Annotated in this window: 47 protein-coding genes and 1 tRNA gene; 17 read left to right on the top strand and 31 right to left on the bottom strand. The window is 64.9% G+C overall.

The window, feature by feature from the left end:
• The coding region (locus AC6UAL_RS06255; protein WP_500682515.1) for a hypothetical protein at positions 1–204 on the bottom strand (204 nt) is incomplete at its 3' end.
• Between the two features lie 4 nt (positions 205–208).
• Here AC6UAL_RS06255 and AC6UAL_RS06250 point away from each other — a divergent pair.
• From AC6UAL_RS06250 to AC6UAL_RS06235, 4 genes are all read left to right on the top strand, one after another.
• Positions 209–1210: a thioredoxin fold domain-containing protein gene (locus AC6UAL_RS06250; RefSeq protein ID WP_500682514.1), complete on the top strand. Its 1002-nt coding sequence runs from the start codon at positions 209–211 to the stop codon at positions 1208–1210.
• A gap of 113 nt (positions 1211–1323) precedes the next feature.
• Positions 1324–1575, top strand: a complete 252-nt coding sequence (locus tag AC6UAL_RS06245) for a ribbon-helix-helix domain-containing protein (RefSeq protein WP_500682513.1) — start codon at positions 1324–1326, stop codon at positions 1573–1575.
• 156 nt (positions 1576–1731) lie between these two features.
• Complete coding sequence (locus AC6UAL_RS06240) at positions 1732–2208, top strand: RidA family protein (protein WP_500682512.1); 477 nt, start codon at positions 1732–1734, stop codon at positions 2206–2208.
• A 54-nt stretch (positions 2209–2262) separates the two neighbouring features.
• A complete protein-coding gene (locus tag AC6UAL_RS06235) occupies positions 2263–2808 on the top strand; it encodes a flavoprotein (RefSeq protein WP_500682511.1) in 546 nt (181 codons plus the stop codon).
• Positions 2809–2945: 137 nt separating this feature from the next.
• Here the strand turns inward: AC6UAL_RS06235 and plsX are convergent, their stop codons facing one another.
• From plsX to ilvC, 18 genes are all read right to left on the bottom strand, one after another.
• Complete coding sequence (gene plsX / locus AC6UAL_RS06230; protein WP_500682510.1) at positions 2946–3983, bottom strand: phosphate acyltransferase PlsX; 1038 nt, start codon at positions 3981–3983, stop codon at positions 2946–2948.
• 141 nt (positions 3984–4124) lie between these two features.
• Complete coding sequence (gene rpmF / locus AC6UAL_RS06225; protein WP_500682509.1) at positions 4125–4316, bottom strand: 50S ribosomal protein L32; 192 nt, start codon at positions 4314–4316, stop codon at positions 4125–4127.
• Positions 4317–4361: 45 nt separating this feature from the next.
• A complete protein-coding gene (locus AC6UAL_RS06220) occupies positions 4362–4850 on the bottom strand; it encodes a YceD family protein (protein WP_500682508.1) in 489 nt (162 codons plus the stop codon).
• 186 nt (positions 4851–5036) lie between these two features.
• Positions 5037–5492, bottom strand: coding sequence for a L,D-transpeptidase family protein (locus AC6UAL_RS06215; RefSeq protein WP_500682507.1), 456 nt, complete (start codon positions 5490–5492; stop codon positions 5037–5039).
• A gap of 32 nt (positions 5493–5524) precedes the next feature.
• Positions 5525–6610, bottom strand: a complete 1086-nt coding sequence (gene murG / locus AC6UAL_RS06210) for an undecaprenyldiphospho-muramoylpentapeptide beta-N-acetylglucosaminyltransferase (protein ID WP_500682506.1) — start codon at positions 6608–6610, stop codon at positions 5525–5527.
• Complete coding sequence (locus tag AC6UAL_RS06205) at positions 6607–7749, bottom strand: FtsW/RodA/SpoVE family cell cycle protein (protein ID WP_500682505.1); 1143 nt, start codon at positions 7747–7749, stop codon at positions 6607–6609. The genes murG and AC6UAL_RS06205 overlap by 4 nt, the downstream gene beginning before the upstream one ends.
• Positions 7750–7776: 27 nt before the next feature.
• Complete coding sequence (locus AC6UAL_RS06200) at positions 7777–8655, bottom strand: LysM peptidoglycan-binding domain-containing protein (RefSeq protein ID WP_500682504.1); 879 nt, start codon at positions 8653–8655, stop codon at positions 7777–7779.
• A gap of 45 nt (positions 8656–8700) precedes the next feature.
• Positions 8701–10011 (bottom strand): UDP-N-acetylmuramoyl-L-alanine--D-glutamate ligase, encoded by a 1311-nt coding sequence (gene murD, locus AC6UAL_RS06195; protein ID WP_500682503.1) that lies wholly within the window; start codon positions 10009–10011, stop codon positions 8701–8703.
• A 73-nt stretch (positions 10012–10084) separates the two neighbouring features.
• A complete protein-coding gene (gene mraY / locus AC6UAL_RS06190; RefSeq protein WP_500682502.1) occupies positions 10085–11122 on the bottom strand; it encodes a phospho-N-acetylmuramoyl-pentapeptide-transferase in 1038 nt (345 codons plus the stop codon).
• Between the two features lie 136 nt (positions 11123–11258).
• Entirely contained in the window at positions 11259–12665 is a 1407-nt protein-coding gene (locus AC6UAL_RS06185) for a UDP-N-acetylmuramoyl-tripeptide--D-alanyl-D-alanine ligase (RefSeq protein ID WP_500682501.1), read from the bottom strand.
• 39 nt (positions 12666–12704) lie between these two features.
• On the bottom strand, positions 12705–14243 hold the full coding sequence (locus tag AC6UAL_RS06180; RefSeq protein WP_500682500.1) for a UDP-N-acetylmuramoyl-L-alanyl-D-glutamate--2,6-diaminopimelate ligase: 1539 nt from the start codon (positions 14241–14243) through the stop codon (positions 12705–12707).
• A 35-nt stretch (positions 14244–14278) separates the two neighbouring features.
• Complete coding sequence (locus AC6UAL_RS06175) at positions 14279–16549, bottom strand: peptidoglycan D,D-transpeptidase FtsI family protein (RefSeq protein ID WP_500682499.1); 2271 nt, start codon at positions 16547–16549, stop codon at positions 14279–14281.
• Positions 16546–16911, bottom strand: a complete 366-nt coding sequence (locus AC6UAL_RS06170) for a hypothetical protein (RefSeq protein WP_500682498.1) — start codon at positions 16909–16911, stop codon at positions 16546–16548. The genes AC6UAL_RS06175 and AC6UAL_RS06170 overlap by 4 nt, the downstream gene beginning before the upstream one ends.
• 43 nt (positions 16912–16954) lie before the next feature.
• The gene (gene rsmH / locus AC6UAL_RS06165; RefSeq protein ID WP_500682516.1) at positions 16955–17959 is read right to left on the bottom strand and encodes a 16S rRNA (cytosine(1402)-N(4))-methyltransferase RsmH; all 1005 of its coding nucleotides are present in this window, start codon (positions 17957–17959) and stop codon (positions 16955–16957) included.
• A 473-nt stretch (positions 17960–18432) separates the two neighbouring features.
• A complete protein-coding gene (locus tag AC6UAL_RS06160) occupies positions 18433–18894 on the bottom strand; it encodes a division/cell wall cluster transcriptional repressor MraZ (protein ID WP_500682497.1) in 462 nt (153 codons plus the stop codon).
• Between the two features lie 422 nt (positions 18895–19316).
• Positions 19317–20069, bottom strand: coding sequence for a FadR/GntR family transcriptional regulator (locus AC6UAL_RS06155; RefSeq protein WP_500682496.1), 753 nt, complete (start codon positions 20067–20069; stop codon positions 19317–19319).
• The gene (locus AC6UAL_RS06150; protein WP_500682495.1) at positions 20069–20965 is read right to left on the bottom strand and encodes an ABC transporter ATP-binding protein; all 897 of its coding nucleotides are present in this window, start codon (positions 20963–20965) and stop codon (positions 20069–20071) included. Before AC6UAL_RS06150 ends, AC6UAL_RS06155 begins: the two co-directional genes overlap by 1 nt.
• A 142-nt stretch (positions 20966–21107) precedes the next feature.
• Positions 21108–22088, bottom strand: coding sequence for a ketol-acid reductoisomerase (ilvC, locus tag AC6UAL_RS06145; RefSeq protein ID WP_500682494.1), 981 nt, complete (start codon positions 22086–22088; stop codon positions 21108–21110).
• Between the two features lie 157 nt (positions 22089–22245).
• Between ilvC and AC6UAL_RS06140 the strand changes: the two genes are divergently transcribed.
• The 3 genes from AC6UAL_RS06140 to AC6UAL_RS06130 all read left to right on the top strand — a co-directional run bounded on the left by AC6UAL_RS06140 (position 22246) and on the right by AC6UAL_RS06130 (position 25773).
• Positions 22246–24459 carry an AMP-binding protein gene (locus tag AC6UAL_RS06140; RefSeq protein ID WP_500682493.1) on the top strand — a complete coding sequence of 738 codons (2214 nt, stop codon included), beginning with the start codon at positions 22246–22248 and terminating at the stop codon, positions 24457–24459.
• A 159-nt stretch (positions 24460–24618) separates the two neighbouring features.
• Positions 24619–24753, top strand: coding sequence for a hypothetical protein (locus tag AC6UAL_RS06135; RefSeq protein WP_500682492.1), 135 nt, complete (start codon positions 24619–24621; stop codon positions 24751–24753).
• 12 nt (positions 24754–24765) lie between these two features.
• A complete protein-coding gene (locus tag AC6UAL_RS06130) occupies positions 24766–25773 on the top strand; it encodes a serine/threonine protein kinase (RefSeq protein WP_500682491.1) in 1008 nt (335 codons plus the stop codon).
• A gap of 227 nt (positions 25774–26000) precedes the next feature.
• Here AC6UAL_RS06130 and rpmA read toward each other — a convergent pair whose 3' ends face one another.
• Positions 26001–26249 carry a 50S ribosomal protein L27 gene (rpmA, locus tag AC6UAL_RS06125; protein ID WP_500682490.1) on the bottom strand — a complete coding sequence of 83 codons (249 nt, stop codon included), beginning with the start codon at positions 26247–26249 and terminating at the stop codon, positions 26001–26003.
• A gap of 32 nt (positions 26250–26281) precedes the next feature.
• Positions 26282–26602 (bottom strand): 50S ribosomal protein L21, encoded by a 321-nt coding sequence (gene rplU, locus AC6UAL_RS06120; protein ID WP_500682489.1) that lies wholly within the window; start codon positions 26600–26602, stop codon positions 26282–26284.
• Positions 26603–26704: 102 nt separating this feature from the next.
• Here rplU and tsaE point away from each other — a divergent pair, with 102 nt between their 5' ends.
• Complete coding sequence (gene tsaE / locus AC6UAL_RS06115; protein WP_500682488.1) at positions 26705–27154, top strand: tRNA (adenosine(37)-N6)-threonylcarbamoyltransferase complex ATPase subunit type 1 TsaE; 450 nt, start codon at positions 26705–26707, stop codon at positions 27152–27154.
• Between the two features lie 128 nt (positions 27155–27282).
• On the opposite strand, the gene mnmE is transcribed toward tsaE, so the two are convergent.
• Positions 27283–28632 carry a tRNA uridine-5-carboxymethylaminomethyl(34) synthesis GTPase MnmE gene (gene mnmE, locus AC6UAL_RS06110; protein WP_500682487.1) on the bottom strand — a complete coding sequence of 450 codons (1350 nt, stop codon included), beginning with the start codon at positions 28630–28632 and terminating at the stop codon, positions 27283–27285.
• A gap of 147 nt (positions 28633–28779) precedes the next feature.
• Here mnmE and AC6UAL_RS06105 point away from each other — a divergent pair, with 147 nt between their 5' ends.
• Positions 28780–29661, top strand: coding sequence for an alpha/beta hydrolase (locus AC6UAL_RS06105; RefSeq protein ID WP_500682486.1), 882 nt, complete (start codon positions 28780–28782; stop codon positions 29659–29661).
• A 165-nt stretch (positions 29662–29826) separates the two neighbouring features.
• Here the strand turns inward: AC6UAL_RS06105 and AC6UAL_RS06100 are convergent, their stop codons facing one another.
• Together AC6UAL_RS06100 and AC6UAL_RS06095 are read right to left on the bottom strand one after the other, a co-directional pair.
• Positions 29827–31206, bottom strand: coding sequence for an L-serine ammonia-lyase (locus AC6UAL_RS06100; protein ID WP_500682485.1), 1380 nt, complete (start codon positions 31204–31206; stop codon positions 29827–29829).
• Positions 31207–31348: 142 nt separating this feature from the next.
• Positions 31349–32548, bottom strand: a complete 1200-nt coding sequence (locus tag AC6UAL_RS06095) for a glycine C-acetyltransferase (protein ID WP_500682484.1) — start codon at positions 32546–32548, stop codon at positions 31349–31351.
• Positions 32549–32853: 305 nt separating this feature from the next.
• On the opposite strand from AC6UAL_RS06095, the gene AC6UAL_RS06090 reads away from it, so the two are divergent.
• Entirely contained in the window at positions 32854–33423 is a 570-nt protein-coding gene (locus tag AC6UAL_RS06090; RefSeq protein ID WP_500682483.1) for a hypothetical protein, read from the top strand.
• A 102-nt stretch (positions 33424–33525) separates the two neighbouring features.
• Here AC6UAL_RS06090 and AC6UAL_RS06085 read toward each other — a convergent pair whose 3' ends face one another.
• The 4 genes from AC6UAL_RS06085 to AC6UAL_RS06070 form a co-directional block, all read right to left on the bottom strand.
• Entirely contained in the window at positions 33526–34035 is a 510-nt protein-coding gene (locus AC6UAL_RS06085) for a flavin reductase family protein (RefSeq protein ID WP_500682482.1), read from the bottom strand.
• 165 nt (positions 34036–34200) lie between these two features.
• Positions 34201–36921, bottom strand: a complete 2721-nt coding sequence (gene acnA / locus AC6UAL_RS06080) for an aconitate hydratase AcnA (protein WP_500682481.1) — start codon at positions 36919–36921, stop codon at positions 34201–34203.
• A 177-nt stretch (positions 36922–37098) separates the two neighbouring features.
• The gene (locus tag AC6UAL_RS06075) at positions 37099–37677 is read right to left on the bottom strand and encodes an outer membrane protein (RefSeq protein WP_500682480.1); all 579 of its coding nucleotides are present in this window, start codon (positions 37675–37677) and stop codon (positions 37099–37101) included.
• A gap of 299 nt (positions 37678–37976) precedes the next feature.
• Positions 37977–38813, bottom strand: a complete 837-nt coding sequence (locus AC6UAL_RS06070; protein ID WP_500682479.1) for a 7-carboxy-7-deazaguanine synthase QueE — start codon at positions 38811–38813, stop codon at positions 37977–37979.
• Between AC6UAL_RS06070 and AC6UAL_RS06065 the strand changes: the two genes are divergently transcribed.
• The 4 genes from AC6UAL_RS06065 to AC6UAL_RS06050 all read left to right on the top strand — a co-directional run bounded on the left by AC6UAL_RS06065 (position 38812) and on the right by AC6UAL_RS06050 (position 41291).
• Entirely contained in the window at positions 38812–39354 is a 543-nt protein-coding gene (locus AC6UAL_RS06065; RefSeq protein WP_500682478.1) for a low molecular weight protein-tyrosine-phosphatase, read from the top strand. The genes AC6UAL_RS06070 and AC6UAL_RS06065 overlap by 2 nt on opposite strands.
• Before the next feature lie 87 nt (positions 39355–39441).
• The gene (locus tag AC6UAL_RS06060) at positions 39442–39894 is read left to right on the top strand and encodes a hypothetical protein (protein ID WP_500682477.1); all 453 of its coding nucleotides are present in this window, start codon (positions 39442–39444) and stop codon (positions 39892–39894) included.
• 24 nt (positions 39895–39918) lie between these two features.
• Complete coding sequence (locus tag AC6UAL_RS06055; RefSeq protein ID WP_500682476.1) at positions 39919–40749, top strand: alpha/beta fold hydrolase; 831 nt, start codon at positions 39919–39921, stop codon at positions 40747–40749.
• A complete protein-coding gene (locus tag AC6UAL_RS06050) occupies positions 40746–41291 on the top strand; it encodes a hypothetical protein (protein ID WP_500682475.1) in 546 nt (181 codons plus the stop codon). Before AC6UAL_RS06055 ends, AC6UAL_RS06050 begins: the two co-directional genes overlap by 4 nt.
• Before the next feature lie 107 nt (positions 41292–41398).
• Here AC6UAL_RS06050 and AC6UAL_RS06045 read toward each other — a convergent pair whose 3' ends face one another.
• Entirely contained in the window at positions 41399–44089 is a 2691-nt protein-coding gene (locus AC6UAL_RS06045; RefSeq protein ID WP_500682474.1) for an SUMF1/EgtB/PvdO family nonheme iron enzyme, read from the bottom strand.
• A gap of 142 nt (positions 44090–44231) precedes the next feature.
• Here AC6UAL_RS06045 and AC6UAL_RS06040 point away from each other — a divergent pair.
• The 3 genes from AC6UAL_RS06040 (at position 44232) to AC6UAL_RS06030 (ending at position 47639) form a co-directional block, all read left to right on the top strand.
• Positions 44232–44313, top strand: a tRNA-Leu gene (locus AC6UAL_RS06040).
• A gap of 448 nt (positions 44314–44761) precedes the next feature.
• A complete protein-coding gene (locus AC6UAL_RS06035; RefSeq protein ID WP_500682473.1) occupies positions 44762–45166 on the top strand; it encodes a transposase in 405 nt (134 codons plus the stop codon).
• Between the two features lie 232 nt (positions 45167–45398).
• On the top strand, positions 45399–47639 hold the full coding sequence (locus AC6UAL_RS06030) for a carboxy terminal-processing peptidase (RefSeq protein ID WP_500682472.1): 2241 nt from the start codon (positions 45399–45401) through the stop codon (positions 47637–47639).
• 105 nt (positions 47640–47744) lie between these two features.
• On the opposite strand, the gene AC6UAL_RS06025 is transcribed toward AC6UAL_RS06030, so the two are convergent.
• Together AC6UAL_RS06025 and radC are read right to left on the bottom strand one after the other, a co-directional pair.
• Positions 47745–48356 (bottom strand): TatD family hydrolase, encoded by a 612-nt coding sequence (locus AC6UAL_RS06025; RefSeq protein ID WP_500682471.1) that lies wholly within the window; start codon positions 48354–48356, stop codon positions 47745–47747.
• 28 nt (positions 48357–48384) lie between these two features.
• Positions 48385–49131 (bottom strand): RadC family protein, encoded by a 747-nt coding sequence (radC, locus tag AC6UAL_RS06020; protein ID WP_500682470.1) that lies wholly within the window; start codon positions 49129–49131, stop codon positions 48385–48387.
• Between the last annotated feature and the right edge of the window lie 173 nt (positions 49132–49304).

The raw sequence follows: 49304 nt of genomic DNA, 5'->3' as shown, positions 1-49304 counted from the left end.
CTGTGTTACCTTTGGTGCGTTCATTTTTGACGCATCCATGCCTTTCGGTGCGTTTTCTTTTTGACTCAATACGGTGGCTTTGTCATGATGCTGTTTTGCTCTTGACACCGCCGTTTGCCGCGTGATAGATTGCCGCCATAAGCGCGCTCCCGCCGCGCCTTTGGTCGGTCGGGGTCGGCGTGCGACAACCTTATCCCTATTCATCACTATGAAAAATAGTCTGTTTTTGCTGCCGGCTCTGCTGCCGGTGCTGATCTGCCCCGCTATGGCGGAGCTTCCCGAATGCCCCGATCTGGCTGCTGCGAAGAAGGTCGCAGCCGAGCAGAAGCGGGATATTATGTGGCTCTTCACCGGCAATGACTGGTGCCCGGCTTGCATCTATCTGGAGACAAAGATTATGAATCAGGCGGACTTCGATGCGGCCGTCGGCACGAAGCTGGTGCTGGTCAAGGAGCTCTTCCCCCGCACGCCCGAGGCTCTCAAGCAGGTGACCGACGAACAGATGGAGCGCCGCCTCCGCGATATGGACAGCATGAAGATTACCGCCCTGCCGGCGGCCGTCCTCGCGGATGAGAAGGGTTTGCCCTACGCCATTGTCCCCGGTGCCGAGCGCGATGTGGCCGGCTACGTCAAGCGTCTGGAGGAGGGTATGGCCGTGCGCGCTGCCCGCGATGCGGCTTTCGCCCGCGCGGAAGGTCTCCAAGGGCTTGAGCGTGCCAAGGCTCTTGCTGCGGCTCTGCAGACGGTGTCCGAGAATCTGCGCGGCAAGTATGTGGACGTGCTCGCCGAGATCGAGTCGCTCGACCCGCAGAATACGCTGGGCTACAACGGAATGGTGCAGCGTGCCGAGCGCGAGACTCAGCTGAAGGCGGAGTTCCGCACGATGATTGAGGGCTTCGCAGGCAAATTGTCTCCCGAAGAGCTCGCCGATTGCCGCCGCCAGATCGAGGAGTTTATGGCGGCCAATCCCGATATGTCGCCCGAGATGCTTCAGGCTTGCTATCTCCTCATTTCGGAGGGTTACGCGCTGAGCCGTGATTTTGAGAATTGCTACCTCTACGTTTGCAAGGCTCTTGAGGCGGCTCCGGATTCGCCGGTGGCCCGCAAGACGCTGGTGCCGTCCAAGCAGAATTTTGAGCAGAATATCCTGCCGCTGATTCGCGGTCAGAAGGCGGCCGAGGCTCCGGCTGATGCGCCCGCTCAGAAGTGAGTCGGCGGCGTGTTTTCGCCCTTGATGCACCCCCTTCCGCTGCTTGTCGGCGGAAGGGGGCTTTTTTGCGTTTTTCTGTTGCTATGCACCGTGCCGTATAGTATGATGAGCCCATGCGATATAAGATCGTGACCTTTCGCTGCCCGACGCCGCTGGCAACTCGGCTCGATCGGCTGGCCGAGTCGGTCGGGCGCACGCGCAATGCCCTCGTGATTGAGATGATTCGCGTGTTCGTGCAGCAGGTGCGCCGCCGTCGCGGTCGCGTGCTGCCGCGCTACAAGGTCGCCGATCTGCGCCGTTGCCCCTGCTGCCCCGAGTGGCTCGGTATCCGCGATTCTTCGCCCGACGGCGCCGAAGACGCCTGAGGAGGCCGACAGCGGCGTGCGCGGAGAAAGTGGACTGAGGAAGTGCACGGAGGAAGTGTGCGGAGGATGTGTGCGGAGGAGCGGGGCGGCGCGTTTTTGGCGTTGCTCTGTCGGGTTCGGGCTGCTATAATGCCCGCGACAATTCCGGTTTACGCTATGCAACTTAATGTAGATGTTCTGGAGAAGAAGGGGCTGAAGCTGTTTCCCGCGCCTCAGCCGGTCGGTTCGTATGTGCAGTGCATCCGCACGGGCAATTATTTGCACCTCTCGGGCGGCATTTCCGTCAATGGTGATGAGGCTTATTACGGTAAGCTGGGCCGCGAGGTGAGTGTCGAGGAGGGGCAGAAGGCCGCCGCTGCGGCGATTCTGAACCGCTTGGCCGTGATTGAGGCGGAGCTGGGCGGTTTCGACCGCCTGCGCAAGATTGTGGCTTTGAACGGTTTTGTGAACTGCACGCCCGACTTTACGGATCAGGCCAAGGTGATCAACGGGGCGTCGGATCTGCTCGTCGAGTTGTTCGGCCCGGAGGCGGCGCATTCGCGTTCGGCGGTGGGTGTCGTGAGCCTGCCGCTCGGTGTGGCGGTTGAGATCAATCTGATTGTCGAGATTGAGCCGGAGTGCAACTGCGGCTGAAGCGCGTCGGCGGTCGGCGGCTTTTTGTCGGCGACCGCCTGAAGGGAGGGGACGATGGCTTGCGTGATTCTCGGTGTCTGCGGTTCGATCGCGGCGTGCAAGGCGCCTGATGTGGCGTCGTGGCTGGTGAAGCAGGGACATGAGGTTCACTGCGTCTGTACGCCGACGGCGCTGCGCTTTGTGACGCCGCTGACGCTGATGACGCTCTCGCGCCAACCCGTGATTTCATCCTTTGAGGATGAGACGGGCTCTTGGGTTCCGGTGCATATTGATTTGGCGCGCCGCGCGGATCTGCTCGTGGTGTTGGCGGCAACGGCCAATACGCTGGCTTGCATGGCGCACGGGCTGGCTCCGAATGCGCTGACGAGTCTCTATTTGGCCAACCGCGCGCCGGTGATGATTTTCCCGGCGATGAACGGGCAGATGTGGGAACACCCGGCCACTCAGGCGAATGCGGAGACCCTGCGCCGCCGCCCGCAGCACAGCATCCTCGGCCCCGATGAGCAGGGCGTGCTGGCCTGCGGCGACGAGGGCAAGGGGCGCCTGCTGCCGCTGCCTCGGATTTTCGAGGCGCTGGAGGCGGCTCTTCGCGCTGACTGAAGCGGGCTGCCTTGCCTCGCAGAGAGGTCTTTCCCCTCATCCCCCCCCACCACCTCGGTATACTCAAGGGCGGCATCGGTTCCTGTGACCGATGCCGCCCTTGAGCGTTCTGTACGTCTGTGTTGCGGTGCGGGGGCTCAGCCCTCGCGCCGCGCGTTGTTGATGCGCTCCATGGCGTCGATGATGCGGTTGTTGACGCTGTTGCGGTGCATGTGGCCGGCCATGCGCAGGGCGTTGAGGATGGCGGTGCCGTTGGCGGAGCCGTGCGCGATGATGGAGACGCCGCCGACACCCATCAGCGGGCTGCCGCCGACGGCGTCGGCGCTCATGCGCTGCTTGATGCCGTGAAAGACTTTTCGCATGCCGAGGGCGCCGAGCATGGCGATGGGGCTTTTTTTCACGCCGGCTTTGATCCAGTGCGAGAAGGCTTTGGCGGTGGCTTCGACGGATTTGAGCAGGATGTTGCCCGTGAAGCCGTCCGTGACGGCGACGTCGAGCTCGGATTCAAAGAGGTCGTGCCCCTCGCAGTTGCCCACGAAGCGGAAGGGCAGGACGCCTTTGTCGGCGAGTTCGCGCAGCAGCCGATGCGCTTCTTTGGAGAATTCGCTGCCCTTGCAGTCTTCGGAGCCGTTGCTCATGACGCCGACGTTGGGCATCTCTCTCCGGTAGACGTAGCGGGCCATCATGGAGCTCATGACGGCGTAGCCGATGAGATGGCTGGGTTTGGCGTCCGGGTTGGCGCCGGTGTCGCTCACAAGGACGTAGCCGTGAATGCTCGGCATGGGCGAGACGATGCCCGCGCGCTCGACGCCCGGCAGCAGCCTCAGTTTGATGGTGCTGGCCGCAACGGCTGCTCCGGTGTTGCCTGCGGAGACGACGGCGTCGCAGTCGCCGCTTTTAACGAGGTCGACCGCGATGCTCATGGAGGAGTGTTTTTTTTGCCGCACGGCCATCAGACCGCTGTCTTCCATGCTGACGACTTCGGGTGCATGCACGATTTCCACCCTCTTGTCTCGGCTCAGGCCGGCTTTGTCGCAGGCGGCCTTGAGGGTGTTTTCATCGCCGACAAGGCAGAGTTTGCTCATGTCGCTCAGCTCGGCAAGGGCGAGTTTGGCCCCGTCTATGTTGATTTGCGGCGCGTTGTCGCCGCCCATGGCATCTAAGGCGAGTTTCATCGGCACAGATGGTATCAAGCGCCACAGTCTAGCATATGCAGCGTCGGTCTGTCAACGCAAAAACCGCCTCCCTACGCTCGGGAGACGGTTGAAAATTGCGTGCGTGATGCAGTGCTCGGGAGGATAGGAAGGGTCGGAGACTTAGTCCGCCAGCTTCACCACGACTTCTGCACCGCTCTGGGTCTTGTAGGTGCCGCACTGGGGGCAAGCGGTGTGGCCGGGAACGGCTGCGCCGCACTTGGGGCATTTGCCGAGTTTGGGGGCCTTCCAAGCCTGAGCGGCCAGGCGGGAGCGCTGCTTCATTTTGGACGTTCTGCGTTTCGGAGCTGCCATAGTTCTTGATCAGGTTAAGATTGTTGCTTGAGTGGGGCTGCAGCGTCACGCTTTGGGGAGTTGATCCAGAGCGTCCCAAACGCTTTTGCCACTCGGGGTGGCAGAGTTTACACCCGGTTCGGGGTCTTTGTCCAGCCTAAAATCACCAAAAGTGTCATTTAGGGGGCATTCGAGGCCGGAAATTTCGCATTTCGGGTAGGCGGGAAGGATGAGGAGGATTTCTTCGCGCAGGTCTTCGGTGAGGTCAATGGCGATTTTTCCCTTGGTGTCGTAGCTCAGGGTGAGCTCGTCGACGGTGACGGTGTAGTCGAATTCGTTCAGGCAGCGCTCGCAGCGAAAGCGAAAGGGGGCGCTGAGCTGCCCGCGCACGAGCAGTTCGGTGTCGTAGAGTCTCGCTTCGAGTTCGTAGTGCAGCGGGCCGATGCTGCGTGCGTCGGGGCCGTCGAGCTCAAAGAGGGCGCCGTCGGCGTCGCCGATGAGCTTGAGGCCGTCTTCGGGGAAGTCTTCGAGGGGGATGCGGACGTGGCTCTCCATGCGCTCTACGATACCGCTTGGGCTTCGCTTTGGCAAGCGCTTTTTGGAGGGCGGGGCTTCATGCCGGGCGTTGGGGCGGGGGAGGGCGTGCGCCGGGCTGCGGCGTTGAGGGAGACGGCGCTGTTATGCCCCTTGGCTTCGCGCAGGGCTCGCGGCTCGGCCAATCGCGTTTCCGTTGCTTGTGGCTCAGTCGGTGCTGATGAGAACGGGGGTGCCGATGGGGGTGAGCTCGTAGAGTTCGGCGATGGCTTCGGGGGACATGCGGATGCAGCCGTGCGAGGCCGGGCTGCCGAGCTGCTCGGTGTGTGCGGTGCCGTGGATGTAGATGCAGCGCGCCAAGGTGTTGGCGTTGGCGGGGTCTTGCCCGTCGAGGGTGAGGATGCGCGCGAGGATGGCGTCGCCGCTGCGGTTGTCGCTTTCTTTGCCGCTGAGCAGGCCGACGGGCAGTCTGCCCCTGAAGCAGGTTTGCAGGGGGGCGTTTTCGCCGTGTTTGCTGCGGATGCTGAAGTGCCCGGTGGGGGTGCGCCCCGAGCCGTCTTCAAAGCCGATGCCGGCGGCTCCGCTTGAGATGGGGGCGCTGAAGGGGCGCGGGCCGTCGATGAGTTCGAGCAGCTGGCGTTGGAGGTGGATGGCGAGGTGCATGGGGCGGTGGCGTCGCCGTGTTGGCGGGCGGCTCAGTCGCCGATGAGGATGCGGGCGATGTCGGCGGCGGCGTCGGGGCGCGCGAGGGAGCGCATGGCTGCTTCCATGGCGGCGCGTTTGTCTGGGTTGCCGATGTTGTCGTGCACGAAGTGGTGGACGGTGTCGGTGTTCAGCTCGCTCTGCCGGCAGAGGATGGCGCCGCCGGCTTCGGCAAAGACGCGGGCGTTGGCGCTTTGGTGGTCGTCGGCGGCGTAGGGGTAGGGGACGAGCAGGCAGGCTTTGCCGAGCATGGAGAGCTCGGTGAGGGTGGAGGCGCCGGAGCGGGCGATGACGCCGTCGGCGGCGGCGTAGGCCGAGGCCATGTCGGCGCAGAAGCCGGTGACGCGGATGTTGGGGGCTCCGTCGGCGAGGGCGTTGACGCGTTCGTAGTCGAGGCGCCCGGCGATGACGTAATAGAGGCTGTCGGGGTCGGCTTTGGCTGCCTGAATGAGCAGGCTGTTGAGGTTGCGCGCACCCTGGGAGCCGCCGGTGACGAGGATGACGCGCCCCTGCTCGGGCAGGCCGAGCCGGCGCCGCGCTTCGTCGCGGGTCGGCAGGTGCAGGAGTTCGTCGCGCACGGGGGTGCCGGTGACGCGGCAGACGGATTTCGGAAACCAGGCGGCAGCTTCTTTTAGCCCGACGAAGACTTCGGTGCACCAGCGCGCGATGAGGCGGTTGGCTCGCCCGGGGAGGGCGTTGGAGTCGTGTACGTAGGTGCGAAGGCCCAGTGAGCGGCCGGCTCTGATGGGAGCCAGGGAGGTGAAGCCGCCCATGCCGAGGACGACGTCGGCTTTCACGTCGCGCAGGATGCGCCGACAGCGGATGTAGCCGGTGAGCAGGCGCCACAGGAAGCCCGGGGTGCGCAGGGAGAGCAGGGGGGGCTTGGCAATGGCGGGGATGGTGCGGAAGTCGAGTTGCCCGTATTTCTGCGAGGCTTCGGCGTCGACGCTTTTGCGCGAGATGAGCAGCAGGGGGCGGTGCCCGAGTTGCCGGAGTTGTTCGGCGACGGCGATGCCGGGGAAGAGGTGCCCGCCGGTGCCGCCGCAGGCGATGACGATGCTGAGGGAGGAGTGACTCATGGGCGCGTATTGTTGAGGAGTTGGCGCAGCGGCCAATAGCTGCTGCGTATGGCGGGGGTGTGCCGCTGGACGCTGGTGATCAGACCGATGGCGGCGATGGTCATGATGAGGTTGGTGCCGCCGTAGCTGATGAAGGGGAGGGGCAGGCCGGTGTTGGGCAGGATGGAGGTGACGACCATCATGTTGAGGGCCGCCGGCCAGAAGATGATGCAGACGAGGCCCGTGGCCAGCAGCCGCCCGAAGGTCTCCTCCATCTTGAGCGCGATGATGAGGCCGCAGGTGGTCATGACGGTGAAGAGCAGGACGATGCCCAAGGTGCCGACGAGTCCCCATTCTTCGCCGATGGCGGCGAAGATGAAGTCGGTGTGGGCAAAGGGCAGTTTGCCGTATTTGTAGATGCCTTCGCCGAGACCGACGCCCGTGGAGCCGCCGCGGGCAAAGGAGAGCATGGCTATCCATTGCTGGGCGCCGGCTCCCTGACTGTAGGCTTGCGGGTCGAGCCAAGCGTAGATGCGCTCCATGCGGTTGTCGTTGGCGGTGGTCATGGAGATGAGCACGAGCGCACCGATGATGATGGAGTAGACGAGCAGCCACCAGCGCGCGCCGGCGACGAACATGAGGCAGAAGCCTGTCATCGCCAGCGCGGCGGCGGTGCCCATGTCTTTCTCAAAGAGGATGAGCAGCAGCGGGATGCCGAAGAGCATGCCGGGGATGGCGAAGCCGCGCCAGAAGGTGCCGCTCATTTCGCGGTGCGTGGTGTACCAGTGCGCCATGATGAGCACGAGGCAGATCTTGGCCAGTTCGCTGGGCTGGAAGCGCAGGCCGAGGTTGATCCAGCGGTGCTCGCCGTTGAGTTCGACGCGGAATCCCGGCACGTAGCAGAGGATGAGCAACACGACGCTCACGCCGTAGATGAGCCACGCGTAGTTGCGCAGGCGGTGGTAGTCGAAGCTGCCGATCATGACGGCAAAGACGATGCCCAGCAGCGCAAAGAGCGATTGCTTCCAGATGAAGGTTTCCGGCGATTCGTCGGGCTGCATCGCCGCGCAGAGTCCCGTGCTGGCGACCATCACCAGCCCCAGAACGAGCAGGGCGATGAAGGAGATCCACAGGGTGGTGATGCACAGGCGCGAGTTCATGGGCGGCAGAGGAGCAGGGCGGGGAAATCAGGGGAGTTTGATTTTTTGGCCGATTCGGATCTTGGAGGGATCTTTGATGTTGTTGAGTTTCTGGAGGGCGCTGACGGTGGTGCCGTATTTCCTGGCGATGCCGCCGAGGGTTTCGCCCTTTTTGACGACGTGCGTCTTGCCGCTTTCAGCGGGTTTGTCGGGGGTGACGGCGGGTGCGACGGTGCCGTCTTTATCGGGGATGATGAGGTAGTCGCCGACGTTGATGGCGATCCCTCGCAGTCCGTTCGCTTTTTGGATGGCTGCGACGCTGACGCCGTATTGCTTGGAGAGTTTGGAGAGCGAGTCACCGGTTTTGACGTGGTGCTGCTGCGGGCGCTTATCGGCCGTGTCGGCGCGGTTGCCGGACGCAGCGCTGTCGTTGCGGGCGATGACCGGGGCGGGGTCTTCGGCGACGTCTTCGGCTTCGTCGTCAAGGGCGGTGTTGGCGCCGGTGATGTGGGTGGTGGAGGCGGTGGCCGGGGAGGTGGCGGGTGCGGCGGGTGCGGCGGGTGTTGCCGGGGTGCTCTCGGTGTCGAGGCTCAGGTCGATTTGGGTGTCGATGATGCCTGCGTCGGCCGTGCTGCTTGCGGGCTGTGCGGCGAGGTTGGGCGGGGGTTCATCGAGGGCTTTGTTTTCCGAGACGGGGGTGCCGTAGTTGTGCGAGAGGTCGTCGCGCAGCAGGACGCCGACGATGATGAGGATGTGCACGACGAGCAGCGCGACGATGATGCGCACGACGGTGTTGCTCTTGATGGTGTCTTGCGGCAGGCCGACTTCGGAGCGGTAGAGCATGGACATGAATTGCTTGCCCAAGCGCTTGCGCGGCTTGCTGCGGCCGAGGCGGGTGTCGTTGAAGTCTGTGTTGTTGTTGGTCATGGGGTTGAGTGTGTTTTTCGGTGAAAAGGTTCGGGGCCGGGTGGTTCAGAGGTTGAGGGTGCGGCGGACGGCGTTGCGGAAGCATTCGCCGCGCTGGACGTAGCCGCTGAATTGATCGAAGGAGGAGGTGCCCGGTGAGAAGAGGACGACGTCGCCGCGCTGCGCGTTGCGGTGGGCCAGCGCGACGGCTTCGTCGACGGTTTCGCAGCGCAGGCTGCGGCAGACGGGGCTGAAGGTGTCGATGAGTTGGTCGGCGATTTGGCCGAAGCAGATGCAGAGCCGGGCTTTTTGCGCGAGCATGGGGTTGATGGCGTGGTAGTCGAGCCCTTTGTCCTTGCCTCCGGCGATGAGGATGATGGGGCGGGTCTGCGAGCGCACGGCGGCTTCGGTGGAGTGCAGGTTGGTGCTCTTGGAGTCGTTGAGCCAGAGGACGCCGTCGATTTCCGCAACGGTTTCGCAGCGGTGGCCGGGCGGGCAGAAGTCGCGCACGCCGGCGGCTATGGCGTCGTCGCTCAGGCCGACGGCTCGGCAGGCGAGGGTGGCGGCCATGGTGTTTTCCGCGTTGTGGGCTTGCTCCATGGCGGTGCCGCGAAGGGGGATGAGGACTTGGCCGCGCTCCATGATGCAGCCGTCCCGGTAGTAGAGTTGCCCTGAGCCGGTGACGGAGGAGAAGCCGATGCGGCGGGGGACGAGGCCGGGGAGTTGCTCGCCTTCGCGCACGATGGCGTATTGGTCGGCGCTCATGTTTTCAAAGAGGCGACGCTTGGCGTTGTAGTAGTCGTCGACGCTGCGGTAGCGATCCATGTGGTCGGGCGCGAAGTTGAGCCAGATGGCGACTTCGGGGCGGAAGTTGACGATGGTTTCGAGCTGGAAGGAGGAGATTTCGAGCACGGCAAACTCGGGGGCGGGGTCGGACAGGGCGACTTCGGAGAGGGGGTAGCCGTAGTTGCCGCAGGCTTTGGCGCTGTGCCCGGCTTGGGTGAGGATGTGCTCGATGAGGGCGGTGGTGGTGGTTTTGCCGTTGGTGCCGGTGATGGCGATGATGCGGCCGCCGTAGTAGTGGTAGGCGAGTTCGGTTTCGCCGATGAGCGGGGCGCCGGCGCAGCAGAAGGAGAGGGTCCAGGGGATGTCGGCTTCGATGCCGGGGGAGATGACGACGAGGTTGGCGGCGTAGGCGCGGGCGTCGCTTTCGGTGGCGCCGGGGCAGCAGCGGATGGCAGGGTCGCTGCAGACGGCCTTGGGGTTGGCGTCGAAGATGCAGGCGTCGGCGGCTCCTTTGGCGAGGGCGAGGCGGGCGGCGCTGATGCCGCTGCGTCCGCAGCCGAGGATGGCGACTTTTTTACCGTTGAGGTTCATGGTAGGGTGCCGAGAGGGGGGGGAGGGGTTGAGGGAGGGGAGGGAATGCGTGAAAGGGGCGGCCGGCGGGGAATCAGGGGCGGGCGGCAAGGAGGTTGATGAGGTCGGCCGCCGCGATGAGGGAGCCGAGCAGGGCGAGGGTGAGCGCGACGATCCAGAAGCGCACGCAGACTTGCGTTTCGCTCCAACCTCCTTTTTCAAAGTGGTGGTGGATGGGCGCCATGCGGAAGAAGCGCCGCCCTTCGCCGTATTTCTTGCGGGTGTATTTGAACCAGCCGACTTGAATCATGACGGAGAGGGCTTCCGCGACGAAGACGCCGCCGATGATGAGCAGCAGGATTTCGCTGTGCATGCAGACGGCGACGGTGCCGAGGGCGCCGCCGAGGGCGAGCGAGCCGGTGTCGCCCATGAAGACTTTGGCGGGGTAACAGTTGAAGAGCAGGAAGCCCATGCAGGCCGAGACGATGAGCAGCAGGAAGGGGGTGAGCCCGGTGAGGAGGGCTGCGGGCATGAGGGTGAAGGCGAGGGCGGCGATGATCATGCAGCCCGAGGCGAGGCCGTCAAGGCCGTCGGTGAGGTTGACGGCGTTGGAGCTGCCGATGATGACGAGCATGACGAAGGGGATGTAGAGCAGGCCGAGGTCGATGTCGCCGCAGAAGGGGATGTGCAGGCTGCCGTAGCCCGGGGCGCCGTAGTAGAGGTAGCAGCCGACGCCGAGGGCGGCGAGGGCTTGGAGGGCGATTTTGAAGCGGCCGCTGACGCCGTCGGTGTTGTGGCGGGTGATTTTGGCGTAGTCGTCGAGGAAGCCGAGGAAGGCGGTGACGCAGGTGACGAGCAGGCAGCACTGCACGGTGGGCAGGCTCAGGTCGCAGAAGCACAGGCTGCCGATGATGACCAGCCCGATGAGCATGATGCCGCCCATGGTGGGGGTGCCGATTTTGCCCTGATGCGCGGGGGCGTTGATGTTTTCATGGGCTTGGCGGATGGGTTGCCCGGCTTTCAGGGCCCGCAGCGCGGCGATGAGCCGAGGGCCGATGAGCATCGAGGCGATGAGCGGCAGCAGGATGCAGAGCAGCGGCGTGAGGAGGTTTTCAAAGGGGTGCGGGATCATGGGGGGCGAGAGAGGGTGAGGCGTGGGAGGAGATGAAAGGGGGATGAGGGAGGGATGGGGGAGGGATGAGGGAGGGATGAGGGAGGGATGAGGGGGATGAGGGGGATGAGGGGGATGAGGGGATGAGGGGGATGCGTCAGTCTTTGAGGCCGGGGAAGAGTTCGTACATGCTGCGCTCCATGCCGGCGGAGCGCGAGCCCTTGAAGAGCAGGGCATCGCCGGGCTGCATGAGCTGCCGCAGGGCAGCGGCGGCTTCGGCCGGGGTCTGCACGAGCAGGGCCGGGATGCGCTCGGCCGCGGAGGAGCAGAGGGCGAGGGTTTCCGGGCATTCGGGGCCGACGACGACGACGGCGGCGTAGCCGAGGCCGGCGGCGCACCAGCCCATGTCGGCGTGGGCGGCGATGCCGCTTTCGCCCAGCTCGCCCATTTTGCCCAGGACGGCGATGCGGCGCTTGGGGCCGCGCAGGGCTGCGACGGTTTCGAGGGCGGCTTTCATGCTCTCGGGGTTGGCGTTGTAGCTGTCGTCGATGACGGTGTAGCCGTCGATTTCGCGGCAGGCGAGGCGCCCGCGGGTGAGGGTGGTGCTGCTGAGGCCGGCGGCGATTTGTTCGAGGCTGCAGCCGAGTTTCCATCCGGCGGCGGCAGCCAACAGGCTGTTGCTGACCATATGGGCGCCGGGGACGGGGAGGGCGATGTCGATTTCGCCGAGCTCGTCGATGTGGAGGGTGTAGCGGCTGCCGTGTGCGCTGCTGCGCAGGTTGAGGGCTCGCACGGCGGAGTCGTGCCGCCCGACGGGAAGGGGGTGAGCGCGTGTTTCCGAGGCGATGAGATCGGCGAAGTCGTCGCCGGTCGGGTAGATCATGTAGCCGTCGCTCGGCAGGCTGCGGGCAACGGTGCATTTTTCATGCGCGATGGCTTCGCGCGAGCCGAGGTGCTCCATGTGCGCCGAGCCGATGGTGGTGATGATGCCGATGTGCGGCTGCGTCATGGCGCAGAGCGGGGCGAGTTCTCCGGCGTGGTTCATGCCCATTTCCCACACGGCGACTTCGGTGCCCTTTTCGGTGCCGAGGATGCTCAGCGGTACGCCGATGTGGTTGTTGAGGTTGCCCTTGGTGGCGACGGTGCGGTATTTTTGGGACAGGACGGCGGCGCACATGTCCTTGGTGCTGGTTTTGCCGCTCGATCCGGTCAGCCCGATGACGCGGATGGGGTCGAGCTGCCCGCGCCACCAACGCGCGAGGGCTTGCAGGGCGGCGAGCGTGTCGCGCACGAGGATGACGGCGGCTCCCGGGGCAAAGTCCTGCTCGGGGCTTCCGGCTTCGCCGCAGAGGTGGGAGATGATGACGGCGGCAGCCCCGCGGCGCGTGGCTTCGGCGGCGAATCGGTTGCCGTCAAAGCGCTCGCCCGTCAGGGCGATGAAGAGGCAACCGTCGGTGATGCAGTGGCTGTCGGTCGTCAGTCCGGCGCTGACGCTGCGCTCTGCGGGGCGCAAAAGTTCGCCGCCGCAGGCTTCAAGCAGTTCGCTGGTGCTCACGTGGGTCATGGTTCCGATGCCGGGGGGGGAAAAAAGGGGTGGTGCGGTTCAGAGGTTGTTTTTGCGGCGCGGGTTGAGGCGCTCGGAGGGGACGCTGCGGCCTTCGGGGTTTTTCTCCCGGTAGTAGGCGCGCACGACTTCGGCGTCGCTGAAGTGGATGGTTTCATCGGCGAAGATCTGGTAGTCTTCGTGCCCCTTGCCGGCGATGAGCACGACGTCGCCCGGGCGGGCGATGTCGAGTGCGGCGCGGATGGCTTCGGCTCGGTCGGTGATGCGGTGTTGCTTGTCGCGCGGGATGCCGGGCATGATTTCGTCGATGATGGCTTCGGGGTCTTCGCTGCGCGGGTTGTCGCTGGTGACGAGGCAGAGGTCGCTGTGGCGTGCGGCGGCGGCTCCCATGAGGGGGCGTTTGGTGCGGTCGCGGTCGCCGCCGCAGCCGAAGACGGTGATGAGTCTTCCGTTGCGGCAGAGCTCTTTCATCGTGCGGCAGACGTTCTCAACGGCGTCGGGTGTGTGGGCGTAGTCGACGAAACACTGCACGTTGTTTTCGCTGGCCACGAGTTCGAGACGCCCGGGCACCTGCGGCGACTGGGCGAGGCAGCTGATGGCGTCGCGCAGGCTGACGCCGGCGCTGACGGTGCCCGCGAGAGCCGCCAGACTGTTGGAGATGTTGAAGGCTCCGATGAGGGGCGTGCGCACGAGGTAGCTGCGCCCCTGATAGATGAGCTCATACTGGCTGCCCTTGAGCGACAGGAGCTTCGGCTCGATGCGAAAATCGGCATCGGGCGAGCTCCCGTAGGTGCGCACGCGCATCAGCGGGGCGATTTCTTCGGCGAGGCGCCGCCCGTAGGGGTCGTCGATGTTGATGACGGCGGTGGCTTTGCGGTCTCCCGAGGCGGCCATGTCGGTAAAGAGCAGTTTTTTGGCCCGGTAGTACTCCTCCATGCTGTGATGGAAGTCGAGGTGGTCTTGCGTGAGGTTGGTGAAGATGCCGACGCGGAAGTTGGTGCCGGCGGTGCGCTTTTGCACCAGAGCGTGGCTTGAGACTTCGATGGCGCAGGCGTGGCAGCCGTTGCGCACCATGTCGGCCAGCATGCTTTGCAGTTCGGCGGCTCCGGGCGTGGTGTTGTGCGAGTTGCGGCGCGTGTTGCCGTCATCATACCGAATGGTGCCGATGAGCCCGGCGCGCTGCCAGGTGCTGCGGAAGATGGCGTTGCAGAGGTAGCTGATGGTGGTTTTGCCGTTGGTGCCGGTGACGCCCAGCATGACGAGACTGCGGCTCGGGAAGCCGTGCCATGCGCTCATCAGCAGGCCGTTGGCGAGGTGCGTGTCGCTCACCTGCACCCAGAGCAGATCGCCGTTTTGCCGCTCGGGGGGGCAGGGCGTCTCGGCGACGATGGCGCGGGCACCGGCTGCGATGGCGCCGGGGATGGCGTCGTGCCCGTCAAAGCTGCTCCCTCGCACGGCGATGAAACAGCTGCCGGGGATGACGCGGCGGCTGTCGTCGGTGAGCAGGGAGAGGGGCTTGCGGAGTTTGCCGCTGATGCGGGCATCAGGGAGAACGTCGAAGAGCTGCTTGTTTTGCATGGTCGTGGAGGCGCGGGGGGAGGGTGTGGCGATGTTCAGCGGGTCTTGCGGTTCGGGCGACGGCTGCCGGCGGTCGCTTTGGGGGCTGATTCGGGCTTCGGTTCATCGGCGAGTTTCTTTTCCGCCAGATATTTCTCGTAGGCAGCGGGGTCGGAAGGCTCGATGTTGAGGACGTTGATGATGCGCTCGGCCGCTGCTCGGAAGATGGGGGCGGCCACGGTGCCGCCGCCGGGGTTGCAGTCGGTCGGGTGCGGTTCGTCGATGACGGTCATGATGACCACGCGCGGGTTGTCCACCGGGAGGATGCCCGCAAAGGAGACGGTGTAGAGCCCTTCATAGTAGCCGCCGCGCGGCTTGACTTTCTTGGCGGTGCCGGTCTTGCCGCCGATGCGGAAACCGGGGATGGCGGCACGGGTGGCCGTGCCGTTGTCTCCGGCTTTTTTCTCGGTGACGGATTCGAGCGCCATGAGCAGGTCTTTGGCGACTTTCTCTTTGATGACGCGCTGCTCGACGACGGGCGGGCAGTCGTCGTAGATGCTGCCGTCGGCCGCGATGATTTTGTCGATGAGGCGCGGCTTCATGCGCACGCCGCCGTTGGCGATGGTGGCGTAGACCATGGCCATGTGCAGCGGCGACACGGAGACGGAGTAGCCGTAGGCGATGCGCGAGAAGTTGACGATGTTGTTGCCGTCAGCCACGAGGCAGGCTCCGCCGCTGGGCAGGTCGATGCGCGCGGGTTTGGTCAGCCCGAAGGCCTCCAGATAGGGCTTGTAGCGCGGCCAGCGCACGCTCAGCGCAATCTGAGCCGCGCCCGGGTTGCTCGATTTCTTGAGCACTTCCCAGACTTGCCTCATGCCGTAGTTGCGGACGTCGTGGATGACGCTGCTGCCGTAGCCGACGCTGAAGGGATTGCAGTTGACGGTGCTGTGTATGCCCATGACTCCTTGGTCAAGCGCGGCGCCCACGGTGATGACTTTGAAGGTCGAGCCCGGTTCGTAGCGCGCTTGGCAGGCGTAGTTGAAGTCGCCGGTGACGATGTGCCCTTGCTTGTCCTTGAGGGTGCCGCGATCAAACTTGCCTTCGTGGGTGATGACCTGTTTGGTGTTGAGGTCAAAGGCGGGGCGGCTGACCATGGCGAGGATGTCGCCGGTGTGCGGATCGACGGCGATCATGCAGCCGCCCACGGCTCGGAAGTGTCGCAGCCCTTTGTCGAGCTCCTGTTCGAGGATGGTCTGCAGGCGCATGTCGATGGTGAGCCGGAGGTTCAGCCCGTGTTTTGGGGGCATGTAGCGATCGTCTTCATTGGGCAGCACCTGTCCGCGGGGGTTGTGGCGGTACTCGCAGAAGCCGTTGACGCCGGTCAGGTAGCTGTCCTTGGTGGCCTCCACGCCGCTGCATCCGTGGTTCTCGTGGTTGACGTAGCCGAGGACGTGGCAGAGCATTTCGGGCATGATGTAGCTGCGCCGCAGCTCGGATTCGATGACGATGCCGCGGACGTGCGCCTGCTTGAGGGCGCGGCGCAGTTGCTCCGCCGTTTCGGGGTTGAGGTTGCGCGCCAGAATGATGTCGTAGCGCAGTCTCTTGACGGGCTCGCCTTTGGCGCGGGCTTCGGCGTTGTATTGCTCGGTCTCACGCTGCGCGATGCGCTCGATGATGTCCTCGCGCGTCAGGTAGCTGTGCGTGCCGCCTGAGCCGCTGCCGTCGGCCTGCTCGTTGCCGTCCTTGTCATCGCTGTCGTCGGTGTCGGCTTCGCTGCGCGAGAGATAGGGATAGAGGATGTCGGCCACCAGACGGTCGTGGGCAGCGTAGTATTGCTCGAGGATGGCGGGGTCGTAGCTGAGGCGGCGCAGGGTTTCGGGGTCGTCGGCTTTGTGGAGGCGGCGCAGCTCGGCTTTCTCTTCGGGCGAAAGATCGCGCACGGCGTTGTCGAGCAGTTTGTTGCGATATTTGCTGTAGAGGCGGCCCCGGTTTTTCTCGTCGGCGGCGTCCCATTCCGGATCATGACTGGCCAGGTTGTAGGCCAGACCGTCGACGACGACGTTGAGCTCGCGGAGGTGGTAGCGGTTGGCCTTGACGGTGGCGCTGCTGATGTTGTTGGTGAGGACTTCTTCGTTGCGATCCATGATGAGACCGCGCTGCGCCGGAATGATGTCGCGCTCGATCATTGCGTCGGCCGCGATGCGGCTGCGCTCGTCGCTTTCCACGACGTGCAGCTGAATCAGCTTCCAAGAGATGCAGAAGCTGATGAAGAAGATGACCATGACCAAAAAGAGGCAGCGGGTCGTGAAGGGGATTTTGGTCTTCATGGCGTTATCCGCAGTTCTGTGTTGGCGCTGAGTCTCTCGCGGCTTGCGGGCGCGTCGGCGACGATGATCTGGCTGCGTTCGATGTCCCGCAGTTCGGAGTGCGCGGCGATGAGGCGCTCGCGCATGATCCAGCGGTTGGTCATGGCGTTGGCCTGAGCGCGGTACTGGCTGGCATTGAGGTTGGCTATCGCAACGGCCTGTTGAAGTTTGTGGATTTCCGTGCGTTCGAGCATTTGCTCGTGTTTGAGAAAGGCGTAGACGATGCCGCAGCAGCTCAGCAGCAGGCCGGCCGCAACCATCCAGATCATCGCGGGATACGAGATGCGGGCCTGAAAGCGTGTGGAGGATCGGTGGTGTGACATGTCGGTGCTCAGCTGCCGATGAGAGAGTGCGCGGCGGTTGGAGTTAAAGCTTTTCGATCACGCGCAGCTTGGCGCTGCGCGCTCGAGGGTTGCGCTTCAGTTCGTCGTCGCCCGCAGTGACGGGGCGGCGAAAGACGAGTTTGGCGCTGTAGTCCGGGTTGGGGCGGGGAGCCGGCCACTCGGGTCGGTCGATTTCCGCCTTGGTGACGCGCTCAAAGAAGCGCTTGACGGCGCGGTCTTCGAGGCTGTGGAAGGTGATGACGGCGAAGCGACCCCCGCTGCGCAGCAGGCTCAGGCCCGTGCGGAGAAGCTCGTCGAGCGCGCCCAGCTCGTCATTGACGGCGATGCGCAGGGCCTGAAAGCTGCGCGTGGCCGGATGCTGCCGCCCCTTGCGCGGCAGCACGTCGGCAATGAGGTCGGCGAGCTGCTTGGTCGTGGTGATGGGGCTTTGCTCGCGGCGCCGGACGATGCGCCGAGCAATGGCTCGCGCGGCGTGCTCTTCGCCGTATTCGCGGAGGATGTCGGCCAGCTCGCTCTCGGAGGCTTGGTTGACGATGTCGGCGGCGCAGCGCGGGTTTTCGGGGTTCATGCGCATGTCCAGCGGGCCGTCGTTCAGAAAGGAGAAGCCGCGCTCGGGGCAATCGACCTGGGGCGAGGAGATGCCGATGTCGGCCAACAGACCGTCGACGCTCGCCACGCCGCGCTCGCGCAGCAGCTCAACGGCATTGCGGAAGTTTCCGGCGATGACGTGCAGGCGCTCTCCGTAGGCCGCCAGACGTTTGCGTGCGGCACGGCGCGCAGCGGGATCCTGATCGATGCCCCAGACTTCGGCTCCCGCAGCCAGCAGGCGTTCGCTGTGCCCGCCGCCGCCGAGCGTCGCATCGACGAAAACCCGCCCGGGAGCGGGCGCCAGCGCATCGACGGCTTCCTGAGCCAGCACGGTGACGTGGTGAAAGGCGGGTTCGGCCGCGCTTGCCTCCTCGTCGGGGGCATCGTTGAGCCCGAGTTCATCCTGCTCGGCGGCTTCGCGTCGGCAGGCCTCCTGCAGCCGTGCCGCATCCTCGCGGCTGAGCGCTTCGATGACGCGCTCGGCTCCGGGCGTGAAGGGCAGGGCGGCTGCCCAGCGCTGAATCGCGGCGTCGAGGCTCTCCTCATCGGTGTTCAGGTCGCAGAGAATCTCGGCCGAGCAGGCACTCAGGCGGCAGGCCAGCACGCGCTCATCGCCGCGCAGAGCCTCGGGCAAGGCGGCGGGGGCGTCGCTGCGTCGCTGCTCCGCGGCGGCGGCCAGAGGCTCGTCAATGCTGCTGCGGGTGAGCTCGGCCAGCTGCTGCGTCAGCTCCGCGAGCTTGCCGCGCGAGCCCTTGATGCCGGCATCGCGCATGGCCGCGAGAAGCTCTCGCCTGCGCGCGCGCCAAAAAAACAGCCCCTCCGGGCTCAGGGCAGACTCCTCCCAGAGCAGAACACGGTAGCAGAGGCCGACCGCTTGTCGGCGGCCGACGCATGCCTTGGTGGCGGGCGCGATCATGAGAGGATGTGGAAGATTTGATCAAGCCCAAGTTTGTCAATGGCCTCCTGACTGTTGCTGGCTGCGAAGTCCGCCGGCTCCCAGATCTCGAAGTAACTGCCGCGTCCGACAATCACCGCCGTTTCCCGAAGTTTGAGACGATCGCGCTGCTGCTTGGGTATCAGCAGTTTGCCCTGATTGCTCACCTCGGCCTCCAGACAGCGGCCGGTGATGATGCCGATGTAGCGGTCGATGTCGCCCGGGTTGGCGCCCGTGGCTTCGGCCTGTGCGCGGACGGTGGCCATCTTGGCCTCGAAACCGTCGCGGGTGTAACATTTGATGATCGGGTAACCGTCGCTGCTCGACTCGATGAGTCTCAGTGTCGGATCCTGCGCGACGCGCCAGTTCGCCGGAATCGCCACTCGACTCTTGGGATCCAGCTTGTGCGTCACGTTGCCGGTAAACAACACTGTAGACACTCCACCCATAATTCACCTGTCTGCACATTAGTACACCCCAATACACTTCGAAAGTCAAACGAATTTTTCTAAATAAGTTGATTTTATGCTTACTGTGCTCCGAATCGGGCTTCCGGCGCCCGGCGGGGCTGCGTCGACCTCCTTTTCCGCGCCGGGCCGAGAGAGGCGCAGACGCAGGCTTTCGGGGCGTGCGGCGCCCCCGAGGCCCGAGGGCGGGCAAAGGCTGCGACTCTTGCTCTCCGTTGGTTGAATGCCAGTGCATTGCGTGCGCTGGTCGGCGCGGCTCGCCACGCGGCGTCCGCTGCGGGGCGGCGATGCACATGCCCCACTGCGGGCCGAAGTGAGGGGCGGAGCGCTCGGGGGTATTGAAGTGTACCGACGGCGGCGTCGCGCGCGGAAAGGCGGAGGGCGGGCGGGGATACTTATGCCCCGGGGAGGTCGCGAGCGTCGAAGGCGACGATTTTTTCAATAATGCGGCGCGCGGCGTCGGCGTCGCGGCGGCGCATGGCAGACAGCAGCTCGTCGTGCAGCGCGAGGGCCTCCGGCTCGTACTGCCGCTCCCTCAGCGTGCTCGTGAAGTGCTGGCTGAGGTAGCGCGCGATGACGCGGTAGATCTGGCAGAGAATCGGATTGCGCGTGGCGGCGGCGACGCAGGTGTGAAAGGCCATGTCGGCCTCAATGCCGTCGCCCTCGCGCTGCTTACAGCGTTGCAGAGCCTCCTGCATGCGGTCGAGGTCCTCGTCGTTGCGGTTTTGCGCGGCGAGCGCCACGACGGCCTTCTCGATGGCGAGACGCGCCTCGAGAATGCGGCTCAGGTCGGCTTGCTGCAAGCGGTGAGCCAGCGCCGCGTCGAGCCGATCGGCGGCGGTCACGTAGGTGCCGTCCCCGGGGCGCGCCATCAGCATCCCCGCGTGTATCAGCCCTTGCACGGCCTCGCGCAGCGTATTGTGACTTACGCCGAAGTGCCGGATGAGCTCGGGCTCGGGCGGTATGCGCTGCCCCACCTGCCATTGCCCCGAGCGGATGTACTCCTCCATCTGCTCGCGCACGCGGTGCGCCAGCGAGCGACGGCGCGGGGCGGCGGGAGGCGTGCACGGGGCGGCGACCGTCTCGGCATCGGCTCGGGCGTTTCCGGCGGTGGCGGCGTCGGGCTGCATGTGTTTTCTCTGCCCCATCAGTCGATAACCGTCCAGAGGCGCCCGTTGGAGGCGCGGATGAGGCGGATGGGCAGCTCGAAGGCCTCGCGGAGGTTGGCTTCCGTCAGCACCTCGTCGCGCCGACCGTAGCGGATGATTTCGCCGTGGCGCAGAATCATACCGCAGTCGAAGTCCGGCAGGATATCCTCGATGCGCTGGGTGATGAAGATGATCGTGAGCTCGGGGCGCGATTGCGCCAGCTCGGCGATGGTGGCGAGCAGAAACTCGCGCCCTGCGATATCGAGATAAACGCTCGGCTCATCGAGAATCATCAGCTCCGGATTCGTCATGAGTGCGCGGGCGATGAGCACCTTGACCTGCTCGCCGGAACTCATCGTGCTCACCGGGCGATCCGCCAGCGCTTGCGCCCGCAGCGAGGCGAGCAGAGCCGCCGCCTTCTGCTCCTCCTCCGGCGTCGGCGTGCGGAAGAGACCAATCGTCGCATCCGGGCCGGAGAGCACCATCTCGCGCCCGGTCCACTCGCGGTCGGAGAGCAGCCACTGGTGCATCAGCGGACTGACCCAAGCAATGCGCTTGCGCAGCTCGCGCAGGTTGATCGTGCCGAAGCGATGCCCGAGCACCTCCACCTTCGCCCCGTAGAGCGGCCACGCGTAGCCGAGCAGCATGCGCACCAGCGTCGTTTTGCCCGCACCGTTGGCGCCGAGAATAAAGCAGCGCTCACCGCGCTTCACCTGCCAGTTGATGTCGTGCAGAATCTCGCGCCCGGACAGGAAGAGACGCGCCTTTTCAATGCGAATCACGCAATCATCCGCGGCGGCAGGAGCGGCGGCAGCATTATCGGAAGGGGCAGCCGCGGCGGGTTTCGCAGCCGCAGAGGCTGCGGGGGAATCGGTCTTCGGAGAATCAGGGCTCATGGCAATCACCGCAGGAAGCGGGGAAGGGGGTAAGAGGGGAAAAGGGGAGAAAGCGGGAAAAACGACGGAGCGGAGGCCGGAGGGCAAACAAGGCGGGCACACGGAGCCTCCGGCCCGTGTGCCCGCGAATAGCAGCCGAAAATCAGTTGCGCTCGAACAGCGAGCGAATCTTCTTGCCGACAATCTCAACCGGGTGCTCGGCAAGAGCATCGCGCTTCGCCTTCAGATTCGGCGCGCCCTTGGCGGCCTCCTCAAGCCAGACGCGGGCAAACTCGCCGCTCTCGATGCGCTTGAGAGACTCCTTCATCTTCGCCTTGACCTCCGGGCCGAGAATCTGCGGGCCGTTGTAGTACTCGCCGAACTCGGCGGTGTTCGAGATCACGGCATTCATGCGCTGGATGCCGCCGTTGTAGATCAGATCCACAATCAGCTTCGCCTCGTGCACGCACTCAAAGTAAGCCATCTCGGCCGGATAACCCGCCTCGATAAGCGTCTCAAAGCCGTACTTCATCAGGTCGACCAGACCGCCGCAAAGCACGTTCTGCTCGCCGAAGAGATCCTCGTAAGTCTCCTGAGCCATCGTGCACTCAAGCACACCGCCGCGCGTCAGACCCTCGGCCTTCGCAATGGCCAGAGCCACCTCGCGAGCCTTGCCGCTCGGATTCTGGAAAACGGCGATGAGGCCGGGGCAGCCGAAGCCCTCCTCGAACACGCGGCGCACCTCCGTGCCCGGGCCCTTCGGAGCCACCATGATCACGTCGACATCAGCCGGCGGCACAATCGTCTTGAACACATAGGCAAAGCCGTGCGAGCAGCAGAGCGTCTTGCCGGCCTTCATGGCGGGCTCAATCTGGTTCTTGTAGACCTCGCCGTGCTTCTCGTCGGGCAGCAGCAGGTGGACGATATCGGCCTCCTTCGCAGCCTCGTCAACCGACATCACGCGGAAGCCGTCCTGCACCGCGGCATCCCAGCTCTTGCCCGGGCGAATGCCGATGATCACGTTGACGCCGCTGTCACGCATGCAGAGCGCCTGAGCGCGACCCTGAGCACCATAGCCGATGACGGCCACCGTCTTGCCATTCAGAACGCTCACATCGGCGTCCTTGTCATGAATAATGTCCATTGTTTTCTTGGGGTTGAAGCTTTCGGGTCAAACATAGGATGTTTAACCTTACAAGGGAAAGATAGCATGAAACGGCGGGAATGCAAGCGAAAAAGACGGATTTGTGCAAAGTTGGTTGCAAAGAAAGCGGCTTTGTGTTACACTCACGCTGCGAGACATGGCAGATCTTGTGACAGGAGGCAGGGATAAGATTCCGCATCGGCCGACGCTGCTGCTGCCGAATCGGGCGGACATACGCGTGCTTCACGCACTGGAGCAGGATCTGGGCGGCTCGGAACACATCTCGTGGCTGGCGGATCGGGTGCAGCGCCCCGGCGAAGACGTGCTGCACTACCTCGGCCGCATCAAGGCCCGCGGCATTTTCTGCGAGCTTGAGCAAATCGAGGCCGACAGCTTGCGCGACATGCTGCGCCGCGAGATGGAGTTGGGGCGCTACGTGGTCCTGCTGCCGGGGCACCCCCTGCAAGCGCCCGGTGCGCTCAGCGACGTGCCGGGCTCGCTGCTGCGCCGACTCTGCTCCTTGGGGCTGCCGGTGCTGCCCGTGCATGCGGGCATGATCTCGGCGCGCGACGACGGAGCGGTCACCGTGAGCTCGGGCGACTACGACGTGCTGGAACTGCGCTACGGCGAGCCGATCAGCCCGATGAAACCCGTTTCCGCCCTCGTGCTGGCAGCGTGGATGGAGGCGCAGGCCGAGCTCTACGCCACGCAGCAGCGCTTCGATTGCACCCTGGGCGAAAGCATCATCAGAAGCCTCTACGCCCGACCCGAGATGCTCGTCATCGACGGCGTGAATGACACGAAGCTCGACGGAGCCACCCTGTTGCCGCTGGCCATAGCGCTCGCTGAGCGCCTGCACAAGCAAGTCAGCCAAGGCCGCGTCGGCATCATCCTGCCGCCGGGCAAGCTCTGCACCATCGCCTTTGTCGCCTGCGTCATCTCCGGCATCGTGCCGGTGTTCATCAACTATGAGGCGACGTCCGAAGAGTTCATCCACTCCGCCCGGCGTTCGGAGCTGACCCGCTTCATCACCGAGCGCCGCTTCCAAAACAAACTCAGCGACTTCTGCTGGCCGCGCGAGCGCGACCTCATCTATGCCGAGAGCGAACTGCGCGAAGTACCGCGCGGCCGGATGGCGTGGATGCGCTGGCTCCCCCGTTTGCAGACCCCCGAGTCACTGTATCGCAGAATCTGCCCCGCCCCTCCCCGCCCCGAAGATGAAGCCGTCGTAATCTTCACGGGCGGAACCGATGAAAAGCCCAAAGGCATCAGCCTGACGCATCGCATGCTCATGACGGGACTGGCCGAATTCCGGTCGCGCGTGCAGATCAAGCGCGGCGACCGCATTCTGGCCACCATGCCCTATGGGCACCCCCTGTCGCTGATGGCGGGTCTGTTGCTGCCGCTGCTCGGCCCCTGCGACCTCGTCACCTACCCCACGGCCGATGCCGGCGAACGCCTCTGCACGCTGGCGCGGCAGTACGAAGTCGCCATGGCCGTCTCAACCCCGCGCTGCCTGCAGCGCATCCTCGCCGCCGCGGAAGAAAACACCTTTGCCAAGATACGCTACTTCTTCTCGGTGGGGGAGAAATTGCCCGAGACCCTCGGGGACTATGCCCGCGGCAAACTCGGGCTGCGACTGCTGGAAGCCTATTCCCTCTCCGAGATCGTCCCGCTGGCGGCCTGCGAAGTCCCCGGCCCCGACGCCTCGGGAGGCACGCGCTGCTTCAAGCCCTCGCAGGCTCGCGGCAGCGTCGGTGAGCCCCTGCCGGGCGTGGCCGTTCGCATCGCCGACCCGGATCGCGTCACTCAAGTCATGCCGACGGGCGATCTGGGCATGATCTGGCTCAAGAGCCCCACCCTCGTCAACCACTACATCGGCAACGAAGCCGAGGCCGAGCGCAACAACCTACAGCGCGGCTGGCTGCGCACGAACGACATCGGCTACCTCAACGAGGACGGGCTGCTCACCATATGCGGCCGCAGCATGAGATTCACCAAGGTCGACGGGCAACTGCGCGCGCACGAAGACCTGGAGCAGGCCCTGCTCAAAGTCCTCGGCGTCGATCCCGCCAAACCCGGCCGCAGCCTCGCCGTCGTAGGCGTGGCCGACGATCGCGGCGTCGAGCATCTGGTGCTGCTCTCGACGCTGCATCGTCAGATCGACTCATCCGTCTACATCAACGTGGAGTACGGACTCAAAGATGCCGGCTACCGCCACCTCGTGCCGCCCCACCGCATCGTTCCCGTCAACTACATCCCGGAACTGCCCAACGGCAAGCTCGATTACAGACGCTGCATCGAGAGCGCCCGCAAGGCCCTCGGCTACGGCTCCGCTGGCCGCGCACCGCGCCCGCGCCCCCGGCGGTGAAGGCGCCGAACATCCTTCCGCCCGCCCCTCCCCTTCGGCACCGACGCCCTCCGCACCTGTTCGCCCGTCTCCGCTCCGCTCAACGCCACGTCTCCTCAACCCGCGCTCGCGCAACGTTACCGCAACCCGCATTACCGAAACTTTCGTCACCCGGCTCACATGATCGCAGCCCGCGTTACCGCAACTCGCGTTACCGCCGTCCTCGTCCCCACCGCCCAAGTTCCCACCGTCCTCGTCCCCTCCGCTCAAGTTCCCTCCGCCCAAGTTCCCACAGCACCGACACCCGCCCTCTGACACCCTCTGCTCATGACAGACTCTCTCCCTGAATCCTCCCCCGTTGCGCCTTCCCTGCCCACCCCGGCCGTCCCCGCCGACGCGCTGCCCGGCGATGCCGCCGCTAAACCGGCCCGCAAACCCGGCCGGAACCCGGGCTGCGGCATCGCCGCCAAAGAACTCCCCCGCGACTACCAACTGCGCAACTACCGCATCATCCGCCCCTTGGGCTCGGGCGGATTCGGCGTCACCTATCTGGCGCAGGACGTCAATCTCGAGCGTCCCGTCGTCATCAAAGAGAGCTTCCCGAACTCCATCTGCCACCGCAGCGCCGGCACCCTCGACGTCGAACTCAACGACGAAGAAGGGCGTGAGACCTACGAGTGGGCCACGGGCAACTTCCTGCGCGAAGCCCGCCTGCTCTCCACCCTCGATCACCCGAATATCGCGCGCGTCTACGCCTACTTTGCGGCACACAAGACGGCCTACTACATCACCGAATACATCGACGGCAGCTCGCTGGCCGAAGTCTCGCTCGACTACGATCGGCACGAGATGGACATCCCGCAGAGCGCCCTCTACGGGATGATGGTGCGCGTGCTCGACGCCCTCTCGTACCTGCACGGCAAAAAACTGCTGCACCGCGACATCAAGCCCGACAACATCCTCATCAACCGTCAGGGCTACCCCATGCTCATCGACTTCGGCGCCGCGCGCGAGGAGTACGGCGACCTCGGCAACAGCGTCGTTGAATCGCAGGGCTTCAGCCCCTCCGAGCAAAGCATGCCGGGCGGCAACATGGGGCCGTGGACGGATCTGTACGCCTTCGGCGCGACGCTCTACTACATCCTCACCAACGAATGCCTGCCCAACTGCCGCATGCGCGAGCTGAGCGACAGCGTTGAACCGCTCGTGCGCAACCCCCGCCTGAGGCGCATCTACCACCTGCGCCTGCTCGCCTCCATCGACCGCGCCATCCGCCCCTCCATCGAGCAGCGCTACCGCTGCGTAGACGAGTGGATGAACGACCTGCACCTCTGAGCCCCGCCGCGCTTCGCCGCGCCTCCTCCCTCTCCGCCTGCGGGCAACAACGCGTCGGCCGGGAACGCAGCGGCTGACAACGCAGCGGCAGGGAACGCGTCGGCCGACAACGCAGCGGCCGGGCGGCACGACGGCGAACGGCGAACGACAAACGACAAACGACAAAAAAGCCGCCGCCCGGCCGGGCGACGGCTTTTTGATGCAAAGGAGAAACGCTGCTCCGCGAATCAGGCTTCGGGGGCAACATTGACGCGCGTACCCTCGCGATCGAAGAACACGCGACCGTCGACAAGCGAGAAAATCGTGTAATCGCGGCCCATGCCCACACCCTTGCCGGGGTGGAACTTCGTGCCGCGCTGGCGCACGATGATATTGCCGGCGATGACGGACTGACCGCCGAACTTCTTAACGCCGAGACGCTTGCTGCGGGAGTCGCGACCGTTGCGGACGGAACCTTGACCTTTCTTATGTGCCATGACGAATCAGAATCAGAAATAGGGGTTAATAATCAGGCGTTGATTGCGGTGATCTCGACCTTGGTGAGAGCGGCGCGGAAGCCCTTCTTCTTGTGGAAACCCTTGCGACGCTTGAACTTGAAGGCGATGCCCTTGGCGCCGCGAGCCTCGGGATCGAGGACCTTGGCGACCACCTTGGCCCCGTCCACGGTGGGCGTGCCGACGGTCGTCTTATCGCCGTCCTCCACGAGGAGAACCTGATCGAACGTAGCCTCGCCGTCCTTCTCCAGACCCGCGATGCGGTCAACGGTGAGCACGTCGCCGACCGTCACACGGTACTGCTTGCTGCCGGAAGTGAATACTGCGTATGCCATAATTTTTGAATTTTAAGATTGCTCCCGCGCTTGCGGGCTGGCACATTATAGGCAAGCCGCGACGTTTGGCAAGAAAAATTTTGTAAAATTTTGCAAAAAACGATGAAAAAGTGGGAAAATTTTTTTAACAAGGGGCCGATACACACGCGCAGCGAAGCCGAAATGATCGCCTTGGGGCGGCGCATGGCGGCGGAACTCGCAGCCGGAGACGTCCTCGGCTTCGTCGGCGACCTCGGCGCGGGCAAGACGCATCTGATTCAGGGCCTGCTGGAAGGGCTGGGGTGCAGCGATCCCGCGGCCAGCCCCACCTTCTCTCTGGTGCATGAGCACGGCGGCGGCCGGCTCCGCGCCGCGCACTTCGACTTCTACCGCATGCGCAACCCCGACGAAGCCCTGGGCATCGGCTGGGATGAATACCTCAGCAGCAAGGCCGTCCTGCTCGTCGAATGGGCCGACCGCTTCGACGGCGAGCTCATGCCCGAGGGCACACACTGGCTCGTGCTGCGGCACGAAGGCCCGAGCGAGCGCAGCGTCGCACTCGCCGGCGCCTGAATCCCCGCCGCAGGCCGCCCCGCACGCGGCGCCGGAGCTCAAAACCGCGGCGCCGCGCCAGAACTCAACGCCGCGCAAAAACCGCCGCGCCGCGCAAAACCGCAGCGCCGTGCAAAACCGCAGCACGCCTACTTGCCGAGGCAGAAGGTCGCGAAAACGCGGCTGAGAATATCCTCCGTATCCGTCTTGCCCGTAATCGCCCCGAGAGCCTCGAGCGCCTCCTGCAAATCGACATCGACAAACTCCGGCGACTCGCCCGCCCGCAGCGCCTCCTTGGCCCGAGCCAGCGCCTCGCGCGCCTGCACCAGCGCGTAGCGGTGGCGGCTGTTGATCGCGGCAAAGCTGTCACTCTCGCCCGACTCGTGCAAAAAGAGAGCCTGAAGCGCCGCCTCCAGCTCCGCGCGCCCCTCGCCGCTGCGGCAGGAGAAGCGAATTCCCCCCCGCTTCTCCTGAAGCGGGTGCATCGGCAAATCGCACTTATTGAGCAGGAGCAGATGACGGGCACCGTGAAGCGACTGCAACTCCGGCGGGAGCGGCACGGGCGCCTGCGAAGCATCAACCACCTCGATGAGCAAATCCGCCGAAGCCCCTGCTGCCTTGCTGCGCTCCATCCCCGCCTGCTCAAGGGCATCGCCGCTCTCGTGCAGACCCGCCGTATCAATGAGATGCAGGCAGAGCCCGCCGAGCCGCAGCGACTCCTCAATCGTATCGCGCGTCGTGCCCGCCGTATCACTCACAATCGCCCGCTCGTAACCCAGCAGACAGTTGAGCAGGCTCGACTTGCCCACATTCGGCGCCCCGACGATAGCCGTGCGGATACCCTCGCGCAGCACGCGCCCCTCATCCGCCGTCGCCAGCAACTCCGCCAGCATCGCATCGGCAAGCTCCAGACGCCTCAGCAACTCACTGAGCGCGGCAGGCTCAATATCCTCATCCGGAAAGTCGATGAAAGCCACCGTGTGCGCCGCCACATCCGTCAGCACATTCACCGCCGCCTCAACGCGTCGGCAGATGGCGCCCTGCAACTGATTCTGCGCCGCGCGCAGGGCCAGATCACTGCCCGCCGAGATAATATCCATCACCGCCTCCGCCTGCGTCAGATCCATGCGCCCGTTCTCGAACGCGCGGCGCGAAAACTCTCCGGGCTCCGCCGGACGGGCTCCGCAGGCAAACAAACGCTCCAGCACCCGCTTCGTCACCAGCAAGCCCCCGTGGCAGCTGAGCTCCACCACATCCTCACCCGTAAAACTCGCCGGAGCCGCAAAAAACGTGGCCACCACCTCATCAATCACCCGATCCTGCGCATCGCGCACGCGCAGCAAGGTCGCGCGGCGCGGCTCCGGGCGCCTCCCGCGCGTGCAAGCCGCCAGCACCTCGCGGGCACCCGGCCCGCTCACGCGAATCACCGCCAGAGCCCCCGTCCCCGGCGGCGTCGCCACCGCGGCAATCGTCTCCGTCATCTCAGACATCTCCGTCATATCCGCCCTCGAAGCTTCCATGCCCCCCATCATCGCACAAACGCAGCCGAAAGTCCATGCTTTATGAGAGCGGACGGCGCGAAGAGTCGGCGGCGCGCGGTGTGATTGCGGCTTGACGCCGCTGCCGCCGCATGCTAGAGTACGGGCATGAGTCGCCGCCGATATCGCTTGCTCCTCCTTTTGCCCGTCCTGCTGCTGCTTGTGGTTGCGGTTGCTTGCTGCGCGTCCCGTCGGCTCGTCTTCGTCGGCAGCGTGAGCGGCGACTTGCCCACGGATGCGCAGGCGGCCGAAGCGGCGGCTCGTCAGGCGGGAGAGCGCGAGAAGGCGCGCGCCGAGCTGGAGGCCGCCCATCTGCAGCTGCCGATGGAGGACGGCACGAAGCTCAGCGGCTGGTTTTTCAACCGCGGCGCTCAGGCGCCTCTCGTGCTGATGTTCGGCGGCAATAACATGCATGTCGGCTCTTTTTTGGATCTGCCGCTCGCCGACATGAGCCGCTCGTATCTCTTGCTCAACTATCGCGGTTTCGGCGAGAGCGAGGGCGAGCCGAGCGAGGAGAGCGTCGTGGCCGACGCCTGCTTCAGCTACGATTGGGCGGTGGCGCAGGTGGGCGGGCAGCCGGCGTCCGTTGCGGTCGTGGGCTTCAGCCTCGGTTCGGGGGTGGCCGTGCAGTTGGCGGCGCGCCGCCCGCTCAGCAGGCTGGTGCTGATTTGCCCCTTTGACAGCATCGTCGGCGTCGCTGAGGACTTCGTGCCCTGCCTGCCGAATCTCGCCCTGCGCGACCGCTTCGATTCTGCGGCGAAGGCTCCGCTCATCCGTTGCCCGCTTTGCATTTTGGCGGCGGAGCGCGACAGCATCGTGCAGCCGCCCCGCACGCAGAAACTGCGCGAGGCCTTCGCACGCGAGCATGAGTACCGCAGTTACCCCTGCGACCACAACGATATCTTCGCCGCTCCCGGCTTCTCGCGCGATTTGTTCAACTGCCTGCCGTCGGGCGCCGAGGCGACGGTCGCGCCGCTGCCCGAGTCCTGAGGCGGGCGCGGGCAGCCGAGCGTGCGCGCTTCTTCATCGCGCGGGCCCTGAGCGGCGCTGCCCGAGAGACGCTGCCCGAGAGACGCTGCCCGAGTGACGCTTTCCGAGTGACGCCGCTTGTGCGCCCGTGCTTGTGTGACACTCTTTGCGCGACGCCGCCGGAGGTCAGCAGGTGAGGGCATTTTTGGCCAGTCCGGCCAGCGATGTCTCGCGGTAGCCGGCTTGGAGCGCGTGTCCGGTTTCGTACATCGTGCGGATGACGCTGTCGAGGCTTACGAAGTGCGACCCGTCGCCGCGCATGGCGAGGCGGGCGGCGTTGACGGCCTTGACGGCGCCGATGGCGTTGCGCTCGATGCAGGGAACCTGCACCAGCCCGCAGATGGGGTCGCAGGTCAGGCCGAGATTGTGCTCCATGGCGATTTCGGCGGCGTTTTCAATCTGCGCCGAACTGCCGCCCATGGCAGCCGTGAGCCCGGCCGCCGCCATCGAGCAGGCAACACCCACCTCGCCTTGGCAGCCGACCTCCGCACCGCTGATGGAGGCGTTGGTGCGGTAGAGGTTGCAGATGGCCGCCGCCGTCAGCAGCATGATGCCGGTGCCCTGCTGCGCCGTGTAGGGCGAGTCTTTGTAGCCGTAGCGGTTGAAGTAGCGCAGCACCGAGGGCATCACGCCCGCTGAGCCCATGGTCGGGGCGGTGACGACGCGGCCGCCGGCGGCGTTCTCTTCGGAGACGGCGAAAGCCCAGAGGTTGATCCAATCAATCATGACGAGGGCATCCTCATCGTTGTGGCGGAACTTGTCTTCGAGGCGGTGGTAGATGAGCGGTGCCCGGCGCACGAGGTGCAGGGGGCCGGGCAGCGAGCCGGAGGCGGCGATGCCGCGCTCGATGCTCTCCTCCATCACCAAGGCGATGCGCTTGACGCCGTGGCGCACCACGGGCGAGGGGCGCAGCGCGCATTCATTGAGAAGGACGAGCCCGGCGATGGTGAGCTTCTCTCGCGCGCAAATCTCCATCATCTCGCGGCAGGAGCTGAAGGGGTGGGGCACCTCGGGCGGGTCGGCGGGGCCGCGGTCCATCTCATCCTCGCGGCGGATGGCTCCGCCGCCGATGGAGAAGTAGCGCTCGGTGAGCAAGGGGGCTCCCTCGGCGTCGCTCGCGGTGAACTCCATGCCGTTGGGGTGTTGCGGCAGGCTCTCCTTTTTGAGCAGGAGGACGGAGTCGTCCATGCAAAAGTGAATGGGCTTGACGCCTCCGAGGATGAGGCGCTCGGTGCGCCGCACGGTGCCGAGGTAGTCGGCGCCGATGTCGATGCTTTCGGCCTCTTCACCCATGAGGCCGTAGACGACGGCGCCGGGGGTGCCGTGCCCTTCTCCCGTCAGCGCGAGCGAACCGTAGAGGCGCACGCAAACACTTTCGGTCTGCGCCAGCAGCCCTTGCTCGCGCAGGTGGCGCACAAAGCGGGCGGCGGCGCGCATCGGGCCCATCGTGTGTGAACTCGATGGGCCGATGCCGATGGAGAAAACGTCAAAGAAACTCGTGTACATGACCGGGAATGCTCGGCGGAGCGGGAAGGGGGGAGGGGAAGTGGGGAAACGAAGGGGGGCGAGGACGATGAGCCGTGCTCAACGATGCAACAAAGCGGCAGTCCCGCCCGAGGGGACTGCCGCTTGTCAAAGTATCGGCTTTTTACTTGATGAGGCCGAGCTCGCGACCGGCCGTCGCGAAGGCCTCGATCGCGCGATCGAGCTGCTCTTCCGTGTGAGCCGCAGAAATCTGCGTGCGGATGCGCGCCTGATTCTTCGGCACCACCGGGTAGAAGAAGCCCATGGCGTAGACGCCCAACTCAAGCAGGCGGTCGCTCATCTTCTGCGAGAGAGCCGCATCGCCGATCATCACCGGCACAATGGCGTGGCCGGCACCGGCGAGCGTAAAGCCGCACTGCTCCATGCCCTTGCGGAAGTAGGCGGCATTGTGCTGCACGCGCTCGGTCAGCTCGGTGGAGGCCTCCAGCATATCGAGCACCTTGATCGTCGTCGCGGCGATGGCGGGCATCACGCTGTTGGAGAAGAGATAGGGGCGAGCCTTCTGGCGCAGCGTATCAATGATCTCCTGACGCGCCGAAACGTAACCGCCGGAAGCACCGCCGAGCGCCTTGCCGAAGGTGCCGCTCGTGATGTCGATCTTGCCGAAGAGACCGCAGTGCTCATGCGTACCGCGACCGCGCTTGCCCAGCACGCCCGTCGCGTGCGATTCGTCGAAGTGGACGAGAGCGCCGTACTTCTCGGCCAGAGCGTGAATCTTGTCGAGGCTGGCGATGATGCCGTCCATCGAGAAAACACCGTCCGTCGAAATGAGAATCGTGCGTGCCCCGTTCGCCTTCGCCTCCTGCAACTTGGCCTCGAGATCGGCCATGTCGTTGTTGTTGTAGCGGTAGCGAGCCGCCTTGCAGAGGCGCACGCCGTCGATGATGGAGGCGTGGTTGAGCGAATCGGAGACAATGGCGTCCTCCTTGCCGAGCAGAGCCTCAAAAAGACCGCCGTTCGCATCGAAGCAGGAGCCGAAGAGAATCGTATCCTCCGTGCCGAGGAAGGCGCTCAGGCGCTCCTCAAGCTCGCGGTGCAGCGTCTGCGTGCCGCAGATGAAGCGCACCGACGCCATGCCGAAGCCCCAGCGCTTGATGGCTTCGCGGGCCGTCTCCTCGAGCACGGGATTGTTGGCCAGGCCGAGGTAGTTGTTGGCGCACATGTTGATGACTCGGCTGCCGTCGCGCAGACCGACCTCTGAGAACTGGGGCGTGTGAAGGTAGCGCTCCTGCTTGAACAGACCGGCGGCCTTCATGGCGTCGAGGTCTGCTACCAGACGATTCTTGAAATCCGTGTTGTACATAGCGGGAAAGAGGCTGAGGACTATCAGTCTGACGAATTGTAGCCCCGCAACGCGGAACTGTCAATCCGAAAGGAAGCGTATTGTGACATCCGTGACGCAGCCCCCGCATGCAAGCGAACGCAGGTCGCTGCCCGCAGTAACAGCGAGAGCCGCCGGAAAGCCGAAAAGCCGAAAAGCCGACTCGGCTGAAGCGAGGTTCGGCAGAAGCGAGACGCGGTCGCCCGGCCGGGGCAGTCTCATGCGCTGTTATCCTCCTGAGCTTTTGTGCGCTTGACGGCCTGAAAGACGGGCGGTATCATGAAGGAGTGAGCAGCGAAGAAGTGTGTTACCCCAACGGACAGGCGGCGCGGGCGGGTGATATGATATGGATGGGTGGCCGCGTGCGCAAGGTGATCGAAGTCGTGTCCGCCGCCCGGGCGCCCTTGTTCGGCGACGTAGACGGTGGCATCCTCGTCTCTCGCCACATAGGCCCCTTTGACGCCGGAGGGCTGCTTTACGTCAGCCGTCATGACTTGGAGCAGGAATGGGTCTCTCCCCTCGCAGAGGCGGACAGGGATGAAATCGAGGGCCTGTACAAGGCTCTGGGCGGCATCCTGCATCAGGAGATATGGGGAAATCCCCGCTACGCGTATCATCCTGTTTTGCTCGTCGAGACGGCCGACGGCGGCGAAGAGGAGGTTTGGTATTTGTTTTTACAGCCGTCTCAAGATGTCCGACGCACCTCGGACACGGAAGTTTGTTATGCGTATCACACTAAGAGCAAGCGCTTTGAACAAGTGCCCCATTCCCGTCGCTACGATATGATACGCGGCTTGGTCGAGGCCCGGGGCGGGGGGTGTGAATCGGATGAAGGGGCAGCGCCTCTTCGCGGCTGAAACCGCGGCAAGGGGCGCCTGCCCGACGCAGTCTGCCCCCGCCCGCCCGCTGCCGAGGCAGCTGTCGCGGCTCTCGGTGCATCGCGGGGGGCCGGCGGATGATCAGTCGCGGGTGTGCACGGCGCTGATTTCGCAGATGTAGAGTGTGTGCAGGGGATTGTCCTCGTTGTACCAGCGCGGGGAGACCTCCGCCCAGTCCGTGAAATCGCTCTGCTTCATGTCTCCGGCAAACATCTTGCGGCATTCGATGACGAGATCGGCGTCGTTCATCGCAACGAGTCCTGATTCCAGGGTGCAGGGGCTGAGCTTGGTGGCGGCCATCTTGTCGACGTCGCGTCCGCTGTGCCGACCGCAGTAGGTGAGGTCCTCGCGGTAGCGTTCGGGCATGAAGCTGAGGGTGAGGGAGGGCTCGCGGGTGATGAACTCGCGGGTGTATCGGTTCGTGCGCACGAAGACGAAGGCGACGGGGCGGTTCCAGACGAAGCCGAGCCCGCCCCAGCTGGCGGTCATGGTGTTGAAGGCGTCGGGCTTGCCGGCGGTGATGAGCATCCACTGGTGGCCGAAGAGCTGTTCGGCGTTGCTCTGCAGTTGGCTGAAAGGTATGGTTTTCATGGTGGAATCGTTTGGGGTGAGAGGCGCAGCTGAGGAGACAGACCCCGCGCGGTCTTGCGCCGAGACCGCGCGGGGAAGGGAAAGGTGCGGGCCGCTTCGGGAGCGGATCTGCCGACCGCAGCCGGGCAGGCGGCCTGCGCCGCCTGCCGCCGCGGGTCGCGTGCTTCAGCAGTAGCGCGTCAGCACGTAGGGCAGAATGCCGCCTGCGCGGAAGTATTCCTTCTCGATGGGTGTGTCGATGCGAACGATGAGAGGCAGCTCGAAGGCCGGCGCACCGGCGGGTTTGACGACGAGCGTGGCGGCGCCGCGCGGCTGCAGCTCGTTGCTCAGCCCGGTGATGCTGAAGGTGACGTCGCGCAGGTCTTTGACGCGGTCGTAGTCCGCCGGGTTCGCGAAGTTGAGCGGCAGTACGCCCATGCCGATGAGGTTCGAGCGGTGGATGCGCTCAAAACTCTTGGTGATGACGGCGCGCACGCCCAGCAGGTTCGTGCCCTTGGCCGCCCAGTCGCGGCTCGAGCCCATGCCGTAGTCCTCACCGCCGATGATGACGGTCGGCACGCCGTCCGCCTTGTAGGCCATGCCGGCGTCGTAGATGAAGGTCGGCTTGCCGCAGGGCGCGTCGATGACCGCATCGGGCGCGCTGACGCTGCGCTCGCCGAAGTAGAGCGTGTAGCCGCCTTCGACGCCCGCGGTCATGAGGTTTTTGATGCGCACGTTGGCGAAGGTGCCGCGCGCCATGACCAGATCGTTGCCGCGGCGCGAGCCGAAGGTGTTGAAGTCGCGCTTCTCAACGCCGTGAGCGGCGAGGAAGAGCCCGGCCGGCCCCGTCGCCTTGATGGCGCCCGCCGGAGAGATGTGGTCGGTCGTCACGCTGTCGCCGAAGATGCCCAGCGGGCGGGCGTCGACGATGTCGACGATGTCGCCGCGGCGCCCCGTGAAGCCGTCGAAGAAGGGCGGGCGGTGAATGTAGGTCGAATCCGCATTCCACGCGAAGGTTGCACCTTCGGGCGCTTTGACCTCATCCCACTCGGGCACGTGCCCGGCGTAGCAGGCGCGGTAGTCGTCGGGCGTGCAGGCGCGGGCCTGCGCGGCGGCGATTTCGTCGCCCGTCGGCCAGATGTCGCGCAGGTAGACGGCGCGGCCGTCGGCGGCGGTGCCGAGCGCTTCGTTCTCCATGTCGATATCGATGCGTCCCGCCAGCGCAAAGGCAATGACGAGGGGCGGAGACATGAGGAAGTTCGCCTTCACCTGAGGGTGGATGCGCGCTTCAAAGTTGCGGTTGCCCGAGAGGACGGAGCACGAGACGAGCTTGTTGTCGATGACGGCCTGCTCGATGGCCGCGTTGAGCGGGCCGGAATTGCCGATGCAGGTCGTGCAGCCGTAGCCCACGATCGAGAAGCCGATGGCGTCGAGAGCCGCCGTCAGCTCGTTGTTGGCGAAGTAGCGCTCGGCGATGCGAGAGCCGGGCGCCATGCTGGTCTTGACGTAGGCCGGCACCTTCAGGCCGAGGGCGGCGGCTTTGCGGGCGAGCAGGCCGGCCGCGAGCATGAGCCCGTCGTTGCTGGTGTTGGTGCAGCTGGTGATGGCGGCCACGAGGATGGAGCCGTCGCGCAGCTCCACGTCGTGCACGGTGTCGGCATCGGGATTGCCGGCGTCTCCCTTCATGGTGACGGCGACGGCTTCGGTGCGCGGCGCAGCACCGCTGACGCTCTCGCAGATCTGCGGGAAGCTGCCCTTGAGCTCGGTGAGCGGGATGCGATCCTGCGGGCGCTTCGGGCCCGCCACCGCCGGAACGATGCTCGCAAGATCGAGCGTTAGCTCCACGCTGTAGTCGATGTCGCCCGCCTTGGGCATGCCGAAGAGCCCCTGAGCGCGGTAGTAGGCTTCGTAGGTGTCCACCTGCTCCTCGCTGCGCCCGGTGGCGCGCAGGTAGGCGGCGCTCGTCTCGTCGATCGGGAAGAAGCCCATCGTGGCGCCGTATTCCGGTGCCATGTTGGCGACCGTCGCGCGATCGGGCAGCGAGAGGCTGGCCGCACCCTCGCCGAAGAACTCGACAAACTTACCCACGACGCCCTGCCGGCGCAGCATCTGCGTGACGTGCAGCGCCAGATCGGTCGCGGTGACGCCCTCGCGCAGCTTGCCCGTGAGGTTCACGCCGACCACCTCCGGAACGAGGAAGGTGACGGGCTGGCCGAGCATGCCGGCCTCGGCTTCAATGCCGCCCACACCCCAAGCCACGATGCCCAGACCGTTGATCATCGTGGTGTGCGAGTCGGTGCCGACGAGGGTATCGGGGTAGTAGACGCCGTCCTGCTCCATGACGCCGCGCGCGAGGTGCTCGAGGTTGACTTGGTGCACGATACCCGTGCTGGGCGGCACGACCGAGAAGGTCTTGAAGGCCTGCTGCCCCCACTTGAGGAACTCGTAGCGCTCGGTGTTGCGCTCAAACTCGCGGGTGAGATTTTTCTGACGCGCTTCGGGGAAGCCGGCCCAGTCCACCTGCACCGAGTGATCGACGACGAGATCGACGGGGACGAGGGGCTCCATCTTCGCCGGATCGGCACCGAGGTCCTGCACGGCGGCGCGCATCGCAGCCAGATCAACCAGCAGCGGCACGCCCGTGAGATCCTGCAAAATGATGCGGGCGACGGTGAAGGGGATTTCAAATTGGCCGGGAGCCTTGGCGTTCCACGACGCGAGGTTGGCGACATCCTGCTCGGTGACTTTGAGGCCGTCGCAGTTGCGCAGCAGGCTCTCCAGCACGATGCGCAGAGAGACGGGCATGCGGCTGATGCCGGGAAAACCTTGTTCTGCCAGCGCGGGCAGGGAGTAATAGTGGCCTGTGGAGCCCTTGGCTGTGGTGAAGTCGCGTTTCGTGCTGTTCATGTCAGATGATAAGTCCGAATGGTGAGTCCTGATGGTACGCGGGCAAGTATACACCTTCAAAACACGAAGGCAAGCTCAAAGTTATGCCCTGTTATGAGCGTCGCATGCAAAAACCGCGCGCCCCGTTGCGGGGTGCGCGGTTGAGGAAATCAGGCAATGCTCGTGATCTTCGGGGGATCAGAAGCGGCAGCCCACACCGATGAGGATGCTGTGCTGGCCGAAGGGCACGTCCGTGTAGGTGCGGCTGAACTCGTAGCCGACGCGGGCGTGGATGTTCTCGCTGAAGTAGTAGCGGAAGCCGGCGCCGACACCCCAGGTGAAGCCGCTGTCGGAGTCGTCGAAGTAGGAGCTGTCAGCATCGAGCCATGCGTAGCCGGCCTTGCCACCGACGTAGAAGTCGAGCTTGTCGGTCACCTCGATGTTCAGGTCGTAGCCGATGGTCAGCGGCAGCATGAAGTAGTCGATGTCGAAGCCTTCCGTGTCCTCGGACCCCCAGAGCGCGCTCACGGAGAGGTTGAAGGCGTGGGTGAAGGTGTCGTTGTGATCGTTGTAGAGATTCAGGGCCAGACGCGGACCGTACATGTCGGGAACGTCGGCACCGTCACCCAGAGCAATAACGGCATCCAGCGTGTAGACGGGCTGGACGTCGTTGGCCGTCAGAGCTCCCGTCTGCTGGCTGGGCAGAACGTAGGGAGCGGCGGATGCTGTGCCCGCGAGGGCAGCCAGAATGGCGGATGTAGCAATGAGTTTTTTCATAGACGCCTCAGATATAGCACGGCGAATGGGTGAAATCAAGCTTAAAAACTGCAACTATTAGAAAAAGTTACACGCAGCTTTCTGCCCTTTGTCGCAGCCCTGATGAGTTTCGCTCCGACTCTTAAGTCCTGCTTCGCCGAGAGGGCCGAGCGGCGGGCGGAGAAAGGGGCGAGCAGGCAGGGAAAAGGAAGGGCTGAAGCTCGGCCGCGATACGGTAAGGGGGGAGCCGAAGGGCTCGGCCGCGGGGCGGCGGAGCTCCGGCTTTGCATGGGGCGGCGGAAGCCCCTCGGGACGGGCGCTCAGACGCCCTTGGTGTCGCTCCAGAGGGCGACTTGCAGGCGGTGCCCGTAGCGGACGCGTTGGCGGATGCAGAGGTCGGCGACGGCGGGGGCGGCGGCGTCGAGGGCGGCGCGGTCGGCGGCGCAGGGCATGAGGATGAGGCGTTCCTGCGGGAGTTGCATCCGCTCGATGGCGGGCCAGTCCTCCTCGCCCCGCACGACGAACTTGAACCAAGCCTTGCCCGTGGCGTTCAGCGCGGCGAGCGCCGGAGCGACGAGGCTGTCGGCTGCCGAGTTGCCGGAGTGGGCCAGTTTGGGGGAGACGTTCCACTGGTCGATGCGTTCGGCGAGTTCGGGGCAGGGGGCGATGGTGCCGTTGGTTTCCACTTCAATCGTGAGGTCGGCGGGCAGCAGCTTGAGCAGTTCGACGAGTCCCGCCTGCTGCATGAGCGGTTCGCCGCCGGTGATGACGAGCCCCGGGCAGCGGTAACGCAGCAGGCGTTCGGCGAGTTCGGCCTCTCCCACGGCTATGCCGCCGCCCAGAGCGTGCTTGGTGTCGCACCACGCGCAGCGCAGGTTGCAGCCCGCGAGGCGCAGAAAGACGGCGGGGCAGCCGGCGCGGGGGCCTTCGCCTTGCAGGGAACAAAAGATTTCCGGGGCAGAATGAAGTCGTGCAACGGTGAGCATGTTGTGGTATGATGCGGGGGCACGCCGCTTGTCCCGCCGCTTATAGCAGATGCCGGGCGCGGCGTCAAGCCCGGCGATATTCGAGCGGCGATGCACGGCGATGTCCCTGCGGCGATGCCCGGCGATGTCCGTGCGGTGATGCCGCCGAACCTTTTGTCGAGATTCAACCATGACTGCGATGATGATGAATGATACTGCTTCCGATGCCGAGGCGGCGGCTCCGCGCCGCCTGCGCCTTCTCTTTGTTTGCTTGGGCAACATTTGCCGCTCCCCCGCGGCGGAGATAGTGTGCCGCGAGGCTCTTGCCCGAGCCGGGCTGGCGGCCTCGGTGCAGGTGGATTCTTGCGGGACGGCGTCTTACCACGTCGGGCAGAAGCCCGATGCGCGCATGCTGGCGGCTCTCAAGCGCGCGGGCTACGCGTACGACGGTCATCGCGCCCGCTGTTTCCGCCGCGATGACTGGACGCGCTTCGATGTGATTGTTCCGCAGGACGAGAGCAACCTAGCGGATGTCTTGGCGCTGGCGCACGGCGACGACGAGCGCGCGCGCGTGTTGCCCATGAGCCGCTTTTTCGCCGCCGGAGAGACGCTGCGCGAGGTGCCCGACCCCTACTACGGCGGCGCCGAGGGCTTTGATGCAGTGGTGGCTCTGCTGGAGCGCAGCATGCCGAGGCTTCTCGACGAGCTGTGGCAGCGCTTGAGCCTGCGCTGATGCGGCGGCGGGCGGCTTTTGGACTTGCAAGTCGATAGGGCGCATGTTACGATGCCGAGCAGAAGGAGAGAGGCGATGATGAGAAGAGTGTTAGTCCTGATGTTGTCGGCGCTGTCCGTCGGCGCGTTTTCGTCGTGCCAACAGCCGGTGATGGGCTCGATGAGCCGCGCATCCGTCGATGATTTGCTCGGCGCCGAACGCTTCGCGGTGACGCCCTGCACGCCCGGTTGGATGCTCGAGAAGAGCGATATTTTTGAGCTCGGCGCCGACGAGGCCGCGCAGTTGCGGGCGCTGTTGAGCCGGGCGCCCCTCAATGAGGTCAGCGAAGAGGCCTATCGCACATCCGACGCCTGCGCCCTCGGCAAGACGTCCGATCGCCGATTTTACCTCTACGCCAGCAATGCTCAGTGCATGGAGGCGCACCTCGTCGATGGCAGCCGCGTCGAGTTTGATGACCTCAAGCTCAGCCCGGAGGATCAGGTGAAGGTGTATCGCCTGCTGCGCCCGCAGCTGCGCCGACTTTTCCCCGGGCTTCGCTGAGCCTGCGTTTACCCGAGACTTTCGATGATGAACAAGAACGGTTTGAATGTGTTGACGGGCTGCCTGCTGGCACTGGCAGCGGGCGCCGCCTCGCTGGGGCTCAACTCCTGCGTCTACTCCAATGATCCGCCGCCCGGCGTCTATCCCAAGCCGCCCACGGGTTTTGTGGGGCGCCGCACTCAAGTGCCGCTGCGGGCCGAGAAGGCGGATGTGGCCGTGATTTTCATCGGCGGCTTTGCCGGGCGCTACCTGACGCGCATGCGCGCGGTGTACGAGCGCATGCCGGTGCTGCCGGTGCCCGGCAAACAGTTCCGCGCCTTTTATGACTGGGATGGCGGCGAGGGGATGATTTTCCTCAACAACGTCAACCGAGCGGTGAATGACCTCCAGAACTTCCTGGCGGTGAATCCGAAGGCCGATATCGTCCTCATCGGGCACAGCTACGGCGGCTCGGCCGTGATGGATATCATGCGCCAAGTGACGCGACCGCACGGACGCGTGATCGCCGTGACGATTGATCCCGTGAGCCGCAAGTCGCGCTCGATGCCGCGCACCCGCGCACGCGGCATCGACTACTGGATTAACATCTACTGCGACGATGTCCGCGTGCCCATTGACTACGTGGTCAAGCTCGGCGGCGTCTGGAAGTTCTGCCCGCAGGCCGACGAGAACATCCGCTTCCTCGGCACGGCGCGCGACAAGAAGGGTGACCGCTATCGCCACACGCGCCCCGAGCCCCTCTTCTTCGAGAAGATGGCGGATGCCGCCGAGACGCCCTACGAGCGCCTGCTCCGCGCCTGCGAGCGCTACGGTATCGGAAACGCGGCTTTGCAGAACGGCGGAGGGCGGAGATGAAGGCGCCTTGGGTGCTGCTGGATGAGCTCGCGCAAGAGCTGCGCGAGCTCCGGGCGGATGTGCGCGGCACGGTGCATCCGCTGGCCGTGGTGGACGGGGTGCTTGCCCTCGGGGAGGGCTCGGTCGTCAAGGCGGGCTGCGTGATCGAGGGTTTCGTGCGCATCGGCCGCAACTGCGTCATCGGGCCGAATGCCTACCTGCGCGGTTGCACGGCGGTGGGCGATGACTGCCGCATCGGGCAGGCCGTCGAAGTCAAGAGCAGCCTCCTCGGCCGCGGCGTCTCGGTCGCACACCTCAGCTACATCGGCGATTCCGTCATCGGCGATGAGGTCAACGTGGGCGGCGGCTGCATCATGAGCAACTTCCGCCACGATGCCGGAGAGATTCGCATGCCTTGGGAGGGGCGCCTGCAGGCCACGGGGCGCAACAAGCTCGGCTGCTGGATCGGCGCGCGCTCGCGCATCGGCTGCAAGTGCGTCATCTTGCCCGGGCGCATCCTGCCGCCCGAGACGCAGACCTACCCCGGCAGCGTCGTGCGCTGAGGTGAGGTGCCCAGAAGTGAGGGGCGCAGAGGTGAGGTGCGCTGAGGTGAGGGCCGCTGGCGCTAAGGTGTCCTGCGCGGAGGCGCCGTCGGCACTCCGAGCGGCGCTTACAGAGCGGGCCTGTTGCGGCGCAGCACGAGCCGGAAGCCGATGTTGTCTCGCTTCTCCGTCTTGGGGTGCGGGCTGCGCGTCGCGGTGCTCAGCTGCACCGGGCGGAAGGAGGTGAAGTCTCCCCCGCGCGTCACGCCGAAGTGGCGGAAGCTGAAGCCCTCGGGGCCGCCGTACTCGTCGCTGACCCATTCGGCCACATTGCCGTCCAAATCGTGCAGCCCGCGCTGGTTGGGGGCGAAGGAGCCCACGGGCGACGTGTAGGGGAAGTCATCCCGGTAGTTCGGGATCACGTGGTTGTTGTTGAGGTAGGGCAGGGCACTGGTGTCGGCGAAATTGCCCGTTGAGCGCGCCGGAGGCCAGCGAAGCCCCCAGGGGTACTCCTGCGTCGTGCGGCTGCTGCCGCTGAGGTGGCGTTCGTAGGGCGAACGCCCGTTTTCATTGTTGAGACCCGCCAGAGCGCTCCACTCTTCATCGGTCGGCAGGCGGTAGGCATCCGTCTCTTCGATGTAGCCTTCGCGGCGCTCCTTCTGCGTCAGCCATGCGGCGAAGGCCTCGGCATCGTCGCGCGAGACGTTGACGACGGGGTGGTGCTCGTTTTGCTCGTAGTCGGTGCGGCGGGGCATCGGGCGCCCCGTCGCCTCGCAGAAGTCGCTGTAGTCAGAGACCCGCACCTCGGTCGCGCCCGCCATGAGGTCAGAGCCCGCGGGCTGAAACTTCATGCCGAGACTGTTGATCCACTCGCTGCCGAAAATGACTGAATTGTTCTGCTGCAACACGAGATTGAGAAAGAGCGAGCGCGGCGAGAGCCCGCTGCGCCGCACCGTTGAATAGCCGGGCATGCTCACCTCCAGAAAGTAGGGAGCCAGCGGCACCTGCATGTCAATCATCGGCGTCACCCCCAGCGGCCGCCCGTTGAGCAGCACCGTGGCTCCTGCCGGGTTGGTGTAGATGGTGATGGGCGTCTTGCGAATCGCAGCCGTTGAGAGTCGGTAGGCGCAGAGCCCGGAGTCCGACATCGTCTGCGGTTCCGGGCTCGGAATCAGCAGGTGGTCGCGGCCGATCGTTCCCTCCGCCTCGCAGCGATGCGTCAGCCAGAGCGTGAAGGCGCTGATGCCGGACTGCGAGGTGCGGATGAGCTTCGTGCCCGGCACAAGCTCGCGGGGCACGCGGTCGGGATTGGCCTCACTCTTGAGAAACTCGTTGAAGAGCGCCTCCGTGACGGCGGTGACCGCGCAGTGATTGCCGCTGCCGTCGGGGCGGTATTCGGTGCCCTGCGCGTCCGTCCACGGCTTGCCGGGAACGGGCGGACAGTAGGGCTTGAGCGCCGCATTGAGCGTCAGCACGCCGTCGTGGGGCACCTCGCCCGTCAGGCGCATGTCCGCGTAGCCCTCCTTGCGCAGATCAAAGCTGACGTTTTGCCCGGGCTCCATCGGAACCGGCCCGTAGGGCGTCTCGTCGAGGTAGGTCCCGTCGAGGGAATAGACGGAGGCGCCCGAGGGGACGCTGTTGATGAAAATTTGGCCGAAAGTCGGCTCGGCGGCATCCTCCGGCAGCTCGCTGCTCGCGGGCAAGGGACTCACGGGCGGCGGCGGAGCTTCGGCAGGAGCAGGAACTTCGCCCAGCAGAGCGTGCAGCGCCAGGTTCGTGCGCTTTCGCGCCTCCGGAGAGAGCCGCAGAACCAGAAGCGGCAGCGCCACGACGAGAGCCCCTGCGGCACCGAGCCGCAGCAGAAGAGCCCGCGTCGAGAGGCTTCGGACGCGGCTGCTCTTGCCGCGGCGTCGGCGCGGGCCGTAATCGTGCCGCAGCTCTTCGAGCTTCTCGGCGAGCTGCTGGGCCGAGATGAGCGAGCTCTTGCCGACGTGGGACTCGGCGGCGGCGCAGATGACGTTGTTGAAGGCGAGCCAGCGGCGGTGCGTCGCACCGTCCGGCAGCTCCGTGGGCAGCTCGGGAAAGTCAAGGCGATCCTTGCCCGTGCTCAGCTCATAGAGCACCTTGGCCAGCGCATAGACATCGGCGCGCGGCGTGCCGGGGCCTTCGGGCGGGATGTAGCCCTCGGTGCCGACAAAACTGCGTTGGCTGCTCGGCGCGACGAGCCCTGCATCGGCCAGCTTGGCTCGCCCGTTGACGAAAACAACGTTGGCGGGCTTCACGTCGCGGTGCGTCAGCTCTTCGGCGTGCAGACCCTCCAGCGCGCGCGCCAGCTGGCAGCCCACCTCGATGACGAAGTCGAGCGGCATCGGCCGATGGCCGTAGAGCTGCATATCGCGCTGCAACGTGCGGGGCACGTAGTCGGCAGGCTCGATGTGGATGCCCGTGTAGGCGTCATCCGCCAGCTCCATCACGTAGAAGTAGTAGGGAGAGGGTCCGTCGTGGCGCCCCACGTGCAAAATATGCACCAGCCCGAGGTTGCTGCGGGCGATGGGCTCGTAGTTGAGCACCCCCTCAAACTCGCGCACAAAGCTGCGCTCGTCCTCGAAATCCTCGCGCCAGACCACCTTGACGGCGCGGTAGGCTCCTGTCACCGAGCGCGCCAGCCACACCTCGCCGTAGGCACCCTGACCGATGGAGTGCAGAATCTCGTGGTCGGGCACCTCGGGGCGCGTGCCGTCGGGGTGGCGCCTGCGCTGTCCGGCAGGCGCGACGGCGCGTGACTCGGGATTGCGAGCCTGGGATGAAAGTGAACTCATCGACCCTGTGAGTATAAGCTCTGTCGCCCGCTTTGGCAAGATTCTATTGCGTCTGCGAAATGAAGAAAAATGCACTTTTTTGCGAATTTGGCTTGCAAAGCTTCGCAAACTGTGGTTTAATTGCCCCGCACCCGGTTCCAAGGCGCACGTGGCGGAATTGGTAGACGCGCTAGTTTCAGGTTCTAGTGAGTAACATCGTGAAGGTTCGAGTCCTTTCGTGCGTATCCGGGCGAGGCGAGCATGCAGATGCTCGCCTCGCTTTTTTTGCGGTGAGGATGCGGGCGCTTGCGCTGATGCGGAATCTCTGAGCTCGGCGCCGCCGAAATCAGCGCGGGACGGCGCGGAGGTTCGGCGGTGAAAATGACAGCCGGAATATGGTAATCCGAAGCCCGGAAACGCCGCGCCCAAACAGGCATTTCAAGAGGCCGACCGGCATGCCGTCTGAACGTCGCAACTTCTTGTCGCAGCGTTGAACTCATCCGCCTGCCGCGAGGATTTGCCGAGCGAATTTGCCGCGCGGAAGCTCCGGGTATTCGAGCGGCCTGACGCATGCTTATTTGCTGATGCGACAAGACATCATCATACGCAGCCCTAAAATGAGACATTTATCTTTTCTTGCTTGCCTTGACGAGTTGATAAGTGTATAGAATGAGTCAACGCCTTTTATTGCACATGAGAAAGACTCGCACAAGTTACACGCCTGAGGAAAAGATGCAGATTATCATCGACGTCATGTCTCGCAAGACAAGCATCCAAAACATCTCCAAAGAGAAGGGCATCGCCCCCACCCTGATCTCCCTCTGGAAGAAGCAGGCTGAGGATGCCATTTTGGAGCGCTTCAAGTCCCGCACGCGCGGCCGCCGTCCCAAGACCGTCGAGGCGGCAGACAAGGCGCCGGAGCTGCGCCGGATGAGAAACGAGGCCCGCAAGGCCCGCATCAAGGCGGCTCACCTCGAAAGCTCGCTCAAGGACACGAAGGCTCGCCTCGCCTCCGCCCGGGAACAGATGGCCGCTCTCGCCGAAACGATGGGGTGCAAATTGGTGAAGAACGTGCGCCGCCGCGCCGGCAAGGCGTGAGGCGCCGCGTCGCGACCGCTGCCCGCGCTTCCTCGCCACCGCCCGCGCTTCCGCCCTCCGCGCGAAGCCTGCGCCTCCGTGTCGGCCGAGCCCTCGGCGCCGTGGCGCGAAGCCGCCGCGCCGGCACAAAAATGCAACTTTCTGCGATTTTGGTGAAAGATTGCTCCGTTTCGCGACGTACCTCTAGTATAAAGGGACCAAATCAAGTAGATTCTCAAAAATAACATACGATATGAATATCAGTCTATCACGCTGGGGCAAGCGCGTGGGCGCGCTCACCGCTGCCGCCGCTGCCGCGATGGTAACCGTCCTGTCGCCGACGCCGGCACAGGCAGAGCCCGACTACGACCAGATCGGCCGGCAGTTCTCTCTCGTGTTGCAAAACGCGCACTTCTCGCGCATGCGCTTCAACAACGAGCTCAACAAAGAGTTCCTCAACTGCTTCCTGCAGAACCTCGATCCGCAGCACTTCATCTTCTCGCAGGAAGACGTCGACCGCCTCGCGGAAAAATACGGAGAAAACTTCGGCGACTACCTGCTCACCAACAAGGCGACGGTGCTCTCTCAGGAGCTCTACGGCCTCTACCTCCAGCGCTCGCTCGAATACCTCAGCGCCATGGAGACCATGGTGCGCGACCTGCGCGACGGCAAAATGCAGCTCGATTTTGAAACGGATCGCTCCATCCCCCGCAGCCGCCGCAAGCTGCCCCGCGCCGCCAATCAGGCTGAACTGCGCCGCGTTTGGCAGGACCAGCTTCACGACATGGTCCTCTCCGAAGTCATCCGCCGCGACAACATCACGCGCCTGGCGCAAGAGCAGGGCAAGCCCGATCCCTACGCCAAGGAGCTCTCGATCTACGACAAAATCCTCGCTCGTCTGAAGCGCCAGCGCACCGAGCTGGAGGAATCCGACCTCGAAGACATGGTCTCCTCCGTGCTCAACGCCGTGGCGACGGTCTACGACCCCCATAGCAGCTACATGGGCGCGCGCGACGAACAACTCTTCAAGGATCAGATCAAGGCGTCCATCGTCGGCATCGGCGCTCAGCTGCGCGCCGATGATGACGGCTCCACCTCGATTCAGGGCATCGTCAAGGGCGGCCCTGCGGCCAAGAGCGGCAAGCTCAGTCTGGGTGATCGCATCGTCGCCATCGACCGCAACAACGACGGCAACTGGACCGACATCATGTTCATGAGCATCGACAAAGTCGTCGACCTCATCCGCGGCCAGAAAGGCACCGTCGTCGGCCTGCGCGTCCTCTCCGAAAGCGGAGCTGAAGAGCGCGTCGTCACGGTCGAGCGAGATGAGATTCCGATGTCCGAAGACCTCGCCAGTGCCCGCATCGTCGACATGAAGGTGCCCGGCGCCGACGGCGAGATGAAAAACTACCGCCTCGGCATCCTCACGCTGCCCTCCTTCTACGTGGACATCGAGGGCGACTCCGTGCACTGCGCCTCGGACGTCAAGAAACTGCTGCGCCGCATGAATCAGGAAGGCGTGCAGGGCATCGTGATGGACCTGCGCTTCAACGGCGGCGGCTCGCTCGACGAAGTCCGCAAGATGGTCGGCTTCTTCACCGGAGCGGGACCCGTCGTGCAGGTGAAGGACTCGCGCGGTCAGGTGCGCCGCGAGGCCGTCAGCAGCCGCCCCGTCTTCAACGGCGAGTTCATCGTGCTCACCAACAAGATGAGCGCCTCGGCCTCTGAAATCTTTGCCGGCGCCATGGCCGATTACGGCCGCGCCGTCATCGTCGGCGACGAATCCACCTTCGGCAAGGGCACGGTGCAGGTGCCCCGCAATCTGGCCGAGTTCCTGCCCTACTTCTCCTCGCATGAAGGCGCGGGCATGATCAAGGTGACGACGCACCAGTTTTATCGCGTCAACGGCGACTCGACCCAGCGCCGCGGCGTGCGCAGCGACATCGTGGTGCCGCAGAACTCTGCCTCGCTTCAGTTCAGCGAAGCGGACATGGACTACGCACTGCCCTTCGACAGCATCAAGCGCGCCTCCGGCTACGTGAAGAGCGAGCACCTCGCCTCCATCCTTCCCGAGCTTCAGAAGCGCAGCGGCGCCCGTGTCGCTGCGGACAAAGACATGCAGTACACGCAGGAAAACATCGACCGCTCCCGCAAGCGCGTCGAAGAGAACCTCGTGACGCTCAATCGCGCCAAGCGCGTGCAGGAGAACGCCGACCTGCTCGCCCGCAAGAAAGAAATCGACGCCGAGTGCAAGGATCGCTACGCTGTCATGGCTCAGCAGGACGCGCAGAACCTCACCATTCGCCGCCTCAACCTCTCGGACGTCAACGCCGCCACCCTTCCTCCCTACCAGGACGGCGAGGATAAGGAGTTCATGGAGAAAGCCGACGACCCCGAGGCCGATCTGAGCAAAGGCCCCGAGTACCCCTCGGGTCTCGATCCCGTGCTGCGCGAGAGCCTGAATATCCTTCGCGACATGGTCGACCTCAGATAACGTCGCGCACGGCGCGGTTTTGATACCGAAAAGCCCGGCTCTCGGATCGCCGAGGGTCGGGCTTTTTTGCGCCTTGGGGTAGGGGGGGATCGGCGCCTGCGGCCGTCAGCAAATGTCGGGGCGCAGCGCGTGGAGCAACTCCAGCGTGCGCTCGCGGTTTTCGGGGTGGTCATCCGTCTCGGGGAAGAGGCGCCCGGCCGGAATGCGGGCGTAGCGCTCCGTCGCCTTCGGGTGCAGCAGCTCGCGCAGACCCACGGAAAACACGGCCCCGAGACTCAAAAACTCGCGCGCCATCTCGTGCGAGCCGCTCCACGCATGCAGCAGCACGCGCGGCAGAGTCCCCAGCCGTTTCCGCTCGCGCAGCAGCTCCAGCAAGCGAGCGCGCGCCCCGGCGCTGTGCAGATGCGCCATGCGATCGTGGCGGTAGGCCGCCCCCAGCTGGATGTGCAGCAGCAACTCCTGCTCGGCAAGCGAATCGCGGCAGCGCTCCGTGCCGTCAAGCCCGCACTCGCCCACATCGGCCGCCGGGTAGCGCGTCAGCCATTCATCCAGCTCGAAAGCCAGCTCGGCCGGATCCGCACCGGCAACGTGAGCCGGGTGAATACCGAAGCAGGGAGTCATCCCCGGCGCCGCCGCGACGCGCGGCCAATCCTCGCGCGTCACCGAGCAGAGAAAACCGCCGCAGGGCGCGGGTTCATGCGTGTGATAATCCTTCATATCGAAAAGAGAATAGGGAACAAAGACCTCAGCTCAGCAGCCCGTGTTCGCGGAAACTGTAATACGGCTGCGGGCACTCCGCGGAAGGCGAGCCGATAATCACGTGATCGCGCAGCGGAATCAACATCAGCTTCGCGCATTCGTTGACGGACGCCGTCAGCTCCCGATCCTGCCGACTCGGCATCGGATTGCCCGAAGGGTGATTGTGCGCCATGATGAGCGAGGCCGCCCGATGGCGAACCGCATGGCCGAAAATATCGCGCGGGTGCACCACCACGCGCGTGAGCGTCCCGCGGGCGATGCGCTCGCGGCGAATCAGGTGCCCGCGCACATCGAGCATCAGCAGCTCCAGATTCTCCTGAGCCTCAAAGCGCAGATCCGGAGCCAGCAAATCGTACACATCCTTCGGCGTCGCGAGCGGTCGGCGCTGCACCTCCTCGCGCACCGCGCGGCTGCCCAGCTCAAACACCGCCGCCAGCGTCGCCGCCTTCGCCGGGCCTATCCCCTTGCAAATCTGCATAAAATCCTGCGCCTCCATCGCCCCCAGAGCCGCCAGAGAACCCGCCCGGCGGCGCAGCATCGCCGCCAGCTCCAACACATTGCAGCCCCGGATACCCGTGCGCAGAAAAAGGGCAATCAGCTCATCATCCGTCAGACTCGCTCGCCCGCGCTGCAGCAACTTCTCGCGCGGCAGATCATCCGAGGGCAGATCGAGCAACCGCCCCGAAGAAGCCGCCGGCTCAGTCGCATCCGCCTGAGAGCCATCCGTATTCATCCGTCCATTCTACACCGGCACCCCGGCCTGCGTCAAGCCCGCAGCCGCCCGCGCCCGCACCAGCAAGGCCGGCGGAGCACAAAGCGCGACATCGCGGCCACACCTGTCCCAAAGTTTGAGCAGGGGGGAAAAGGGATGCAGTAATCATGCGGGTTGTCGGGCAAGGAGAGGGC

It is taken from the genome of Candidatus Parakkermansia intestinigallinarum (assembly GCF_944389695.1).
GTDB lineage: Bacteria > Verrucomicrobiota > Verrucomicrobiia > Verrucomicrobiales > Akkermansiaceae > Akkermansia > Akkermansia intestinigallinarum.
The sequence above is the reverse complement of the archived record's forward strand: the minus strand, read 5'-3'. Positions and strand labels throughout refer to the sequence as shown.

Excerpts from the sequence above, each read along its gene's own strand:
- AC6UAL_RS06250 (WP_500682514.1), top strand. The coding sequence starts at position 209 with ATGAAAAATAGTCTGTTTTTGCTGCCGGCTCTGCTGCCGGTGCTGATC.
- AC6UAL_RS06245 (WP_500682513.1), top strand. The coding sequence starts at position 1,324 with ATGCGATATAAGATCGTGACCTTTCGCTGCCCGACGCCGCTGGCAACT.
- AC6UAL_RS06240 (WP_500682512.1), top strand. The coding sequence starts at position 1,732 with ATGCAACTTAATGTAGATGTTCTGGAGAAGAAGGGGCTGAAGCTGTTT.
- AC6UAL_RS06235 (WP_500682511.1), top strand. The coding sequence starts at position 2,263 with ATGGCTTGCGTGATTCTCGGTGTCTGCGGTTCGATCGCGGCGTGCAAG.
- plsX (WP_500682510.1), bottom strand. The coding sequence starts at position 3,983 with ATGAAACTCGCCTTAGATGCCATGGGCGGCGACAACGCGCCGCAAATC.
- rpmF (WP_500682509.1), bottom strand. The coding sequence starts at position 4,316 with ATGGCAGCTCCGAAACGCAGAACGTCCAAAATGAAGCAGCGCTCCCGC.
- AC6UAL_RS06220 (WP_500682508.1), bottom strand. The coding sequence starts at position 4,850 with ATGGAGAGCCACGTCCGCATCCCCCTCGAAGACTTCCCCGAAGACGGC.
- AC6UAL_RS06215 (WP_500682507.1), bottom strand. The coding sequence starts at position 5,492 with ATGCACCTCGCCATCCACCTCCAACGCCAGCTGCTCGAACTCATCGAC.
- murG (WP_500682506.1), bottom strand. The coding sequence starts at position 6,610 with ATGAGTCACTCCTCCCTCAGCATCGTCATCGCCTGCGGCGGCACCGGC.
- AC6UAL_RS06205 (WP_500682505.1), bottom strand. The coding sequence starts at position 7,749 with ATGAACTCGCGCCTGTGCATCACCACCCTGTGGATCTCCTTCATCGCC.
- AC6UAL_RS06200 (WP_500682504.1), bottom strand. The coding sequence starts at position 8,655 with ATGACCAACAACAACACAGACTTCAACGACACCCGCCTCGGCCGCAGC.
- murD (WP_500682503.1), bottom strand. The coding sequence starts at position 10,011 with ATGAACCTCAACGGTAAAAAAGTCGCCATCCTCGGCTGCGGACGCAGC.
- mraY (WP_500682502.1), bottom strand. The coding sequence starts at position 11,122 with ATGATCCCGCACCCCTTTGAAAACCTCCTCACGCCGCTGCTCTGCATC.
- AC6UAL_RS06185 (WP_500682501.1), bottom strand. The coding sequence starts at position 12,665 with ATGACCCACGTGAGCACCAGCGAACTGCTTGAAGCCTGCGGCGGCGAA.
- AC6UAL_RS06180 (WP_500682500.1), bottom strand. The coding sequence starts at position 14,243 with ATGCAAAACAAGCAGCTCTTCGACGTTCTCCCTGATGCCCGCATCAGC.
- AC6UAL_RS06175 (WP_500682499.1), bottom strand. The coding sequence starts at position 16,549 with ATGAAGACCAAAATCCCCTTCACGACCCGCTGCCTCTTTTTGGTCATG.
- AC6UAL_RS06170 (WP_500682498.1), bottom strand. The coding sequence starts at position 16,911 with ATGTCACACCACCGATCCTCCACACGCTTTCAGGCCCGCATCTCGTAT.
- AC6UAL_RS06155 (WP_500682496.1), bottom strand. The coding sequence starts at position 20,069 with ATGGGGCAGAGAAAACACATGCAGCCCGACGCCGCCACCGCCGGAAAC.
- AC6UAL_RS06150 (WP_500682495.1), bottom strand. The coding sequence starts at position 20,965 with ATGAGCCCTGATTCTCCGAAGACCGATTCCCCCGCAGCCTCTGCGGCT.
- ilvC (WP_500682494.1), bottom strand. The coding sequence starts at position 22,088 with ATGGACATTATTCATGACAAGGACGCCGATGTGAGCGTTCTGAATGGC.
- AC6UAL_RS06140 (WP_500682493.1), top strand. The coding sequence starts at position 22,246 with ATGGCAGATCTTGTGACAGGAGGCAGGGATAAGATTCCGCATCGGCCG.
- AC6UAL_RS06135 (WP_500682492.1), top strand. The coding sequence starts at position 24,619 with ATGATCGCAGCCCGCGTTACCGCAACTCGCGTTACCGCCGTCCTCGTC.
- AC6UAL_RS06130 (WP_500682491.1), top strand. The coding sequence starts at position 24,766 with ATGACAGACTCTCTCCCTGAATCCTCCCCCGTTGCGCCTTCCCTGCCC.
- rpmA (WP_500682490.1), bottom strand. The coding sequence starts at position 26,249 with ATGGCACATAAGAAAGGTCAAGGTTCCGTCCGCAACGGTCGCGACTCC.
- rplU (WP_500682489.1), bottom strand. The coding sequence starts at position 26,602 with ATGGCATACGCAGTATTCACTTCCGGCAGCAAGCAGTACCGTGTGACG.
- tsaE (WP_500682488.1), top strand. The coding sequence starts at position 26,705 with ATGAAAAAGTGGGAAAATTTTTTTAACAAGGGGCCGATACACACGCGC.
- mnmE (WP_500682487.1), bottom strand. The coding sequence starts at position 28,632 with ATGACGGAGATGTCTGAGATGACGGAGACGATTGCCGCGGTGGCGACG.
- AC6UAL_RS06105 (WP_500682486.1), top strand. The coding sequence starts at position 28,780 with ATGAGTCGCCGCCGATATCGCTTGCTCCTCCTTTTGCCCGTCCTGCTG.
- AC6UAL_RS06100 (WP_500682485.1), bottom strand. The coding sequence starts at position 31,206 with ATGTACACGAGTTTCTTTGACGTTTTCTCCATCGGCATCGGCCCATCG.
- AC6UAL_RS06095 (WP_500682484.1), bottom strand. The coding sequence starts at position 32,548 with ATGTACAACACGGATTTCAAGAATCGTCTGGTAGCAGACCTCGACGCC.
- AC6UAL_RS06085 (WP_500682482.1), bottom strand. The coding sequence starts at position 34,035 with ATGAAAACCATACCTTTCAGCCAACTGCAGAGCAACGCCGAACAGCTC.
- acnA (WP_500682481.1), bottom strand. The coding sequence starts at position 36,921 with ATGAACAGCACGAAACGCGACTTCACCACAGCCAAGGGCTCCACAGGC.
- AC6UAL_RS06075 (WP_500682480.1), bottom strand. The coding sequence starts at position 37,677 with ATGAAAAAACTCATTGCTACATCCGCCATTCTGGCTGCCCTCGCGGGC.
- AC6UAL_RS06065 (WP_500682478.1), top strand. The coding sequence starts at position 38,812 with ATGACTGCGATGATGATGAATGATACTGCTTCCGATGCCGAGGCGGCG.
- AC6UAL_RS06070 (WP_500682479.1), bottom strand. The coding sequence starts at position 38,813 with ATGGTTGAATCTCGACAAAAGGTTCGGCGGCATCACCGCACGGACATC.
- AC6UAL_RS06055 (WP_500682476.1), top strand. The coding sequence starts at position 39,919 with ATGATGAACAAGAACGGTTTGAATGTGTTGACGGGCTGCCTGCTGGCA.
- AC6UAL_RS06050 (WP_500682475.1), top strand. The coding sequence starts at position 40,746 with ATGAAGGCGCCTTGGGTGCTGCTGGATGAGCTCGCGCAAGAGCTGCGC.
- AC6UAL_RS06045 (WP_500682474.1), bottom strand. The coding sequence starts at position 44,089 with ATGAGTTCACTTTCATCCCAGGCTCGCAATCCCGAGTCACGCGCCGTC.
- AC6UAL_RS06035 (WP_500682473.1), top strand. The coding sequence starts at position 44,762 with ATGAGAAAGACTCGCACAAGTTACACGCCTGAGGAAAAGATGCAGATT.
- AC6UAL_RS06030 (WP_500682472.1), top strand. The coding sequence starts at position 45,399 with ATGAATATCAGTCTATCACGCTGGGGCAAGCGCGTGGGCGCGCTCACC.
- AC6UAL_RS06025 (WP_500682471.1), bottom strand. The coding sequence starts at position 48,356 with ATGAAGGATTATCACACGCATGAACCCGCGCCCTGCGGCGGTTTTCTC.
- radC (WP_500682470.1), bottom strand. The coding sequence starts at position 49,131 with ATGAATACGGATGGCTCTCAGGCGGATGCGACTGAGCCGGCGGCTTCT.